Genomic DNA, 57671 nt, shown 5'->3' with positions numbered 1-57671 from the left:
CACCTACACGAGCGCGCTCGCGATCGCCGCCGCCACCGTGCTGGCCGCCGGCGCCGCCAACGCCCAGACCCGCGACCAGATCCGCATCGTCGGCTCGTCCACGGTGTTCCCCTATTCCCAGGCGGCTGCCGAGGAGTTCGCGGCCGAGACCGGCGGCCCGGCCCCGATCGTCGAGTCGACGGGCACCGGCGGCGGCATGCGCATCTTCTGCGAGGGCGTCGGCCCGCAGACCGCCGACATCACGGGCGCCTCGCGCGCCATGACGGAGTCCGAGTGGGAACTCTGCAAGACGAACGGCGTGACCGACGTCTCGGAGGCGCAGATCGGCTCCGACGGCCTGTCGATCGCCATGTCGGTGGACGGCCCCGACCTGAACCTCACCAAGGGCCAGATCTTCCAGGCGCTGGCCGCCGAGGTCGAGGTCGACGGCGAGATCGTCGCGAACCCCTACACCCGCTGGAGCGAGATCGACCCGTCGCTCCCCGACGCCGAGATCGTCGTGCTCGGCCCCCCGCCGACCTCCGGCACCCGCGACGCCTTCGTCGAGCTGGCGATGCACGTCGGCTGCAACGAGTTCGAGACGATCAAGGCGCTCGAGGAGACCGACGAGGACCGTTGGGACGAGGTCTGCTCGCGCATGCGTCAGGACGGCCCGTTCGTCGAGGCGGGTGAGAACGACAACCTGATCGTCCAGCGCCTCCAGCAGGACCCGAACGCGCTCGGCATCTTCGGCTACTCGTTCCTCTACGAGAACCAGGACACGCTGAAGGCCGCGCAGGTCAACGGCGTCGCGCCGACCTTCGACACGATCGCCGACGGCTCGTACACGATCTCCCGCCCGCTGTTCTTCTACGTGAAGAACGCGCACCGCGGCGTGATCCCGGGCCTCGCGGAGTTCGTCGAGCTCTACGTGAACGAGGACGTGATGGGCCCCGGCGGCCTGCTCGCCGAGCGCGGCATGGTCCCCCTGCCCGACGCGCGCCGCGCCGAGGTCCAGGAGGCCGTGACCAGCGGCGCCCAGTTCACCCGCTACGGCGGCTGAGGTATAGAGCCTCGCTCGATGGGCCGCGGCGGGACCTCCGCCGCGGCCCGTTCCCTCTCCGATCGGCGCGCGCGTCTCAAGCGGTTGGTGTCGGCATGGCCGGAAACCTGATCCTCGTCATCATCTTCCTGTCGCTGGTCGCCTATTTCGTCGGGCAGTCCCAGGCGCGGAAGTTCGTCGAGGCCTCGCCGGTAGGCGCGGTCCATTCGCGGCCGGTCTACCATGGCGCGTTCGTCGCCGTCTGGGTCGGCGTGCCGGCTCTTCTGCTCGTGCTGGTGTGGCTCCTGTTCCAGGGTGCAGTGGTCGACGCCTTGCTGCTGCGCAGCCTTCCGCCGTCGCTGACGGACGGCGCCGGCCCCGCCGAGCTCTCGCTCTATCTCGCGGAGACGAAGAACGTCGCCGCCGGCCTCGTTTTCGGCGAGCCGTCGCCGGAGATCGTCGCCGCGGCCGAGCGTTATGCCGCCTGGTCGCAGATCGCGTCCTGGGCGATGGTCGTCGTCGGGCTGTCCGTGGCGATCGTCGCGATCTTCGTCGCGCGGGCTCGGCTGGCGCCGCTGTTCCGGGCGCGGCAGGGCTTCGAGCGCGCGCTCTCGGTGATGATGGTGTCGTGCGCGGTGCTCGCGATCTTCACGACGCTAGGCATCATCGGCGCCCTCCTGTTCGAGGCGACGCTCTTCTTCCGCATGGTCCCGATCGTCGAGTTCCTCTTCGGCCTGAGGTGGGAGCCGCAGATCGCGATTCGCCCGGACCAGATCGCCGGCGCCGGGGCGTTCGGCGCGATCCCGGTCTTCGTCGGCACCCTGCTCGTGGCGACCATCGCGATGGCGGTCGCCGTGCCCGTGGGCCTGTTCTCGGCGATCTACCTCACCGAGTTCGCGAGCGACCGGATCCGCGCTATCGTCAAGCCGATGATGGAGATCCTCGCGGGCATCCCCACGGTGGTCTACGGCTTCTTCGCGGTGATCGTGGTCGCCCCGGCGATCCGCGGCCTCGGCATGTCCCTCGGCATCCCGGTCGCGCCCAACACGGCCCTCGTCGCCGGCGGCGTGATGGGGATCATGATCATCCCCTTCATCTCGTCGATGACGGACGACGCGCTCAACGCGGTGCCGCGCTCCATGCGCGACGGCTCGCTCGCCATGGGCGCGACGCAGGGCGAGACGATCATGAAGGTGCTCCTGCCGGCGGCTCTCCCCGGGATCGCCGGCGGCATCCTGCTCGCGGTGAGCCGCGCCATCGGCGAGACGATGATCGTCGTCATGGCCGCCGGCCTGATCGCGACGCTCACCTTCAACCCCCTCGACTCGGTGACGACGGTCACGGTGCAGATCGTGACGCTGCTCATCGGCGACACGGCCTTCGACAGCCCCAAGACACTCGCCGCCTTCGCGCTCGGCCTCGTGCTCTTCGTCGCGACGCTGGTGCTGAACATCGTTGCGCTGCGGATCGTCCAGAAATATCGAGAGAAGTATGACTGACACCGCGCTCGTCGGGGCTGGCCCCATCGACTGGACGTCGCCGGAGGCGGAGGCGCGCCGCCGGGGTCGTCGCGCCGCCGAGTCCCGGCTGCGCATCTACGGCCTCGTGGCCATCGCGACCGCGCTCGGCCTGCTCGCGATCCTCGTCGGCTCGCTCGTGCTGAACGGCTACCGCGCCTTCACGCAGACGCAGATCGCGCTCGAGATCTTCGTCGATCCGGGCGCCGTCGATGCGGCGGACCCGAGCGACGGCGAGTATCGCGAGCTGATCACGGCCACGCTCGCCGGGGTCCTGCCCGGCGTCGACGCGGCGGAACTGCGCGCCGCGCGCGACATCCTCACCCGCAACGCGCACTTCATCCTGCGCGACTACGTGGTGGCGAACCCGAGCGTGATCGGGACCACGATCCGGCTGGCGATCCCGGCCTCGGACCCCTACGACCAGCTCGCCAAGGGTCTCGTCGAGCGGGACTCCGACGAGGGCCGCCGCCGCGTCGACGATCGGGGGATCGCGCTCTTCGACCGGCTGGCGGAGCAGGGCCTCGTCGCGCAGCGGTTCAACTCGGCGCTGTTCTTCAACGCCGACAGCCGCTTCCCCGAGCTCGCCGGCCTCTCCGGCGCCGTGGTCGGCTCGTTCTTCGCGCTCGCGGTGTGCTTCATCCTCAGCTTCCCGATCGGCATCGCCGCGGCGGTCTACCTCGAGGAGTTCGCGCCGAAGAACAAGTGGACCGACGTCATCGAGGTGAACATCAACAATCTCGCCGCGGTTCCCTCGATCGTCTTCGGCCTGCTCGGCCTGGCCGTCTTTCTCGGCTGGTTCGGCATGCCACGCTCGGCGCCGCTCGTGGGCGGCATGGTGCTCGCGCTCATGACGCTGCCGACCATGATCATCGTGACGCGCGCGGCGCTCAAGGCGGTGCCGCCCTCGATCCGCGAGGCGGCGCTCGGCGTCGGTGCCTCCAAGCACGAGGTGGTGATGCACCACGTCCTGCCGCTGGCGCTGCCGGGCATCCTGACGGGCACCATCATCGGCCTCGCCCAGGCGCTCGGCGAGACGGCGCCGCTGCTCCTCATCGGCATGAACGCCTTCATCACGAGCCCGCCGGGCGGGCTGCTCGACCCGGCGACGGCGCTGCCGACGCAGATCTTCATCTGGGCCGACAGCCCGGAGCGCGGCTTCGTCGCGCGCACCTCCGCCGGCATCCTCGTGCTGCTCGGCTTCTTGATCCTGATGAACCTGATCGCGATCCTTCTGCGCAACCGCCTCGAGCGGAAGTGGTGAGCGAGCGAGGAGACGAGATGACCGCCATGCATGCCCCCACCGCTGCGCCGGATGCCCCGGCGCCCGTTCTCGACAAGCGCGAGACCGTCCGCGTACCGTTGGAGATCGGCAATCCGTCGAAGGTCGACGCCCGCGACGTAAAGGTCTTCTACGGCGCCAAGCAGGCGATCTACGACCTCACGATCGGCATCCCGGAGAAGGCGGTCACCGCCTTCATCGGCCCGTCCGGCTGCGGCAAGTCCACCTTCCTGCGCTGCCTCAACCGCATGAACGACACGATCGACGGCGCGCGCGTCGAGGGCGACATCACGATCGACGGCAAGGACATCTACGATCCCAGCCTCGACGTCGTCACCCTGCGCGCCCGCGTCGGCATGGTCTTCCAGAAGCCCAACCCCTTCCCGAAGTCGATCTTCGAGAACGTCGCCTACGGGCCGCGCATCCACGGACTCGCCAAGTCGAAGGCCGACATCGCGGTCATCGTGGAGGCCTCCCTGCGCAAGGCCGGCCTGTGGGACGAGGTGAAGGACAGGCTCCTCGAGACCGGCACCGGCCTCTCCGGCGGCCAGCAGCAGCGCCTGTGCATCGCGCGCGCCATCGCGGTGTCGCCCGAGGTGATTCTCATGGACGAGCCCTGCTCGGCGCTCGACCCGATCGCCACCGCGCGCATCGAGGAGCTGATCGACGAGCTGCGGCAGAACTACACGATCGTCATCGTCACGCACTCGATGCAGCAGGCCGCCCGCGTCTCGCAGAAGACCTGCTTCTTCCACCTCGGCTATCTCGTCGAGGAGGGACCGACCGACATGATCTTCACCAATCCGCGTGACAAGCGCACCCAGGACTACATCACCGGCCGCTTCGGCTGAGCCGCGCCGCCAGCCCTCGAGGAGACGGACCCATGTCCGAACATACGGTCGCATCGTTCGACGCCGAGCTCCAGGAGCTGCGCCGCTCGATCATGGAGATGGGCGGCATCGCCGAGAAGATGCTCGCCGACGCCACCGTGGCGCTGGTGCGCCGCGACGTGGGCCTCGCCCAGTCCGTCGTCACCACGGACTACCGGCTCGACACGATTCAGCGCGACATCGAGGAGAAGGCGATCCTCACCATCGCCCGGCGCCAGCCGATGGCGATCGACCTGCGCGAGGTGATCTCCGCCATCCGCATCGCTTCCGACATCGAGCGGATCGGCGACATGGCCAAGAACATCTCCAAGCGCACGCTCGCCATCTCCGGCCAGTTCGAGCCGCAGCGCGTCGTGCTCGGCGTCGAGCGCATGTCGGACATGGTGCTCGGCCAGCTCAAGGACATCCTCGACGCCTACACCCAGCTCGACGTCGACAAGGCGCTGGAGGTCTGGCGGCGCGATGGCGCGACGGATGCGCTCTACAACTCGCTCTTCCGCGAGCTGCTCACCTACATGATGGAAGATCCGCGCAACATCACCTTCTGCACGCATCTCCTCTTCTGCGCCAAGAACGTGGAGCGCATCGGCGACCATACGACCAACGTCGCCGAGACCATCCACTACCTCGTCACCGGCCAGCCGATCACCGCCGAGCGGCCGAAGATGGACCGCACGGCCTACGAGACCGGGCAGCCCGCCGACGCGGCGCAGGGCGCCGGCGGGACCTGAGGGAGCGCGAGGCGAGCGACCGATGAGCACGCGTATCCTCGTCGTGGAGGACGAGGAGCCCCTGACGCTCCTCCTGCGCTACAACCTGGAGGCTGAGGGCTACGAGGTCGACGCGGTCGCCCGCGGCGACGAGGCCGAGGTGCGGCTGCGCGAGCAGATCCCGGACCTCGTCCTCCTCGACTGGATGCTGCCCGGCCTCTCCGGCATCGAGCTCTGCCGTCGAATCCGTGCGCGCCGCGAGACCGAGCGCCTGCCCGTGATCATGCTGACCGCCCGCGGCGAGGAGGGCGACCGGGTGCGCGGGCTCGCCACCGGGGCGGACGACTACATCGTCAAGCCCTTCTCCGTGCCCGAGCTGCTGGCGCGCGTGCGCGCGCTCCTGCGCCGCACGAAGCCCGCCCACATCGCCAACACCCTCGTCGCCGGCGATATCGAGCTCGACCGCGAGACCCACCGCGTGCGCCGCGGCGGCCGCGAGCTGCATCTCGGCCCGACCGAGTTTCGGCTGCTCGAGTTCCTGATGCAGAGCCCCGGCCGCGTCTTCACCCGCGAGCAGCTGCTCGACGGCGTCTGGGGGCATGACGTCTACATCGACGAGCGCACGGTCGACGTCCACGTCGGGCGCCTGCGCAAGGCGATCAACACCCGCGAGACGCTCGACCCGATCCGCACCGTGCGCGGGGCGGGCTATTCCTTCGACGAGACCTTCGCCAAGGCGGACGGCGCGCCCGGCGCCTGAACGAGCCGCGCGAGCCGCCCCGCTTGCTCTCCCGGGTTCGGTTTCGTACGTGGTGCGCTGCGAAATGGGTCTGTGGTAGAGCACGTGCGTCGCCGAGCTCGGCCATTAGCGCCCTGACCAGAGGCCCGCACGAGAGGACCACGATGTCGGATACAGCCGCCGCCGGCGCGATCGCAGCGCCCGTCGATTGCCACGTCGAGCGCGTCGTGCTCGTCGAGCACTATACCGACCGGCTCTTCCGCTTCCGCACGACGCGCCCGGCCTCCTTGCGCTTCCGCTCGGGCGAGTTCGTCATGATCGGACTTCCCGGCGGAGAGAAGCCCGTGTTCCGCGCCTACTCGATCGCGAGCCCGAGCTGGGACGACGAGCTCGAGTTCTTCTCGATCAAGGTCCCCGGCGGCCCGCTCACCGAGCGGCTCCAGCGCATCGCCGTGGGCGACGAGATCCTGATCAAGAAGAAGCCCACCGGCACGCTCGTGCTCGACGCGCTCGCGCCCGGAAGGCGGCTGTGGATGCTCTCCACCGGCACCGGCATCGCGCCCTTCGCGAGCCTGATCCGCGATCCCGAGACCTACGAGAAGTTCGACGAGGTGATCCTCACGCAGTCCTGCCGGCGCGTAGCCGAGCTCGCCTATGGCGAGAACACCGTGCGGGCGCTGGTCGAGGATCCGCTGGTGGGCGAGATCGCCGCCCCGCGCCTGACCTTCTACACGACGGTAACCCGCGAGCCGCATCCGCACCCGTTCCGGGTCACGGACGCGATCGAGTCGGGCCGGCTCTTCGCCGACCTGAACGTGCCGGCCCTCGACCCGCAGACCGATCGGGTGATGATCTGCGGCTCGATCGAGATGACGCGCGACTGCCGGGCGCTGTGCACCGCGGCCGGGCTGGAGGAGGGCTCGAACGCCAAGCCCGCCCATTTCGTGGTCGAGCGCGCGTTCGTGGGCTGAGCCTCACCCGCGCTCGATCCCGCTCACGCCATCTCCAGGAAGTCGAGCACCATCGCGGCGGTCCAGCTGAAGCGCTTGCCGCCGAGCGCGCGGCCGTCGAGCGGGTCGAAGTACTCCCCGAAGCCGCTCCTCGCCACGAGCGCGAGGCCGTCGCGCGCGATCTCCGCGGCCGCCTCCGCCCGGCCGTGGCGGGCGAGCCCGTCGGCGACGAGGCGGTTGGCGATCAGCCAGAGCGGCCCGCGCCAGTAGCGCAGGCGGTCGAAGCGCGGATCGGCGGGATCGTGGCTCGGGACGGGGTGGCTCACCGCCGCCCGCAGGCCCGCTAGCCGCGCGACGAGGGCGTCGACGCGCGGATGGCCGGGCTCCAGCGCCATCAGCGGCAGGAGGCCGCCGATCGAGGCGCTCTCGACGAGGGCGCCGGCGGCGCGGTCGTAAGCCGCGTATTGCCCGAGCCCGTCGTGCCAGAGCCCGTCCAGCGCCGCGCGCCCGCGCGCCGCCTGGCTCTCCGCCTCCGCCGCGATCTCCGGCGCGTCGAGCGCCCGCGCCATCGCCGCGAGATCCTCCGCCGAGCGCGTGAGGATCGCGTTGAAGCCGGGGTCGACCACCCGGAACGGCGAGGCGTCGTGCAGCGCCGCCTGGTTCCAGCCGAGCCGGCGGAAGCGCTGCACGAGCCAGAGATAGCGGTCGTACTCCTCCTTGGTCGGGCGCTGCGCGGCGTCGACGTGGGTCGTGTCGCGGCGCACGTAGCTGCCGATGCCGTCCGTGGGCACCCGCGCGAGCGCGTCGTCCCAGTCGATCGCGTTGTCGCGGCCGCTCTCCCAGGGGTGGAGGATGGCGACGAGGCCGGTCGCCTCCGGGTCGCGGGCGTTCGCGAACCAGCGGTGCCAGGCGGCCACCTTCGGCAGGAGCGCCGCCACCCGCGGCGCGACCATCGCGCCGTCGCGCGCGCCGTCGAGGAGGCGCCGCAGGGCGTAGCCCAGGACCGGCGGCTGGGTGATGCCGCTCGTCGGCGTCGCGCGCGCGGTGCCCCAGACGTCCGGCCCGGGGAAGTAGGTCTCGTGGTCGGCGTGGAAGACGATGTGCGGGACCATCCCGTCCGGCCATTGGTGGGCGACGAGCGTCTCGATCTCGGTGAGCGCCCGGTCCTCGTCCACGTGCGCGAGGCCGAGCGCGACGAGGCAGGAATCCCAGTTCCACTGGAAGGGGTAGAGGCCCTTCGTGGGGATGGTGTAGCCGCCGAGATCGTTCTCCCGCAGGATGGCGCGGGCCTCGGTACGCAGGCGGTCTTCGTCGAGTGCGGGGTTCGTCATGCGGGGCTTCTTCAAGCTGGTGGCTCAGGCGATCGCCGCCTGCGTCTTCGGATCGAACCAGCGCACGCGCTCGGGGCGCGGCGCCAGGGTGAGTGTCTCGCCGGGGCGCACGGGCAAATCGCTCTCGAGCACCGCGCGGAACAGGTGGCCGGCGACGTCCATGGTCACGAGCTGATGCGCGCCGAGCGGCTCGACGACCTTGACGCGGCCGGCGAGGCCGGTCTCGGCGGGAGCGAGATCCTCGGGCCGCACGGCGAGCTCGATCGCGTCCTGCGTCACGTCCGGCCCGGGCAGGACGATGCCGGCGGCCGACCAGCCGCCGGTCACCCGCGTCGCCGGCAGGAAGTTCATCGGCGGGTTGCCGATGAAGCTGCCGACGAAGCGGGTCGCCGGGTCGCGATAGACGTCGAGCGGGGCGGCGTGCTGGACGATGTGGCCGCCATGCATCACCACGATCCGGTCCGCGAGGCTCATCGCCTCGACTTGGTCGTGCGTGACGTAGATCGTCGTGGTGCGGCTCTCCTGGAGCACGCCCTTGAGCTCGGCGCGCATCTCGAGGCGCAGCAGCGCGTCGAGGTTCGAGAGCGGCTCGTCCATGAGCAACACCTCCGGCTCCGTCGCCAGCGCCCGGGCGACCGCGACGCGCTGGCGCTGGCCGCCGGAGAGCTGGCCGGAATAGCGCGCGAGCAATTGCTCGATGTGCATCATCGTGGCCGCGCGCCGCACCTTCTCCTCGACCTCGGCGTTGGGCATCTTCTTCATGCGCAAGCCGAAGGCGATGTTCTCGAACACGGTGAGGTGCGGGAAGACGGCGTAGTTCTGGAACACCATCGCGATCTTGCGCGCACGCGGCGGCAGATGGTCGACGCGCCGTCCGCCGATGGCGATCTCGCCGCGGCTGGCGGTCTCGAGCCCGGCGATGCAGCGCAGGAGCGTGGTCTTGCCGCAACCCGAGGCGCCGAGCAGCACGAGGAACTCGCGATCCTCGACGTGCAGGTCGATCTCGTGGAGCGCGGTGAAGGAGCCGTAGGATTTCTCCACGCCGGTGACGGTGATCTCAGCCATGGACGGGCTCCTCTGCGGTTCCGTGAGGGAGGACGTCGATCGCTCGGCGGAGCGGCGACCGGCTCCGGCGCGGGGGAGCGGTGCATCGACCTCGAGCCCGTTCTGCACGCCCCACACCCCCGGCCCCTCTCCACGAGGGAGAGGGGAGAGCCTGCATCGACGTCTCGTCCTCGCGATCATGTGTTGTCGGCGCGCGTCGACGTTCATGACGAGGCGCGACGCGGTTCCCCTCTCCCTCGTGGAGAGGGGCTAGGGGTGTGGGGCGTCGTGCAGGGTTCCAGGCTCGTGGGATCCCGCCAAGAGCGTGTGCCGGCACGGGTGTTGGGGGGTGCGCGTTCATCGGTTGGCGATCCCCCACATGGCGAAGAGGTACTTCCTCACCGCGAACAGGAAGAGCAGCGCCGGCAGGACGAGGACCGCCGCGCCGGCGAACTTGAGGTGGAGCGGGCTGACGTCCAGGCTCTGGAGAAGGAAGGCGGTCAGCGTGCGGTTCTCGATCGTCAGCACCGCGGCGGCGAAGACCTCGTTCCAGGACACGACGAACGCGAAGACGGCGGAGGCGGCGATGCCGGGGCTCACCAGCGGCAGCACCACCTTCACGAAGGCCTGGAGGCGCGTGCAGCCGAGCGTCCAGGCCGCCTCCTCCAGCTCCACCGGCACCCCCATGAACAGCGAGGCCGTGATCAGCACCGCGAAGGGCATCGCCAGCATCGTGTGGACAAAGGCGAGACCGAGGATCGTGTCGTCGAGCCCGATCTGGATGTAGGCGACCGCCAGCGGCAGCGCGAGCAGCGGCAGGGGGAAGGCGCGGGTCATCAGGACGAGGATGCGAAACGCGCTCTTGCCCGCGAAGTCGAACCGCGCGAGCGCGTAGCCGGCGGGTGCGCCGACGGCGATCGACAGCACCATCGTGATCGCCGCCACCATCACCGAGTTGAGGAGCGCGTCCGCGACGCCGCGAAAGCCGATGAAGAAGGCGAGGCTGTCGGTGGCGAAGGAGGGCACGAAGCTCTTCGGCCAGCCGGACACCTCCGCCGGCGTCGAGAGGGCGTTGACGAGGACGAGCCAGATCGGGACGAGCACCCACAGGCACAGGATCGTCACGACGGCCGCCATCAACCAGCGCCGCGCGGCGGCGAGATCGAGGGCGCGGGTCTCCTCCGGCGAGGCGGCGGGGGCGGGGAGGGGAGCGGTCGCGGTCATGCGCGCGCCTCCTTCGGGGTGCGCAGCCACCACAGGAAGGCGAGGGTGGCGGCGATGGAGACTCCCAGGATGACGAGGGCGTAGGACGCGGCGACCCCGCGGTCCTGGAGCTGGAACTCCCAGGCGTAGGTCTCGCCCATCAGCATCGGCATCGAGGTGCCGGCGAGCGCGGCGACGACGGCGAAGACCTCGAAGGCGAGGATCGTGCGCAGGATCAGCGCCGTCTGGAGGCTGGGCTTGAGGAGCGGCAGCGTCACCTTGACGAAGCGCTGCCAGGGCGAGGCGCCGAACACCTGCGCCGCCTCGTCGTACTCCTTCGGGATCAGCCCCATGCCTGCGACCAGGATGACCAGCATGATCGCGGTCGCGCGCCAGATCTCGGCGATGGCCACCGCGACGAAGAGGCCGAGCGTGTTCTGGTAGGAGAGCCGCGCGACCGGGCTATCGAGCAGGCCGAGGTGGTAGAGGAAGGAATTCAGGAAGCCGTTCTGCTCGAGGATGGCGAGCCAGATGATGCCCGCGGCGAGATCAGAGATGCCGAGCGGGATGGTGAAGACGTAGAGCACGAGATCGCGCCCGCGGCCCATCCGCGTCACGATCTGCCCCATGAAGAGCGCGAGCGCGAGCTGCAGCGGCACGACGACGGCCGCGAGCAGGATCGTGTTCCACAAGGCCGTGTCGAACTTCCAGTGCCCGGCCATGCGGGCGAAGTTCGCCATCGTGAGCTCGTCCCCCCGGCTGAACGCGATCAGCGCCACCTGCACCGCCGGATAGACGAAGAAGGCGGCCAGGAACAGCGCGGCGGGCGCGAGCAGGAGGTAGGGCAGGGCACGCGAGGGCATGCGGACCTCTTTCGTCTTGGGTGTCATCCCGGATTGCGAAGCAAGTCCGGGACCCGGAACCACAGGTGTCGTCGAGCGGCGTGTACGCCGCGTCGTGAGACGCCTCCATCGGCGCTTCGTGGACGCGCGCGCTTCGCGCACGCTGAGCAAGCACCTGCGGTTCTGGGCCCCGGGCCCGCTTCGCGACGCGGGGTGACAGGGGGCTCACTCCACCGGGCAGGGTCCCTCGGAGGGGGCATCCGGCGCCCAGCACGGCGCGCCGGCCTCGTTCACGATGCGGCGCAGCTCCTCCGCCCCGTCCTCGAGCACCTGCTCGATCGGCTGGCCGGCGAGCACGATGCGCTCGAACGTGTCGACGTAGACCTGGTTGAACTGCCCGCCGAGGTCGCCGAGCCCCACCGGCAGCAGGCCGGGATTGGCGTCGGGCGCGCCCGATTGCAGCGCGATCGCGGCGCCCGCCGCACGCACCGAGGGCGGCATGTCCTCGGGCAACTCGACGTCGACGACGGGGAAGAAGTTCGTCGCCCGCAGCGTCGCGATCTGGGTCTCGGGCTGCATCATGTAGCGCACGAGCGCCAGGCTCGCCTCTTGGTCCGGCGCCGTCGAGGGAACCGCGATGCCGGCGACCACGGGCATGAAGCCGCGGCCCGTCGGGCCGGCGGGTGCCGGGAAGGCGATGAAGTCGTCCGGGCGCTGGTTGAAGGCCTCCGCCAGGCGCGCGGTGTGGTCGATCGCGACCCAGACCTCGTCGGCGAGGAGCGGCTCCTGCATGAAGTTGTAGGAGGTCGAGCGCGGGCTCGTCACCTCCCACAGCTCCTTGACGGTCTCCCACATCGCGACCGCGTCGTCCGACCGGAAGCGGGTGACCATCGAATCGGTGAAGGACGGGTAGAAGTAGCCCTGCACGATGCGGTGGCGCAGGCCCTGCGGGCCGGCGGGCAGGCCGATCTTGGGCGACCCGGTGGCCTCCTCCATGGCACGGCCCCAGGCGATCAGCTCGTCCCAGCCGAGCGCGTTCACGTCGGCGCCCTCGGGCAGGTGCTCGAGCGCGGCCTTGTTGGCGGCCATCAGGTAGGTCGCCTGCATCCAGGGCACGTAGCGCTGCTCGTCGGTGCCGAGCCGACCGAGCTCGACGAGGGCCGGGCTCGCTGCGGAGACGTCGACGGCCGAGAGGTCCATGAAGGCGTCGGCGAAGGCGGTGAGCTCGCCGTGGAGCGCGCCGACGACGGCGATCGTCCCCTGGTTCGCCTCGGTCTCGGCGCGCAGGCGGGTGATGAAGGGCCCCGCGTCCTGCGGCTGGTAGTCGACGCTGGCGTCCTCGAAGCCCGAGAGCACCTGCTCGCGCATGCCCTGCGCCTCCTCGACGGGGCGCGCCTGGGTCGACCAGAACAGCAATTCCTGGGCGTTCGCCGGCGCGGGCCCGCTCGTCGCCGCGAAGGCGATGAGCGCGAGGGCGGATGTCGTCGTCGTATGGCGTCTCATGTCTGTCCTCCCGTTTCGTCTCTGGTGAACGTCTCTCTCTCGGTTTCTTCTTTCTCCGGGTCTTCCTCTTCGGAGCTCTGGTGGCGCGGGTCGCGGGCCGCCTCAGGCGGGGGCCGGGCCGTGGCTCGCGCGGGGGATGAAGTCCGCCGCGACGAGCTTCGGCTCGACGGCGGCGGGGCCGGTCTCGATCACCGCCAGCAGCATGCGCGCGACGGCGACGCCGCATTCCTGGATGCGGGCGTCGAAGGTCGTGAGGCCGGGGCTCGCATAGGAGGAGACCGGCAGGTTGTCGAAGCCGACGACCGAGAGGTCGTGCGGAATCGCGATCGACCGCCGGGCGGCCTCCTCCATCAGCGTGATCGCGAGCGTGTCCGTGGCGCACAGGATCGCGGTCGGCCGCCCGGCCAGGGCGAGCAGCCGGCCGGCGGCGGCGCGCAGCGCCTCCGGGTCCCCGCGGGGCGCCGCCGCGATGGCCTCGGTCGGGAGCGCGAGGCCGGCCTCCGCGAGTGCCGTCTCGAGGCCCGTACGGCGGTAGTGGGCGAAGGTCATCGGGTCGGAATAGGTGAGGAGCCCGAAGCGGCGGTGCCCGAGCGCCAGGAGGCGGCGCGCCGCCTCGCCGAAGGCCGCCGCGCCATCGGTGTCGAGCCAGGCGTGGGGGCGCGTCTCGCCGAGCACGCGCCCGTGGAGCACGAAGGGCACGCCGCGCTCGATGAGGTAGCCGACGCGCAGGTCCTCGCAGGTGGCGCGGCTCACCACCATGCCGTCGACCTGGCCGGCATTCACCACGTGGGCGAGGACGTCCATCTCCTCCTGGCGGCGTGTCGCCGTGGTGAGCGCGAGGTCGCGCCCCGCCTCCGCCAGCGCCTCGCCCAGGCCCATCACGAACTCGCCGAGGAAGGCGTCGATGAACTGCGCGTCGCGCACCGGCACGACGAGGCCGACGAAACCCGTCTGGCCGGACTTGAGCGCGCGCCCCGCGCGGTTCGGCACGTAGCCGGAGCGGGTCGCCGCCTCGCGCACGCGCTCACGAGTGGTGGCGGAGACGTCGGAATAGCCGGCCAACGCCCGCGACACAGTCGTGATCGACAGGCCGAGCTCGCGCGAGAGTTCTTTCAGCCGCGGCTGGCGGCGCTCCATGACGTCTTCCTCCGACGCGTTCCTCTCCCGACGTCGTCATCATCCGAAACGTTTCGGATCGACGGTGACGGACGTTCCGGTTTGCGCTTGGCGCGCGGCTTTCAGGGCGGGTTCTACCGAAACGTTTCGGAAGAGTGCCGCCACGCTCGCGGGCTGTCAAGCCGCGCGTCGCGCTACGCCGCGGCGAACCTCGCCATACGCACGTCGCGCGGCACGTAGAGCGGATGGCGCGGGGCGCCGGATCTCGTCGGGCCGAGGTGCCACAGCCGCGCGCCGGCCCCCGCGAGCAGCGCCAGCGCGGCGCGGGCGCGTTCCGGATCGGCGTGGTTTCCCCAGGCGCAGACGACGTCGCCCGCCTGCGCCGCGATCGCGGCGAGATGGGCCGCGTTGTCCGGCCCGACGGGGTCGGGATGGGCGGCGAGGGCGCGGGGGTCGGTGGCGCGCAGCGCGTAGAGGTTCGCGACCACGATCGGGCCGTAGCCGAAGCCGCGGGCGAGGAGGCGCACGCGCCGGATCGTCGGGTCGTCCCGCTCGGCGTCGGCGGTCGAGGGGTTGAGCATGACGAAGGCGACCGGCGGGGCCTCCGCCGAGGCGCCGTCCGCCGGCCGTTCCAGCCGGTAGCGGTACGTGCCGCAGGGCGAGAAGACGGTGCTCATTGCCCCGAGAGGTTCGCCCGCGGCACCCAGCCCTCGAAGCCTTCGACGCGGACCTTCTGCCAGCCGTCGCGCGCATAGGGCAAAAAGGCGATCGAGCAGGTGGCCGGGCCCAGCGCGTGGACCGGTCGCGACTCGAAGGAGGGATAGGCGCGCAGCATCAGCCGCTCGCCCGTCGCGACGCCCTCCGTGCAATAGAGCGCCGGCGAGACCTGGGCGATGTAGCGGGCGTGGACGAAGCCGGCATGGTGCCCGTCCTCGACCGGGCACCAGTTCCCCGAGCACGGGCCGCTCACGACGACGCCGCAGGCGCCGTAGGGCAGGCGGGCGACGATGGCGTTGCCCGCGCCCGGCCCGGCGCGCAGGTTCAGCGCGTCGTCGGCGCGGACGTTCACCACGCAATGCTCCACCCCCGGCACGACGTCCGCCGTCGGCGCGCGCTGGGCGATCGCGTTGGCGGCGCCGAGCCCGCCGAGGAGGACGCCGCACAGGGCGAGCCGCGCGAGGGAGGCGAGGGCGATCGGACGGAAGCGGCGGGGGACGGGGAGGGACATCGCGGGGGCTCGCGGGCGGGGGATTGGCGTTTTCTGCTGATCGACGGATCGACCATGCCGGGGGAATGCTGAGCGAAGCCTGAACGCACCCCGATCCGGCCGAATTGATGGCGGGATTCGATTCGCTCCCCGCCGATGTGATTCTCGGGCGCCGCACCACGGACGGATTACGTTGAATCCCATAGTCTCCAGCCGCTTCGCCGGCCCTGCGCAGGACCCGTGGCAGGCACCCGGCCGCCGTGGCCCGAGCCCGCTTCGCGGGAGCCCGCGAACGGCTCTTGTGGATGGTCCGCCGGCGAAGCATCCCGGCCACACCCGCGCCGAGCGTGGCCGTACGCCTGAAAATTCAAGCGACTCGAAGGGCTTGAGAGACGGTGTCGAAGTTCTCCACAATCTTAACAGCCCACACCATATCTAGGGCTGGGGACGAGGCCGAGCACTAGGTGTTGACGCGCGCCCCGGCTGGTGACAGCTTTCTCCCGTCCCACCGACACGAGCGGCGGCGGGCCAGAAGGCACCACGTCGGGCGGTATCAGACGGACGACATCCAGAACGGAGCGCGGCATCCACCTCGACGCCACGGCCACCCGGCCCGGCGAACGGGGATGCGCGTCCCGAGGGCGTCCGGACGGCGTGACGCCCGCGGCGTGGCGATGGTGACGAGGAGGGGGCGGCCCTTGGGGCCGTCCGGGGCCGACATCCGGGTTCGCGCAGCGCGGCCGGAGCGAGAGACCTGAGGATACGGGACGATGCGGATCGAGCGGCGATACACGAGTGCGGGTCGGGATCCCTATGCCGGGATCACCTTCCGGAAGGCGACGAGCGAGATCCGCAATCCGGACGGCTCCATCGTCTTCCGCCTGGAGGGCATCGACGTGCCGGAGACCTGGTCGCAGGTCGCCAGCGACGTCCTCGCGCAGAAGTACTTCCGCAAGGCCGGCGTCCCCGCCCGCCTGAAGAAGGTCGAGGAGAACGACGTCCCCTCCTTCCTGTGGCGCTCCGTCGCCGACGAGGCGGCGCTCGCGGAGCTGCCCGAGGAGGAGCGCTTCGGCTCTGAGATCTCCTCGCGCCAGGTGTTCGATCGCCTCGCCGGCTGCTGGACCTACTGGGGCTGGAAGGGCGGCTACTTCGGGTCGGAGGAGGACGCGTCCGCGTTCTACGACGAGCTGCGCTTCATGCTGGCGAGCCAGATGGTGGCGCCGAACTCGCCGCAATGGTTCAACACCGGCCTGCACTGGGCCTACGGCATCGACGGCCCCTCCCAGGGCCACTACTACGTCGACTTCGAGACCGGCGAGCTGACCAAGTCCGCCACCGCCTACGAGCACCCGCAGCCGCACGCCTGCTTCATCCAGTCCGTCGAGGACGACCTCGTCAACGAGGGCGGCATCATGGACCTGTGGGTGCGCGAGGCGCGCCTGTTCAAGTACGGCTCCGGCACCGGCTCGAACTTCTCGCGCCTGCGCGGCGAGGGCGAGCGGCTGTCGGGCGGCGGCAAGTCGTCGGGCCTGATGTCCTTCCTCAAGATCGGCGACCGCGCCGCGGGCGCGATCAAGTCCGGCGGCACCACGCGCCGCGCGGCCAAGATGGTCGTCGTCGACATCGACCACCCGGACATCGAGGCCTACATCGACTGGAAGGTGAAGGAGGAGCAGAAGGTCGCCGCCCTCGTCACCGGCTCCAAGCTCAATTCCAAGCACCTCAAGGCGGTGCTCAAGGCCTGCGTCAACTGCGAGGTCGAGGGTGACGCCGCCGGCGAGGCCTGCTTCGACCCCGAGAAGAACCCCGTCCTCAAGCGCGAGATCAAGGCCGCGCGCCGGGCGATGGTGCCGGACAGCTACATCAAGCGCGTCATCCAGTTCGCCCGCCAGGGCTACACGGACATCGACTTCCCAGTCTACGACACGGACTGGGACTCGGAGGCCTACCTCACCGTCTCGGGCCAGAACTCCAACAACTCGGTCTCGATCACCGACGACTTCTTGCGCGCGGTCGAGCGGGGCGGCACCTGGGATCTCACCTGGCGCCAGTCCGGCAAGCCGAAGAAGACGCTCGACGCCCGCGATCTGTGGGAGAAGATCGGCCACGCCGCCTGGGCCTCCGCCGATCCGGGCCTGCACTTCAACACCACGATGAACGACTGGCACACCTGCCCGGCGTCCGGCCGCATCCGCGGCTCGAACCCGTGCTCGGAGTACATGTTCCTCGACGACACGGCCTGCAACCTCGCCTCCGCGAACCTGCTGCAGTTCTGGCACCGCGACGCCAAGACCTTCGACGTCGAGGGCTACGAGCACCTGTGCCGGCTGTGGACCATGGTCCTCGAGATCTCGGTGACGATGGCGCAGTTCCCGTCGCGCGAGATCGCCGAGCTCTCCTACCGCTACCGCACGCTGGGGCTCGGCTACGCCAACATCGGCGGCCTCCTGATGACGATGGGCCTGCCTTACGATTCGGACGAGGGCCGCGCGCTGTGCGGCGCGCTCACCGCCATCATGACCGGCGTCGCCTACGCCACGTCCGCCGAGATGGCCTCCGAGCTCGGGCCCTTCCCGGGCTACGCCGACAACGCGGCCCACATGCTGCGCGTCATGCGCAACCACCGTCGCGCGGCCCATGGCGAGACCGCGGGCTATGAGGAGCTGCACACCACGCCGGTGCCGCTCGACCACGCGTCGTGCCCGCAGCCCGACCTCGTCGCCCGCGCCACCGCCGCCTGGGACCGTGCCCTCCAGCTCGGCGAGAAGCACGGCTACCGCAACGCCCAGGCGACCGTGATCGCGCCCACCGGCACGATCGGCCTCGTCATGGACTGCGACACGACCGGCATCGAGCCCGACTTCGCGCTCGTGAAGTTCAAGAAGCTCGCCGGCGGCGGCTACTTCAAGATCATCAACCGCGCCGTTCCGGACGCGCTGCGCACGCTCGGCTATCGCGAGCACGAGATCGCCGAGATCGAGGTCTACGCGCTCGGCCACGGCTCCATCGCCCAGGCGCCCGCGATCAACCCGCCGGCGCTGAAGGCCAAGGGCTTCACCGACGAGAAGATCGCCGCCCTCGAGGCGGGCATGAAGTCGGCCTTCGACATCAAGTTCGTCTTCAACAAGTGGACGCTCGGCGAGGACTTCCTCACGGGCGCGCTGAAGATCCCCGCCGAGAAGCTCGCCGACCCGTCCTTCGACCTGCTCGCTCATCTCGGCTTCTCGAAGAAGGATGTGGAAGCCGCCAACATCCACGTCTGCGGGGCGATGACGCTCGAGGGCGCGCCGCACCTGAAGCGCGAGCACTACCCGGTCTTCGACTGCGCCAACCCCTGCGGGCGCGTCGGCAAGCGCTACCTCTCGGTGGAGAGCCACATCCGCATGATGGCGGCGGCGCAGCCCTTCATCTCGGGGGCGATCTCCAAGACCATCAACATGCCCAACGACGCCACGGTGGAGGACTGCAAGAGCGCCTACATGCTCTCCTGGCGCCTGGCCTTGAAGGCGAACGCCCTCTACCGCGACGGCTCCAAGCTTTCGCAGCCGCTGAACTCCGCCCTCATCGAGGACGAGGCCGACGAGGACGAGGCGGCGGACGCCGTCGAGGCGCTGCTCCAGAAGGCCGCCCCGGCGCGCGTCGCCGAGGTCGCCGAGAAGATCGTCGAGCGGGTGGTGGAGCGCGTCGAGCGCATCCGCGACCGCGAGAAGCTCCCCGGCCGCCGCAAGGGCTACACCCAGAAGGCGAACGTCGGCGGCCACAAGGTGTATCTCCGCACCGGCGAGTACGACGACGGGCGGCTCGGCGAGATCTTCATCGACATGCACAAGGAGGGTGCGGCCTTCCGGGCGATGATGAACAACTTCGCCATCGCCATCTCGCTCGGCCTGCAATACGGCGTGCCGCTCGAGGAATACGTCGAGGCCTTCACCTTCACCCGCTTCGAGCCCTCGGGCTTCGTCACGGGCAACGAGTCGATCAAGAACGCGACCTCGATCCTCGACTACGTCTTCCGCGAGCTGGCGATCTCCTACCTCGGCCGCTACGACCTCGCCCACGTCGACCCGAGCGAGATCGGCCACGACGTGCTCGGCAAGGGCGTCGAGCAGTCCCGCCTCGGCCCCGCCGCCGAGCCGAGCCCGGCGGCCACCTTCGTCTCCCGCGGCTTCACCCGCGGCAAGACCGACAAGCTGATGCTCATCCCGGGTGGGGCAGGGGGGACGGTGCCCCAGCCGCTGGTGATGGCTTTGGCCCGCGACGCCGGGATGCCGGCCGGTGGGGGTGCGCGCACGGCGACGGCGCTGAAGGCGGAGCCGGTGGTGGAGCGCGAGCTCTCCGCGGGGGCCGTCGGGCCGGCGGTGGCCTCGGTCGCCGATCGGCGGGCGGAGGCGCGGATGAAGGGCTACGAGGGGGAGGCCTGCCCCGAGTGCGCGAACTTCACGCTGGTGCGGAATGGGACTTGTTTGAAGTGTGATACGTGTGGGGGGACGACGGGGTGTTCGTGAGGGGGTGAGATCACGCTGTCCGCGGAGGGCCGCCTCTGCAGACGGGCATAAGATTTCCATTATGCCCTGTTTCGGCGGGTGATCAGCGGCCAAAGCCCTTCCATTAGGGCTCGCTGAATGATGAACGAGATGAACCTGCGCGCCGTTCGGCGCGCAGGTTTGGTAAGTGGAACGGAACGGGAATCGACATGAAGGCGACTGATCCCAGTCAGACAGTGCGAGGCGTTTCATGAACCCGACCTTGAGCCCGACCGCGGAGGGGATCGCCCGGTTCCTGACGCGCTATTGCCCGTGTCCGGCGCTTATTGAGCCTGTCCTCACGCGCAACCCGCTCATCCAGCGCCTGACCGAAGGGCAGTATCTCTGCCGCCGCGGGGAGGCTGCGGAGTGCCTGTGGATCATCGATCGGGGCGTCATCGCCGTCGCGGTCGACGGAAAGATCGTTCGCCGGGGCGCGGGCGAGATCGTCGGTGAGGGCGCGTTCTACCGGCCGGGTGACGAAGCCCGACGCCGCGGCGCCGACATGGTCGCAGAGGGCACGACCTGCCTCTGGGAGATCGACCACGGTTTTCTCGCGAGCCTCACCACGGAGCAGGCCGCCTGTTGGCACGAGACCATTGCCCGCGCCCTCACCTTGAAGCTTGACGAGGCCACTGCCCAACGTAGCGACTTGGGTAAGGATGGCGTGGCTCTCCACAACCTAATTGGCAGGTTCATTTGCCAGGACGGCATTAAGGCGGCGCTCGGCGCCCTCCACTCGCGCGGTGAGCCGATCATTGAACCGAAGGTCACAAGGGCGATCCTGTGGTTCAGCGACCTCGCGGGGTTCTCACGCTACGCCAAGGAACTCGCCCCGGGGGAAGTCGGCGCCGTCATCCGGTCGCTCATGGACGTTCAGATCGCCGCGATCCGCGAGGCCGGCGGGCAGATCGACAAGCTTATGGGTGACGGGCTGATGGCCTACTGGATCGTTCCGGACGATGCCCGCGAGCGGGAACGGCTTCCCCGTGCTGTCGAGGCCGCGTTGACGGCCGTCCAAGGCGTGCTGGGGATCGCCGGCGCTCGCGGCCTCGACCTTGACCTTCGGGTGGGCCTCCACGTCGGGGAGGTCGTCATCGGCGATTTCGGCGGGAACGAACGGATCGCGTTCACGCTCATCGGCGAGACGGTTAACACCGCCTCCCGCTACGAGCAGGCCAAGCGCTGCACCTCCGACCTGCCGCTCGGCCGAGTTCGGGTGAGCGATGCCGTCTATGCCGCCCTGACCGCCCATGCCGTGTTGGAGCGCTTCGAGCCGACCCCGAGGACCTTCATCGACAAGAGCGCCCGCTCCTTCGTCGTCCACCCTTCCATCGATTGAGGAGTTCAACATGGCGTGGTCGCGCACCCGCAGCGAGAGCCGCATCAAGACCTTCAGGCAGAGCGTCCCCGAGGGTCAGATCGACGTTCGCAGTTTCGACCAGACGTTCCTCGACGCGCGACGCAAGTTCATCGCCGAAGAGGCCAGGAGTGGTCGGCCTGGGGGCAGCCTGATCGCCATCCCGCCCAGTAAGGCAGTGTTGGTGGACGGTGTGCACGTCTATCTCCAGCTCCTCGACTATCACGATCGCCTTCTGGAGCTCGGACGCGAGACCGAGAAGGCGCACCAGGGCGCTCTCCAGCTCCTGCACCTGCACTACTCGGGTTGCGATCGCGTCATCGGAGAGCTCGGGGCTCAGCGCGTCGACTTTCACGGGCCGCGCCTCCATGCCGTAGTGGTGGCTCCGACTGGCACTCAGGGCGAGCGCGACCGGGTGTTGAACGCCATCACACTGGCGACGTCCCTCAAGCAGGTGATCGAAGAGGCTGGTGCCCGCGTGAGCGGCGGTAGGTACCGCACGCGGGTGCGCGTGGGCATCGACACGGGCCAGGCGGTCGCGGTGAACAGCGGTCGCGCCGACGAACAAGAGCCGCTGTTCCTCGGGAACCCCGCCAATTATGCCGCCAAGCTCGCGGACGGTGACGATGAGGGCATCTTCCTCAGCAATCGCGCCCGGGCCGTGCTCGGCCTCCACCGTGTTGGCTCGATTGTCGAGGAACGCCGTCATGATATCCGGAACACACTCACGATCGGGGGCCTGACTACGCCTGTCCTGGATCGGATCGTCGATGAGGCCAAGGCGGCCATCGAGGTGGCGCCGGCGGTGCCGAAGACCTTCACTTTCCACCATCACGAGCCGCCTCTGCGCACTATCCGGTTCGGGGACCTGGTACCGAGCAATTCGATTCGGATGCCGTTGACCTCGATCTTCGCGGACATCGACGGCTTCACCCGCTACGTCGAGACCTGCATCACGCAGGGACGCGTTCGTGAGCTCGTCTCGAACCTTCACGTGATCCGTAAGGAGCTCGCGGCGGTCCTCAAGGAGGACTTCGACGGCCGCAAGGTCCGGTTCATCGGTGACTGCATCCACGGGCTGCTCGCCGAGGGCACTCGCACGAGCACCAACGAAAAGGAGTCGGTCCGCTCCGCCGTCTTCTGCGCCGGTGGCCTTCGCTCGTCTTTCAACCTCTGCCGGCAGCTCCTACCGGGCATCCAGAACCTCGGGCTGGCCATCGGCATCGAGCTCGGTCCGACGCCAATCACGCGGCTCGGCCTGCGTGGCGACTACAGCGTCCGCTGCGCGACGAGCCGGGCCGTCTCCATGTCGGAGGAGCTGCAGAGCGGTTGCGAGGGCACCTCCACGGCTCTCGGCACGGCCGCCCTGAGCGTCGCTCCGGACGTGATCCGGCGTACGTTCACGACGGCAGGCGGCAAAATCCAGAACCTCGATTACGCCGCTGCGGTGCGTCTGTTCGATACCGCGCCGACCATCGTCGCACCCTCGACAGGGCGAGAGGCGACGTTCCGGCCCTACCTTGACGGTGGGGAATGACCTCCTTCGCGCACCTCGCTTCTGCGCGGCCGGGCTGGTTCGGGGTGCGCTCCTCGGCCGCGCCACGCTTGGCGGGGCTGGCGTCCCTCGATGACGACATCAGTGCCGTCGTCCATGGCTTCGAGTTGAGCATCGAGGCCGACGCGTCGGTACAGGTCCGTGAGACCATCCCCGGTACGAGGCTGCCGACATACTGCCCAGAGCGACACATCAATTCCGATGCAAGCTTTTGTCTCGGGATGGGCATGACGTCGGCTATCACGAGCCGAGAGCAGGCGGAGATCTGGTGGACTAGCCTGCGCCAGTTCCTTGAGCTCCAGGTCGTCGTGGGCCAGACCGGCATCTGGCCGAAAGCTATCGAGCTCGACCACGGCGAAGCGGGAGGCCACCATCGCAGGGCGCTGCAGGCCGCTGCGATACTCGGAGTTGAGGCTGAGTATGAGGCGGCACGGCTTGGCGAACGGTCATGGATTACCGACGGCTCAGTGCGGGTCTCTCGCAAGTGTATTCGGCTGCTGAACGGGCGTGCGGCTTGTCCTCTCGGCTGCCAGTATCGAGGCGGCCATCCGAAGCTCCGCCGGAACTGCGCCCATTCCACCACAATTGCCGAGCTGGTTGATGCCGAGCGCCGGCGGCGAAAGGGGTTGGATCAGTTCTGGCAACTGCAGAAGACCCTTGGGCTACAGTGCTGCCGATCGGTGTCGACGTGCCCTCTCAATTGCGCCCGCCAGCCTGCGCGAGGTGCCACGGTCGCGGTCCGGTCAACCTGAGCTCGGGATGCCGATCCGAGATCTTGTAGCAAGGTGAGGAGGACCGAATGCCGCTTGCCGACGACTTGAAGGCTGAGGTTACGAAGATTTTCCAAGAGCAATGGAGCACTCGCGTCGGCCGCTATGTTCCGGCTCCGGAAGCGCTCCGCCTCGGAAACGACGCTGTGGAGCTCGACCCGGCAACGGTGCTCTACGCGGACCTGGACGGTTCGACGAATATGGTGGACAGTGAGTTCTGGCAGGTCGCTGCTGAGGTTTACAAAACGTACCTCCACTGCGCTGCCAAGATCATCAGGAGTGACGGCGGGACGATTACGGCTTACGACGGTGATCGCGTGATGGCGGTCTTCATCGGCGGTACGCAGACTACCGATGCTACGCGATGTGCATTACGCATCAACTACGCCATCAAAAATATCTTGAACCCAATTTTTAGGGCGCAGTACCCGAACCATTTTTTTGAGGTCAAGCATGTCGTTGGTATCGATGTAAGTCCGCTAAGGGCCGCGAGGACCGGCGTACGCGGCGACAATGATCTCGTCTGGGTAGGACGGGCGGCCAACTATGCCGCTAAACTCACGTCGCTGGGGAGCGACTTTCCCACTAGGATTACGGGGACAGCGTACAACCGACTCCAGGCGGACCTCAAGGAAAATGGTACGCCCAAGCGGTCGATGTGGGAGAAGCGGCTTTGGACCGCTATGGACAACATGGAGATCTATCGTTCCACATGGTGGTGGTCGGTCTGACGGCCTATGCAGAACGACGGTGCTTCGGCAAGACCGATAGGGGCCCATCTCATTGTTCACGAGGATGCCCCACGCTGCGGCCGGAGCCCGGTCGGGGCTAGCGCTTCGCGACTGATCGAGCCGAGCGTGACTTCTTGCCTGTCTGCGGGAAAGTCGGCGTTCCTCGCACAGCATGCTTGAGAAGCCGGATGCCGTGCAATGCTGCTTTGCCGACGGTCGGAGTGGCCGTTAACTCTGAGTGTCTGACCGCGTGGTCTCTTGCCTACGCAACGTGATTCGCCGCGCATGGTGCCGGGCGAGCCGCTGCGATCGTACGAGCAGGAGGTCGCTCATGCTTTCCGGGATTTGGAACCCTGATTATAGGAGCCGCCGCGCGGCGGCAGGAGCAAGCGTGCTAGCAGCGGTGCTAACGTTGCCACACGAAATCATCCTATACCTCGGGATCGTCGCAATCGCTCTGGCGGCCATCGTCTCGATTCGTGACGTCGTTGTGGCACTCGCGTCTGTTTCGGCGTCGACTGAAGGCAAGCTATCTGTGTCTCCGTCGTGCGTAACAACACTCCCGTCGGCGCGCCAGTAGCGCACCGGTTGCTGGACCATATGCGTCTCGTCCTGATGGTGCGGATCGGCGCGTGAGCCTCGCGCCGATCCCATGCGATATGCATTATGGGTGCTGTAACTTTCAACGGGCGCACCAGTCGTTCTACCTGCGGGACGCCGGCAAACAGCATCGCTGCGGACATCCCGCGAGCTTTCAGCGCTTTCCCCTGCCGAACTTGCGTGCTGCCGCGGTTATCAATTTGCAGAGCCTCCAACGTGCGATACGATCTTAACCGCACCGTTCCCGTGCGGCGATGTTTCCCGTTGGCCATCGTGGCGAACCTCCATTCGATTATCTGAGCCGCTTCAATGACCGAGCCTACCGACCGCGAACGCCTCTCGGGCCTCGTTCACTTCGCAGCGGAGCTGCTGAAGGCGCGCGAAAAGACGACCATGCGCCTCGCCGAGTACGGGCTCGGCGTTTTTCACCAGAAGGAGATCGCCGATCTGCCGGGCATCCGCTTCGGTCGGGATGAGACTTGGCTCGCGATCGATCGCCTCCGGCCGACGGAGGGGCCCGGGCCCGATCCGATCTTCGACGGATGGGTCGTCGGCGATCTGGACGACCCGGTCCGCGGGCCTCGCCTCGAGGACCGGGTCGCGCTGGTCGTGACCGTCGAGGAGGCGTCCGATCTCGCCGAGGCTGGCATCCTTGAGGAGGCCGACGTCCATCCGTACCGGACGCGGGCGGAGCGCCAGCAGGACGAGGACGGCAACGACGTCGACCCGCCGGTCTCGGCGACCCATGTGTACGTCGTCCTCAGGACCGAGCGCATGCCGGAATGGCAGGCGCTCTTCGACGAGTGGAAGGCGCGCAGGTGGCAGCCCTGGGCGGATTCGGAGCGCCCCCGGCGGCGCACGATCGCTCTCTACCAGGTGCTCTACCGGCTCCACAGCCTGATGCAGGCGGGTAGCGATTCCAATGTTCCGGAGGTCGTCTGGGGCATTGGTGTCGCCCGGTGGGAGCCCGAAGAGCTGCCGCAGATCGACATGCCCCTGATCGAGAAGCCGTGCGAGCTTCTCTTGGAGGAAGACGGGACGCTCGTCGTCGGGCCCCGCTCACTTCCGGCCGTGGTCAACCTGCGTCCTTTCCGGGCGATCGAACTCGCAGAAGCCGACCGAGCGCAAGGGCCGCTCTCCAGCCAAGTCGATGCGCGCGCCGCCGATCCGGACGTGCCGCTTCATCCGCACGACCCGGTGAGCTTCGAGGACATCCTCATCGGGGCCGCCAATCGCCTCTCGTCGTCGGCGCGCTTCGTTCCGGCGGTCGAGGTGCCACTTGGGGAAAAGCTACCGCTGCCGGCGGGCGAGCTCGCCGTCTACGGCACCTGGGTGATTTACGCCCGTCCGCGCTCCGAGGACCTGCGCCAGCAGGATCTGAGGCGCATCGAGCAGGAGATCCGGAAGGCCTCCGAGGATCGCCTTCAGAAGCCGCTGGTCGGCTTGGTGAAGCCGCCGTCGGACGAGAAGATCGACGCCGGCGTCAACCTCGTGGACTGGGGCTTCACCCGCACGGAGTTCGGCACCGAGAATGACAGCCGGAACGGCGGAGGCGCGGGCGCCGGTCGCGGGAGCGGAGGAGGAGTTCGGGGCGAGCCCGAGCCGGCGGTCGCGAAGAGGTCGGCCTACTTCTTTCCCCTACCGTTCAATGCCGAGCAGGCCGAGATCGTCGACACCCTTGAGCGCGAAGACATTGCCGTCGTGAAGGGGCCGCCGGGCACCGGCAAGACGCACACCATCGCCAACGTCATCGCCCACTATATGGCGACGGGCCGGCGCGTGCTCGTCACCGCACGCACCGCCGAGGCCATTGCGGCCGTGCAGGACAAGTTGCCCGCCGAGCTCCGCACCATGACCATCGCCGTCGTGCACTCGGACCGCGAGGGTGCAAAGCAGCTCGAGGAAGCCGTCCAGGCCTTGGCCGGCGAGGCCGCGTCCGCGCAGACGCATGAGATCGAGCGGCGCATCATCGAGATTCAGGACGAGATCGTCCGGCTTGAGCAGGAGATCGTCGGGATCGACGCTTCCCTCGGCGACATCGCCAGGGCCAACCTCGGGGCGGTCGATTACAGCGGGACCGATTACCTTCCGATGGACCTCGCGCGTGTTCTCGCGGAGGAGGAGCCGCAATTTGCATGGTTCACGGATCGACCAGCGGCGGACGGGAGCGGGACCCGGCTCGGCGAACTCGTCGACCGGATCGTTCAACTCCGTTCCGACCTCGGGGGCGATCTCGTCTATCTCGGTTCGTCGTTTCCGGCGCCGGAGGTTCTGCCGAAGACGGCGGACCTCACTGCGGCGATGCGCCACGAAGCGAGCCGGAAGCTGGCGGCCGCCGAGGACTACAGCGGCGCGCCGCTGCTCGTTCTCGATACGCTCGAAGACGAACGACGGGCCCGCGAGGCGCATGTCCACCTTATCAAAATTTCGGCGGAAATCAGCCAGTTCTCTCCGTCGGCGAGCCACCTGTACGCCAGGCTCGTCGAGGAGGAACTCGCAGGGGGACACGCCGGTCCCGTGCGCGGCTGGATTGACCGAGTAGTCGAACTCGCGGTCTTTCGGGCGCGGATCTCGCCCCAACCGATCCGGATCCCGGATTTCGGATCCGGTGAGAGGGCGGAAAAGCTCGAAATGGCTGTCGCCCGTCTCGCAGCTGGGGAGAAGCCGTTCGGGTTTGCAGCCGCGCTCTTCGCGCAGGATCTCAAGCGGACCCTCGACGAAGTCCGGATCGGTGACGCGGCCCCGCGCACCCCGGAGGATTGGAGCCGGGTCAAGGCTTATCGGCGCTGGCGGGCCGAGCACGACCGCTTCTTCGCTCAGTGGAACGAAGAGCCTCGTCTTCCCCGCTTGGCGGACGATCCGGACGAGTTCCTCGCCGCCGTCAAACGTCTGCGCGAGGAGTTCGAACGAGCCTGTGATCTTGCCGCCGCCGCTCCGACGATTTGTCAGGTCGTGTCGTCTCTCTTTCCCTACGGGTTGGACGTCGACAAGGCGGTTCGCTCGGGCGACTTAGCGCCGATCCTCTTCGCCTTCCGGGCCAACCTGAAGGACGATGCCGACCGGACCCATCCGGCGCTCGAGACCATGCGCAATATTGCAGACAGCGGACGAGGGCCCCTGTTCGACAACATGGCCGACCTCGCCCGAGCCATCGCCGAGGGGACATGTACAGAGCCCGAAATCGTCGAAGCCCGTGCTGCGCTCACCCGCGAGCTGCAGCATCTGGCGGGGCGCTCCAAGGCGCTTGAAGAGTTCTCCGCGTGTCTCGAGCTGTTGGCGAAGCTCGGCGCACCCGCTTGGGCGAAGAGGCTTGCCGATCCGTCCCTCGACACCCGGGAGATCGTGCGGCCCGACTGGGAGAAGGCCTGGGCCTGGGCGGCTGCGCGCCACAGGATCGACGGCATCCTGGGCCTCGAGAACCCGGCGACCCTGTCCGCGCGGAAGGCGGAGCTTGTCACCCGCCGCGCGCGGCGCTTCGAAAGGCTGATCCGGGAGCGCACACTTCGGGGCCTGAAGGGGCACCTGACGGACAAGATCAAGCAGGCGCTCGTCTTGTTCACGACCGCTATGCGCAACCTGGGCGCAGGTACAGGGCAGAGCGCGCACCGCTGGCGACGTCAGATTCGAGAGGCGGCGCTCGACGCCGCGCCCGCGGCGCCGGTCTGGATCATGCCGGAATATCGCGTCGCCGAGCAGTTGCCCGCGACCCTCGGCTCGTTCGACCTCGTCGTCCTCGACGAGGCCTCTCAGTCCGACGTGACCGCCTTGGGCGCCCTGGCACGCGGCAAGAAGTGGCTCGTCGTCGGGGACGAGCAGCAGGTGAGCCCGTCCTCGGTCGGAATGCCCCAGGCTCAGATCGACGCCCTGCGGGCGCAGTATCTACGGCATATCACGATTCGCAACGCCATCGACCAGGACACTTCGATCTTCGACATCGCGTCGATGATGTTTCCGTCGGCGCATGTCATGCTGCGGGAGCACTTCCGCTGCGTCGCGCCGATCATTCAGTTCTCGACCCGCTTCTACGGCGGCCGCCTCATCCCGCTTCGCATCCCGAAGGCCTCCGAGCGACTGGATCCGCCCCTGATCGACATCTTCGTCGCCGACGGCGTGTACAAGTCGAAATGGAACCCGCAGGAGCGCGACGTCATCGTCGAGGAGATCGCCAAGATCGTTACAGACCCTGCCATGCGCCACCGGACGATCGCTGTCATCTCCCTCGTCGGGTCCGTGCAGGCCGAGCAGGTCGAGCGCGCGCTCATCAGCCACCCCATGATCGGGCACGAGGCGATCGAGCGGCACCGCATCATTTGCGGCGACAGCCGGACTATGCAGGGCCAGGAACGCGACATCGTCTTTCTGTCGATGGTGCAGGCGGGCAAGGTCCCTGCATTGACCGCCCGCTCCATGGCCCAGCGTTTCAACGTCGCGATGAGCCGCGGGCGCGACCGGGTCTACCTCGTCCGGTCGCTCGCGGTCTCCCAGCTCAAGGCAGAGGACCTGAAGCGTCAGGTCATCGAGCACTTCGCCCAGCCCATGCCCTCGGGCCGCAAGCTCGACGGCAAGGGCGTGCTCGATCGCTGCCAATCGGGGCTAGAGCGCGACGTTTGCCGCCGCCTCCTCGACGCCGGCTACCGCGTCCGCTCTCAGGTCGAAGCGGGACCCTATGCAATCGACTTGGTCGTCGAGGGCGCCGAGGACCGGCGGCTCGCGATCGAGCTCGATGGCGACAAGTTCCACGGACCCGATCGCTGGGACGACGACATGCGCCGCCAGGCCGCCCTCGAGCGCGCCGGATGGGTGTTCTGGCGGGTATTCGGCTCCCAGTGGAATACCGAGGCCGAGTTCTGGTGGAGCGACCTCGTCGCCACTCTGGAACGGCTCGGCATCCAGCCGATCGGAGCCGACGCCTCGCCGGACGTCTACACCGAGTATCGGCGCGTCGCAGGCGGCAAGCTCGTCGGCGCCGGCGGCCTTCCCATGGATGATGCCACCGATCTTCCGATCGCGGAGGACTTGCCGGCTGGCGATGATGCCGTCGCGAGGCCGGATGCAGAAGTCGCGGCCGAGGTGCCGCCTGTCCCGTTGGCGCCGCCGGAGTACTCGGCTGTGCCGCAGGCCGCGGCCGCGCCGGCAGGCGAGACGGCAGCCGCTCTGGTGCAGGAGGCGACGGGCGGGCTCGTCGGCGTCACCGATCCCGGCATCACGTTCGAGCCCTTCGTCGAGGAGCGGCGAGAGCAGGGGCTGCGCGAGGAGCTGTTCGCCATCGCCGAACGGATGGCCGCCGCACCCGACACGGCCCCGGCCGCCGATGTCGGCGGGGACCAGGAGAGCATGCGTGGCCTCTACGGTGGTCTCGTCGTCACGCCGGGGGCGACCGTGCGCGTCCGCTACCTCGACCGCGACAAGGTCATGACCATCGTCATCTCCGATCGGGAGAACGCACCCGATAAGGGCGTCGTGCACGTCGGGCAGCCGCTCGCCCAGGCGCTTCTCGGCGCGGGCGTCGACGAGGTCGTCGCTTATGAGGTCAACGGCGCCGAGCAGGAGGTGCTCGTCGAGGAGATTTTCGATGCGGTGTCAGTGGCTGCAGAGTAAGGCGCTAGCACTCTCGCTTCCTGTTTAGTTCACACGATTACAATTCGAGTTGCGTCATAAATCACATACCGCTGCGCCTCTTTTCTTAGGGTTGCGGCCGTGGTGAGCGGTTTTGGGTTCCAAAGGTTCCAGAATGGGCCGCTAATCTGAGGCCAAGATGCGAACGGTAGCTGAACGATCAACTCCGCCAAGTCATCAGCTGCCTTTTTCACCCAGGGCTGCTCGCTCGGCATCGCATACACTTGATCCGCCCGGTCAAGAATGGCGGCCTCCAGCGCATCTTTTGTCAGGGAACTGGAAGCCGCTCTAGCAACATCAACGCCGGCAAGGCCGATGGCCGTGAGGACCGCGACATAGTTATGGTCCCGTCGAAGAAACGGGAGTAATTGACCGGCCGTTGGCCTGTCATCATATTTTGACATGATCTGAATAAGATTTCGATATTCTCCATCCCAGACGCCGGCGTTGATAAAGTCACCTTCTTTGAAGCGATCATAAACTTCGGGGTCAAAATGCTCAGATCCATAAAAAAATGATCCTGTCTCAAGAAGCTCGGCCTTGAGTTCATCCCATTCCAGGCCCTTTATCCAAAAAACATCTAAATGAGTTGCAAATACCTCTTTAGTCAAGGGCAAGCTTACATATACCTCACTTACGCCCGCGTGATATACGTCGTAAGCTGATATCCATAGAAATCGGCTGACAACGGTCTCAATACGTTCCGCTGTCATTCCGATTTTGAAATCGACTAGTTCCTGAATGGACTGTCGAGCTTCCAAAACTGAATGCATCGTATTTTTTAGTCGAATTGCTTGACTTGGATCGTGTTTGGCTAAGTTGTATAGCTCACGCAATGCATGAAGGCGGCCTCGGTGCGCTTTGCTGATACCAATTGATTTTAATCTATTAATTAGTACATCAAACGTCTCAGTTGTTGCCGATCCCGGGAAGATTGCTGACTTGAAGAAGCGCTCGACTTTAGATCCAAGACGCTCAACGATATGGCGGACGTCAGCGTCGGAATAGTGCTGAAGCTGCAGATGTTCAAGCGCTGCAAGTGCCGAATCGAACTCGGAGATCATCTCTTCGCCACGTGTCATCGGTCGACTATCTCCGTCTAATGGCTCGCGTGTTGGTGATTCGCGGACTGGCGGTCGGTGTCGCTCTCAGCCATTTCGTCAATGATTTTGCGCCTGACGCCTGCGTGAAGTCGCGGCCATGCATAGCATAGCCCCCCTGCTGCCTCGGTTGAGCATCAGCAGCGTGGAATCGGCATTCGGCTCAGCGTTTGTCGCGTGGCGGGTTCGGATCTCGTCCGGGTGAGACTGTGTCCTTGGCGCGAATGCCTCCTTTCGCGCGCTGGATGCTCATCTCCCCGCCGCCCTGGTTGCCCAGCATTCGTCGAGCGGCGTCGATCGCGTCCCGCTGCGTGTTGTGCAGCGTCGAAGCGCGGCTCGCGTCATTCCGCTTGTTGGCCCACTTCCCATCCGATCTCTTCGAAATCATGCGATCTTGGTCCTTGCTCATCGACATCTCTCCTCGGCTGAAGCCACGCTAGATGTCGGTACGCAGGCGTAGCCGTGCAAGATGCTCGGCGGGTCGTCTCCACATTGACGCATTGCGCGATGCACGGGGGCCATCGACCCTTGGATCGGTCCACCCGAAGCCCACCACCTATTGCGTGCGCTGCGCCACCTGTCCAAATGTCTTCCCAAGCCTGTTGACTCTCTGATCCACTTCTGTTCCTACTTCGATCCATGAACGAAGTGCTAACCATACGCATAGGGGTAGCCACCCTCTGAGCCGGGCCCGTCTTCCGTCGGGCCCGCGAGCCCGATCCTGCGCGCAGCCGCATGGGAGACCCTTCGTGACCACTTCCAATTCCTTTCCCAGTCCCACCCGCCGAGGCGCCCCGAGCCGCAAGGCCGCCGGCCGCTTGCCGACGGCGAGCCGGCTGGGCGCGGACTTCCTCACGCTCTGCGACCTCGATCCGGAGATCGTCGCCGTCTCGCGCGGCGACGTCACGCTCGAGTTCACCGGCGGGATCGGTCATCAGCCGGCCTATCGGCTCGTCCTCGAGGGCGGAGCGTCGATCCTCGCCGACGTCGTTCCGGATGCGTCGGCCTTGCCGGCGCCCACGCAGGCGATCGCCGATGCGGCCGCGGCCGCCGGCCACGGCTACCGGCTCGAAACCGCCGCGACGCTGCGCGCCGAGCCGCGCTTCACCACCATGCGCCTCATTGCGTCCTGCCGGCGTGTTCGTGTCGGCGCAGGCGACCGCGTGCGCATCCTCGCCGCCCTCGACGAGGCCGGCACGCTGCCGCTCATCGAGGCCGCCTCCGCCGCCCGCGGTGCCGTCGACGGCGTCGCCGCCGTGCTGGCGCTCGCCTGCGAGGGGCTCGTCGCCGTCGATCTCGACGCCCCGCTCGGGCCGGAGACGCCGGTACGCCGGGTCTCCCGAATATGCGCGATAGCCGGCGCCGTACGTGCGCCCTCCGCCATCACCACCGACCGACGAGACCTGCTGCCGACCGGGTGACGCCACGCGAGCGCCCCGGGGCAACCCGTGGAGCGTTCGCCATGACCGAGAAGCCCCAAAACCGCGCCGCCAGGCGCAAGGCCGCATCCAAGCGCAGCAAGACCGCGCCGGCGCACGAGATCGCGCCGACGGTCTCGGCCGAGGCGCCGGCGAAAGCCCCGCCGAGGAAGAAGCGCCGTGGCCTGCCGCCCCTGGCGCCGAGTCCGTGGCCGGCGCCGAAGGAAGGCGACCCGCCCGCGCACCGCGAGGACGATACCAGATGGCCGGGCGACGGGCCGACGCTCGAGGAGCTGCTCGTCTCGTGCGACGAGGACATCGACGAGCTGGCGACGACGCCCGGGTCCGCCGGCGGGGAGTTCCCGCCACACTGGGCCGGCGCCAACCTGATGACCGGGTCGGCCGACCAGATCCTGGCGCATCTCGCTGTCGGGCGCGCCCTGCCGGCGGAGATCCTGCAGGGGCTCGCGGCGCGGCGCTCGCTGGCTATCGCGATCGTCATGCCCACCGAGACCTGGAGTGCCCACGTCCAGGAGGCGCTCGACGCCCTCGTGTTCGCCAACCGGGCGGGTCTTTCGAAACAGGACTCCGTCGCTGGACAGCATCACGCGCTGTTCGCGAGCAGAGGGCCCACGGCGAAGACCAACGCCGCCAACATGCGGGAATTCTCCCGCTCGTTGGCGCGCGGCGGTCGGCTCATCGTCCATACCGAAGCCGAGGCCAGCCTCCCGCCTGAGCTGCGGTTGATCCTCGATGCGATTATCACCATCCCGCCGCCGGACCCGGCGCTCCTCGCGGAGACGATCCAGATCATCACCGGCGACGCCCCGGATGCTTCGCGACTCGAGGGGCTCGGCGGGCTCTCCCTGGAGACCATCGCCATGGCGATCCGCCGCCGCTCGACCGCGGAGGATTGCGCCCGACGCTTGCGCCTCGCCGGCGAGCGGCTGATGTCGGTCCACGTCGACGACAGTGTGCCGCCGCTCGAGACCATCCCCGGCTACGGCGCGGCGGGCGAATGGGGGCTCCGGCTCGCCCGAGACTTCACTCGGCTGCGCGCCGGGGAGACGATCGACCTGCCGCGCGGCATCCTGCTCTCGGGGCCGCCGGGGACCGGCAAGTCGATGTTCGCCCGCGCGCTCGCCAAGAGCTGCGGCGTGCCATTGACCGTGACGTCCGTCGGCGACTGGTTCGCCACGGGCGAGGGCCATCTCGGGGACATCATGCGCACCGCCAAGGCCGCGATCACGCGGGCGCGGACGATCGGCGGCATCCTGTTCATCGACGAGATCGACTCGATCTCGCCGCGCGATGCCGAGCACGGACGCAATCGCGGCTTCCAGGTCCAGTTCGTCAACGGCATCCTCGGCATGATCGACGGCTGCCTGGGTTCCCCCGGCTTCGTGCTCGTCGGCGCCTGCAACGACGCGGAGCGCGTGGACGCGGCGCTCCGGCGGGCCGGGCGCCTCGACCAGACGATCGCGATCGGGCTGCCGGACGCCGACGCGCGAGAGGCCATCCTGCGCATGCATCTCGCGGCGGATCTCGTCGACGCCGACCTCGGGGCGATCGCACGCGGGACGGAGGGCCGGTCTGGCGCCGACCTCGCGCTCTACGTCCGCAACGCGCGCCAGGTCGCCCGCGACGAGGGGCGCCCGCTCGCGCTCGTCGACCTCGTCGCCGCCGCGACTCCGCCGGATCCGCGCGGGCCGGCGGAGCTGCGCACCTGCGCCATCCACGAAGCCGGCCACACCGTCGCCGCCCTCATGCTCGGACATCGCATCGTGCGCGTCGACGTCATGCTCGACGGAGAGACCGGCGGCGGGCTCGTCGTCGAGCGGCGGACCTACGTCAAGACCCGCGCCGACGTCGAGGCCGAGATCGTCATGCTGCTCGGCGGGCGCGCCGCCGACGAGGTCCTCGGCGCCGGTCCACACGACGGCGCCGGCGGGCACGCCTCCAGCGATCTCGCCCGCGCGACCAGGCTCGCTATCGCGATCCATGCCTCGCTCGGCCTCGGAGCGAACCTCGCCTACCGGGCGCCGACCGAGTCGGCGGAGGTGGCGGCGCTCTACGACGCGTCCCTCCTCGAACGCGTCGAGGCCGAGCTCCAGGGTCTCTACGAAGTCGCAAAGGACCTGATCCGGGCGCAGGCGGACCTCTGCCTCGCGATCGCGGAAGCGCTCGTGTCCCGACGCGTTCTCGACGGGCGTGAGATCGAGGAGATCGCGGCCGCGTCGGCGAAGGCATCCGTTCTGCGACGCCAGGAGGGGAGAGGGGCATGATCGCCTACAGCCCCTCGTATCGTCCCGTCGCCATCCGCGGCGGCGAGGCGAATCCGCGACGACCCGCACGCCGACGCGGCGATCGCGAGAGTCCGAAAAGCTCGAGCACGCAAGGCTTTGGCGAGATCACACTCCTGTCCGCAATGCAGGATCCGGCCGACGAAACGTCTCCGCAAAAAAATTCGAGCGGTCGAATCGCGCAGTTTTCGGAGCACAGTGGGCTGTGGCGGATCGTCGCAGCTGGCGACGGACTGCTCGATCGCGCCGGCGCGGTCGACGAATCCGCGGAGTCGGCGGAGGTGTTGGGGAGATATCCCCAACATCTTGACTCCCGGGGCCTGCGGAGTCCGCGTCTATCACCGGCAAGGATTCGCGTCAGGCGAGCGTCGAGACGCACTTTTCAACCGAAGCGATTCTCGAGAGAGTCCGATTCGTCGATTCGCTCGAGCCAGCAACGGTCCAAGTGAAACGACCACCCCCGGCGGCGCGGCCGCCGTCGACCCGAACGATGGAGGCGCCATAGCACAGTCCACAAAAACGAAACGCCCGAGCCGCAGAGCGACCGGGCGCCTCGTCGTCGGAAGCCCTTCCGGGTCCCCGCACTAGCACCCGCAATCTGACCGATTCCGGGGCGGGCCGCAAGGGCTTCCGACGACCTCACCCGACTTGTGCCTCTCCAGCGCGACCGCACCTCGGTCGCGAATGGGAGCGGCCGTCCCAACGGAACGAGGTCGCCATGAGCACTCATCCCGATTTGACACTGCCCACGCCCGCCCTCGGGGCGCGTACGCCCGCCATCTCCTCCAAGGCCGCCGTCGTCGTCGACATGGTCGTCGAGGACGCCGACGGCTCCCTTCGCGAGCTGCCGGTCGAGAGCTGGCTCGAGCGCAAGACCGCGCTCGTCCTGACCTACCGCCAGGACGTCGTCCGCGTCGTCGAGCAAAGCCCCGTCGTGCGCTATCTCGACAACGACAGCAAGCCGCGCCGGCACACGTTCGACTTCCTCGCCACCTTCGTCGATGGCCGGCGGATCGCCTTCGCGGTCAAGCCCGCCGTCATCGCCGAGCGGAAGGGACTGCCGGCCCTCGTGCGGCGCATCGCGGCGCAGATGCCGCGCTCCCTCGCCGACGGCGCCTGCCTCGTTACCGAGAACGACATCGACCCCGTCGATCTCCGGAACGCCGAGCTCATGGACGCCTGCCGCCTCGGCGATCCCGCTGATGACGCGGTCGTGCTCGCCGCCGCGCAGCGCTTCTCCGGCGCCGTCACCATGAAGAGCCTCGTCGAGGCCGCTGGAATCGAGGGTCGCGGCTATCGCGCCGCGATGCGCCTCCTCGCCTCCGGCAGCCTGCAGACGCTCCGGCACCAGATCATCGGCGACCACACGCTCGTCGCCAAGGTGGAGGACGCGCGATGAATACGTGCTTCACCGCCGAGGATCGCATCCACTGGAAGGGACGGGAATGGATGTGGCTCAGTTCCGTTGCGGGCGGCCACTTCCTCATCCGCCAGACCGAAGACCGTTTGGTCGTCTTCGGCTTCGTGACCCAGCGGGAGCTGGAGCGCCTTCTTCTCGCGGGACGCTTGAAGATCGTCGCCGCCCCCTCCTCACGGGAGGACGCGCGATGAGCAAGCCCATCAAGCCCCACCCCTCCATCTTGGTCCAGCCGCCCGGCTCCGCGTCGCGCTACAACCTCACGCCCGAGGATCGCATCCTCTTCGAGGGGCGCGAGTGGAGCTGGCTCCAGACCACCGAGATCGGGCAGGTTCTCCTCGCCAAGTCGGACGGCCCGAACGCCGTGGCCGAGACCTTCACGCACGAGGAATTCCACCGACACCTCCAGGAAGGCCAGCTGCAGGTCGACCGCGGCTGGTACTCGCCGCATTGCGCCGTCGCCCGCGCGCGATACGACGAGCAGATCGTCGCCGCTCTGGACCCAGCTCAGCTGAAACGGCTGTTCTTCCGCGAGGCCTGGGCTCGCATTTTCCTCGACTTCGAGCGCGACGGGCGCGTCAAGCGGACCGAGGCCTCAATCAAGGCCGCCATTCCGCAAATGCTGATCCAGATCTTTCTGGACCGGTCCGAGGAGCGCGCCGGCGACAAGCGCAAGGACGCTCGTCGCACGTTCACGATGAACGGAGCGCCCTGCGCGAAGTCGATCTTGACCTGGGCCGTTTCTTACGGCTTCGGCGGGCTCGCCGCCCTGCAGGACGACTGCATGAAGTCGGGAAACCGCAGCGCACGCATGCTGCCCGACGCGATCTCGCTCCTTCACAAGGTCGTCCGCAAGTACGCCGACCCGTCGCGTCCCACCAAGGCGGCCATTGTCCAGGAGGTCAAGGACACCTTCGCCGCCGAAAACATCGCGCGGGCGCAAGCCGGTCTCTTCGAGCTGCGGGTGCCCGGCAAGGACGCGGTGTTCGGCGCCATCAAGCAGCTCGACCCGTTCGAAACCGACGTGCGCCGACTCGGCATCGAGAAGGCCCTCAAGAAGCACGCCGCCGTCGGCGCCGGCCTCGTCGTCGAGCTGCCGCTCGAGCGGGTCGAGATGGACGAGTGGAAGATGGACGTCCTCGGTTTTCTCGCGAAGGCCGGCATCGTCGAGAAGCTCAGCCCGGAGATGCGGGAGGCGATCAGAGTCGGGCGCTGGCTCCTCACCATCGCCATCGATTGTGCCACCCGCTGCATCGTCGCCCTGCGCATCTCGCAGGTCGCCTCGGCCGACAGCGCCATCGCCGCCCTCGAGATGATCACCCTCGACAAGAAGCAGTGGGCAGACGCGGTCGGCGCGCTCAGCCACTGGTTCATGCACGGCACCCCCGTCCAGATCGCCACCGACAACAACCGCGCCAGCTTCAAGTCCAAGCGTTTCCGTCTCGCGGCCAATGCCATCGGATCGCACCTCGTGCGCCCGCCCGCCGGCGTGCCGCAGCTGCGCGGCACCATCGAGCGCGTCTTCGGCACCATCGCGATCAAGCTGATGTGGCGCCTCACCGGGCGCACCTTCGCCAACATTTTCGAGCGCGGGGACCACGACCCCGAAGCCAACGTCGCGCACGATGTCGATACCCTGATCGTCGCCGTCGTACGCTGGATCGTCGACATCTACCACAACACACCGCGCGCCGAACTCGGCGGGGAGACCCCGATCCAGGCGTGGCGGCGGCTCGAGCGCACCAAGGGGGCGCCCCCGCCGCCCTCCTTGCTGAAGCGTCGCCTGGCGTTCGGAAGCGTCCTCAAGCGGCCGGTCACCAACCGCGGCATCCGCGTGCTCGGCGTCGACTACACCTCGCCGGAGCTGATGTACGTCTTCCGCCACACGCAGCAGCGCGAATTCGAGGTGCGCTGGCTCGCCTCCGACATCGGCGGCATCCTCGTGCGTCTTCCGGGCGGCTTCGTCGAGGTCCCGGCCACCCACGCCGACGTCTTTCGAGGCGTCGACGCACCCCGCTGGCTCGCCGCGGGTCGCGACATGCGCAGCCGCCTCAAGGCGAACGAAGCGGCCGAGGCGGAGACCATCCGCAAGGCGCTCGCGGCCATCGACGAGGTCGACCGCTTCGCCCGCGGCCGCGCCGGCATCGTCGCCGAGGACTGGAGCTCGGAGCGCATCGCCCGCGAGGAGGCCCGCACCTTCGGCGCCTTCCGCATGGGCGAGCCCAAGGCACGTAGCGTCGAGACCGGCCCGCGTGACCTGCTCGCGAACGTCGTCTCTGCGGGCGGCGACACCGCGCAGGCGCCGGCGGACGACAACTCGGCCCCGGTCGCTCCGGCTCCGCTCGAGGGTGCCGCGCCGGCTCCACGCCGCAAGCGCGCCAAGGGCGGTGACGCGCCGACCGTCGAGACGCCGGATACCCCCGCCGACCCGACCGAGCTCGAATGAACCCGATGCCGTCGGCGCCTGCCGTGCCGGCGATCCATCCAACACCAACTCGGAGATAGTCCCCATGTCCAACACACCGGAATTCGATCCCGATCACGGGCCCGAGTGCAACGATCCGCAGACCACCATGGATCGGCTGAACCGCCTCACGGTGCCCCGTCCCGAGGACAAACGCGCCCGCAAGCTCTTCAACGGCCTGCTCCGGGCGGATGGCGCCGGGCGCCCGATCCCGCAGCCCAAGCTCTTCGGGTTGAACCGAGAGGCACGCGGCCTCGTCATCACCGGCGCCAGCGGCGCCGGAAAGTCCACTCTGGTCTGCAAGCTCTTCCGCGGCCACCCCGCCTTCCCGGGCTTCGATATCCCGGGCCACGAGTGCAAGATCCTTTCGCTCATCGTCCCGAGCCCGGCCAACCTGAAGTCCCTCGGCCACACCGTGCTCGACCGTCTCGGATGGCAGGTCGGCAGCCGCTCGACCGAACGGTTCATCTGGAAGACCGTGAAAATGCGCCTGCACGAACTGGGTTACTCCGTCGTTCACTTCGACGAAGCCCAGCGCCTGCTGCGGAACGGGTCCGACATGGAGATCGACAAGATCTGCGACAACTGGGTCGATCTCATGCAGCAGCCGAACCCCATGATCCTCGTCCTCTCGGGCGTCGAGGGGCTCCTCGCGGTCGTGAACGGCCACAAGCACGCCCGCCGGCGTTTCGACAGGCTCCCGCTCGCGCCCATCTCCACGTTCGACGCCAAGACGATCGAAGGCGCGATCGCCGGATACTGCAAAGAGGCCGGCATCGGCTTCGATCGCGGGGATCACGTCGTGCAGCGGCTGATCCACGCCTGCAACTCGACCTTCGGCACCTCCATCGAGATGACGCTGAAGGCGATCGAAGAGGCCATCACCGAAGGCGACGGCACGCTCACGGTCGCACACTTCGCGGAGGCCTATTGCGCTCGCAGCGGCTGCCTCCCGTTCGAGAACCCGTTCCTCGTCGAGGATTGGCATGCGACCCATGCCTTCGCTGCCGACAAGGACGACGGCGACGATACGGACGAGGCCGAGACCGCCGGCAAGGGAAAGGGCAAGAAGTGACCAGCCTCCTCGTCCTTCCCGTTCCGATCGTCGACGGCGAACCCTTCGCCTCGTTCGTCTCGCGCCTCGCCGCCCGGAATACCGGCGGCTTGCCGCGCGCGTTCGCCGAAACTCTCGGTATCCCCTGGCAGGACGTCATCGACGCCACCGACGACGCCCGCGCCGTCGTCGCCGGTCATCTCAAGGTCGATCCGGCGACCATCGGTGCCGCAGGTCCGCGGCGCGTGGGCGAACGCACCTTCCTGTTCGAGGCCGAACGCGTCCCGCGGACCTTCCTGCGCCGCGCCGGCATCCACGCTTGCCCCGCGTGCCTGCGCGACGATCTCGCGACCCGCGGCGGGCGGCCCGAGATCGCCTGCACACAGCGCGCCACGTGGCAGATCGCGCATCTGCGTACCTGCCCCGTCCATCGCCTGTCGATCGTCCAGATCGGCGCCGCCGCCACGCCCGAGCGCCTCGGGGATTTCGCCGAGACGATCCGGCGCGCTTGGCCGCACCTGAACGCGCTCGCGGCCAAGGCCGTCGCGCGTGAGCCGAGCGGGCTCGAGACCTACATCCTCGACCGCCTCGCCGGGCGCTCCGGTCCCGCCTGGCTCGACGCCAACACCCTCTACGCCGCCGCCCGCGCCTGCGAGATGATCGGAGCCGTCGCGATCCACGGCGCCCACGTCAAGATCGACGACCTCGAGGACGACGCCTGGCACCGCGCCGGCGCCGCGGGCTACGACATCGCCGCCGGCGGTGAGGATCGGATCCGCGACTTCCTCGCCGACGTCCGCGACGCCTGCCCCAGCGACGCCGGCCAGATCGGCATGCGCGTGATCTTCGGCACCCTCAACGAATGGCTCGCCCACGGCGACGAGATCGGGGAGGCAGGGCCGCTGCGCGACGTGCTGCGCAGGTTCGTCACCGACACGATGCCGGTCGGCCCCGGCGACGTCGTGCTCGGCCATACCGTCCAGCACCGGACGCTGCACTCGGTCTACACCCTCCACAAGACGAGCGGCGCCCACCCCAAGCGCTTGCGCAAGATCCTCGTCGACGCCGGGCTCGTCACGGCCGACGACCCGCGCTCCGACCACCTCGTCACGGTCCCGGCCTCGGCGGGGGAGGCGGTCGCCGGCCGGGTCGCTGGAGCGCTCTCGCTGAAACAAGTCGAGGGCTACCTGAATTGCCCGCGCGTCCACACCAAGCTCCTCGAGGAGCGCGGCTTCATCACGCCCGTCGTCGACGCCGAGCACCGGGGGCGCCTCGCCAAGCACGCCTTCGCCACCGCCGATCTCGACGACTTCCTGGAGCGCCTGCTCGCGCGCGCCGCGCCCATGCCGGCCCCGGGGGAGGGGATTGTGCCCATCCCCGGCGCCGCCAAGCGCGCCTGCTGCTCCGCCATGGAAATCGTCCGGCTCGTCCTCGACGGCACCCTGCATAAGCTCGGGCGCGATCCGCTGGTCGAGGGCTACCTGTCCCTTCTCGTCGACGTCGAGGAGGTGCGCCGTCACACGCGGCTGGAGGTCGAGCCCGTCGGGGTTCCGCTCCGGGAGGCCGAGCGCCGGCTGCGCACGTCCACCGCCGTGATCGAGGCGCTGATCGCGCCGGGGCCGGACGGGGAGGCGCCGATTCTGGAGACGGTGACCGCAATCAACCCGGTCAACCGGTGCCCGCAGGTCGTCGTGCCGTTCGCCGCGCTGGAGGCGTTCGAGCGCGAGTACGTCGGGCTCATGGCGCTCGCGAAGGAGACCGGGATCCACCAAGTCCAGCTCCGGAAACGGCTGGACGTGGCCGGTGTGGTGCCTGCGTTCGAGCCGGATAGGGTCGGGGCGCGGTTCTACGCGCGAGCGGCGATTTCTACTCTCTTCGGTGGCGACAAAATTGGTATAACTTGTCATTAGTTGCGTATCGACGCGTGGTGTGCTAGATGTTCTTCATGTTCGACCTCCGACGTGGAGAACCGTTGTGACCGATATCGCCCATCCATCCCGAACGAAGCAGCGGAAGCGGCGAGAGCGTCGTGCTCCGTGGTACCTCACGCCGATCCCCTACTGGCTGATCGTTCTGGTCTTGAGGATCACGGACTCGGTTATCTCGCAGGCGCCCACAACACTCTTGTGATCGATGCGCTAAATCTCAAGGCCCGTGAAACTCGGGCCGTTCTTGCGCGATCGCTGCACCTGGCTACATGCGCTTTCCGCAGCGCGTCCTTGCAGCCCGCCCTCGTGGCGGGCTTTCTTTTGCAAATATATCGGGGAGAAGTTTTCCATAAGCGGTAGCTTATGGAACTGCTATGGCCGGTGGATCTGCCACCCTCGACCATCAGTGCACTGATTCTATTGGGTTTACTGCCCTCGAAGAGTAAATTTATCGCCGTCTTCAGACCGCCACAAGAGGGGCGGCCCTCCTTCACCTACTGCAATCGACGACAGGACCAAACTTAAAATGCAGTTGCAAATGCTCTTAAATTGTCCATAATGCGACTATGCTCCCGCGCCTTCGACTCCTCCAGATCGGCGATATCCACCTTCCGAGCGGTGCATCTGCTCAGCCCTTCGTCGATCTAAAAGACCGCAGTTTTCCCACTGGGCTAAGCTCAGCTATTTCTGTCTCTCCATTGAAGCGAGTGTTCAAAAAAATATTCTCCTTACTTGAGGAAGAACAAATACACTGCGTTTTATTCATGGGAGACTTTACTGATTATGGTCAGATTCGTGGCTACGAGGCGTGTTGTCGGTATATCGCTCAAGCGCTACAGTTAGGCAGTGGAAGAAAATTCGAGCATATTCCAATCGGGATCGTACCCGGCAATCATGACGTCGATCGCACCCTCGCCAAGCGACCTGGTACTGCCACGAAGTTCTCTCCACTTTCTGCTGCTCTCGGCCAGTTTGGCCTTGGCAATCTGCCGGTGACCGGCCCGGTCCGCATTGAGGTTGGTGCTGACGGGCCGAAAACACGCGTTCTTTTAATGAACAGCTGTTGGGGCTGCGGCGATGAAAGCAGCATACCCGAGGAATTCCGCCGACCGATCGTGGCAGCGATAGACCAGGCATTAGGGAGTTCTGGCGGAAGTAAAGCGTTGAAGGCTTACTACGATCGTCAACTCGACACACCAGCTCTCACCGAGGATTCGATCTCGGCCCTCATGCATGAGATCGGTTCCACTCCTGGAAGAGAAATTCCGATTATCGTTGCCCACCACAACCTTCTTCCTCAACGGCTCCCGCGATTGGCACCCTACACGGAGTTGATAAACGGTGGTGCACTGAGGGCCTCCCTTTGCGAGGCAGGCAGGCCAATTATTTATCTCCATGGTCACATTCATGAAGACCCAATTGAGCTGGTGCAGAACCAGAACGGGGCGCCAATACTTGTGATCAGCGCGCCTAATGCCCTTCGAGGCTTTAATGTCGTTGACATCATATTCACGCCAGGCAATGTTGCCATTGCTTGTCACATCACTCCAATCCGCTTCGATCAGTCGGGATTTTTGACACAGTTAAAGAAGGTTTCGATGCCGTTGGCTGGACGCCGGCGTCGGCTTGATCCGCTCTCGACAAGTCTATTCACGAAGTTGCTGCACCTAAGGGTTGCATACTGGTCAGAAGTTGAGAGCATTGCATCGAAAATTAAGCCCAAACCTGATGAAACGCGACTAAAAATCGTTGTGGAACAATTGGTAGCAGATGGGTTATTGACGATTGAGAACGACAATCTTCCGCAAGATGACTGGATTATAAGGGCCGATATGTGATGGACGCTGAGATCAATCCCTTCCGCCCAACTCGATGGGAGCACGATCATACGGGCCTCCCCTTGATATGGTTTGCGCCGACCGCACGCGCGCTCGCGGGCGACAAATCCGCATACGTTCATGGGAGCAGGGGAAGTGGCAAGACAACACTTCTGAGAAGCATATGTTGGGAAGACTTACTACGAAATCCATCTCTTCGGCTGCAGAGAAAACTTAGCGACTTTAAATACATTGGTGTCTACGTTAGACTTCCGGATCATGTCTCGCAATCGATGGGAAGAGCAGATTGGCAGGAAATATTCCCCCTGGCACGGCATCCGGAACTGGAGTTTCACTCTTTCTTTTCACTCGCAATTGAACTCATTTGTCTTGAGAAAACGCTTACAGCTGTACACTCGCTGAGAGTGGCAGGCGAGCTAACGTTCCAAGCAGAAGCAGAGTTCGAGGTAGTTGAAAAATTCTTGTCTGAGTTCCCGCAGCTCACCAACTTTCTTAGCCCACGGCCACTAAGTTTTGACTCTTTGGCAAAGCTGATGAGGACCGTTATACGACGCATGAATGAAGCGACTGGCAGGGGTTTTGTGTCTACTTTAATCGATTCTTTGCCAGCACGACAACCGAACGAAATGCTTGTGACATTATGTAAGCAGCTTTCCTCGACTGTTAAATATTCGAATTCCAAGTCAAGTTCTGCGCCTGGCTTTAAGTTCTGCCTTGATGACTGCGAGGTTTTGAGCCAACTTCAACTCAAATCTCTCAACACAATGGTTCGTGTCCGAAAATTTCCGATTTCGTGGGTAGTGTGCGCAGTGGGAGATGCGATAGAAGGGGCTGACACCTTCCTTCCTGAGCAGCCGTTAACAGATGCAGATCGAGTTGTTGTGCCTCTTGACTTTAGAGTTAAAGAAGATTTCTATAAGCTCTGTGAGGCAGTTTCCAGTTTAAGGGTATTTTTTTCGCTGCCGCCCTCTGACCGGCCCAAAGTAACTGGCAAGACAATCGCCTCAATATTCTCCTTAGATGAAAAACTTGGTTCGTCTAGTGTAAATGATATTCTACACCTTATGATCCGTCGGTCGACTAGCCCGCTAGCTCGACAGATACGTGCTGCGGCCGAGTTGCTCCTACGACATATCAATGACCAATCAGATCGAAAGATTAGTAGAGAGGGAATAGAACCTTTACCCTATTATCAGGCTTACATCCTTTGGCATTGGATGGGCCGGGGAGAGTCGTTCAAGTCGGTGGCAGATGAATCGGATCTTGAACGGATGATTAAATATGTGCCGATGCTTGAGCAATCAAACCATCAAGCTTGGTTAAGAAGAAAGATGGTCGGTGCACTTCTTCAGATTTCTGCAAGGATCGGTTTTAAACGTCTTCCTCTTTCGGGGTCCAACATAATAATTTCACTATCTGATGGATCGATACGCGATTTTTTGGAGATAATGGCTGATGTTTATGATGCCTATCGTGATGCGTTTCAAAAGTCTGACGAAACTGTGATTTTACGGAGGTTTAGTTCTCGTACTAAGATTGCAAATTCCATCCAGACCGAGGGAATCTATAAATCGAGCAATGATTGGTTTGAGGGAGTTGGAGGGACGTCTGATCCGGCCGCAGTTTCTATGTCGAATTTGATTGAGGCATTGGCGAAGTACACTTCTAGCTTGCAATCGACGACAGGCCATAAGGCGCTGTCTACAAGTGAGAGGGGGGTGTTTATTTTGCGAAAGTCAGACGACCTTCTCGTTGACGATGAAGAGGCCAGGCTATATGCCGAACGGATTATAAGCCGCGCAGAACTCGCTGGATATCTCCGGACTGTTCCTTTGAAGCATAGAGCCATTCGGGGTCTTGCGCGAATGAAACCGATCTCTGGCTTCAGATTGCATAGGCGATTTGCGCCGCGCTTTCTGTTCTCTTACCGTGGAGCGTATGAGCCTGTGCGCCTGTCCGTTGAATACCTGTCCCGAGTATGCCTTCCTGGAGCAGATCTAACGCCCGATCAGTGGGTAGCAGGTCTGGTGAAAGATGCTCCAGAAGAAGTAGAGCAGCTGTTGCTTCCTCTGATTGCGAGAAGTGATGATGATTGAGTGCGCAATCGGAACATTCCATGTGCGCCAGGGGCTCGTGGACGACGGTTGTTCTTTGCTGCGTAAATACGATTTGGCGCTTGCTTTCGTCAGTTGGGAGGCACGGGCGACCACAGCTCTTGAACACTTGAGTGGGAGGGCGCGAGCCGTCAAATTGATCCGATTTGCGTCGGTGGATGCGAGTGCGGACGAGCGGAAGGATCAAGTCGAGTCTGACGCAAGATCAATCCTCGGTTCTGGCGTTGAGAGCTTCAAACTCGCGTCATCTGTGGATTGGGAGGATAACGTCGCTGTATTCAGACGATTGATGAGCGATGCTGTACGTGAGGCTGGCAACCCTCTGTCCATTATTATAGATATTTCATGCTTGCCGAAGAGATATTTGCTGTACCTGCTTGGGCATGGCTTTCGAGAGGATGTCGCCGCCAGAATGGATTTCCTTTACTCGGAGGCGGGTAAGTACGAGTTCCGGCTCGGCAAAGCAGTAGGTCACGGCTCCCTTATATCTGAAGGTGAATGGACGTCGCTACAGGTCCCCTATTTTGAGGGAGAGACGTATGTCCCGTCAAGACGAGACTTATTTGTCTCGCTCGGTGGAGAAGTTAGCAGTGCGCTTCCATTAATTGAGAGATTTGAGGCGGATAGGATGTGCGTTTTCGGCGTAACAGGCTCCAAGGAGAGGCTGCCTAGTGTTCAGTACGAAAGTGAGCTGACCGCGCGTGAACTTCTACTTGCGACGCCTTGTGTAGAGGCGTTCGAGTATGATTTATTTGACGTAGTCGGGATGGCCAAGGAGACCATTAGATGCCTTGAGCGTCCTACAACATGCTTTGCGATCGGTGCGAAAACGCATGCGCTGGCTTTTGGCATTGCGGCGTTAGCAAATGAAAAGTTTCAAGTTGTTTGCCGTTCTCCTAGTAGGTACTCACACAACAATGCTATTCCTTCAGGTAGGGTCTTTGTATACCAGGTTGAGGATAGATTCGAGCCGCTCGCTTATTGGAAGCCAGATAAGAGCTGAGGCGCTAGGAGTGCGCCTCACCCCTCCATCGCCTTGATCACCCGCCCGACCCTTGCCAGCTCCTTCTCCTCCAGCCGGCGCAGCAGCACGTCGATGCGCTGGAGCTGGCGGGTGCGCTCGGGGGGCGAGTCGATTGGGGGCTCGGGGGCGAAGAGGGCGATGGGCTCGATGCCGAAGGCGCGGGCCAGCGCCTCGATGTTCTCGAAGGAGAGGCCCATCTCGCCGCGCTCGACCCGGGCGATGGTGTTGTCGGCGAGGCCGGAGCGCTCGGCGAGGTCGGGGCGGGACCAGTCCCGGGCCTCGCGCGCGGCGCGGACGTTCGAGCCGAAGATTTCCTTGAGAGTCACGCCGCGCCTCCACAGGCGCAAGCTGCGAGAAAAGGCGGCCCGCACGGAAGGCCGGTGAATTGCGCGAATTGTGGTATCTATCCGTCTGTCGTACTGTGTCTGTCAGTCAGTCGACCCTCGGTAACGGAACCCACCCATGCCCACCCCCCTCACTCTCGCGCTCGCCCTCCTCGCCATCGCCCTCCTCGGGAGCTTCCTCGCGGCCCTCCTCGTCCGGTGTCGGCGCCGCACCCGTCCCCGGCGGGTGGCGCGGGCGGTGGCGGCGCGGGTCGCGTCCGAGCGGGCCTAGCGGGCGCGGACGGAGGCCTATTGGGCGGCGCGGCTGCGCGAGGGCGTCGCGCCGCGCCCGCGGCTCCTCGGCGGCGGCCACTACGGCGACGGCGCGCCGCCGCCCCTCGACGAGGACGACATCGCCGCCGCGGCCGTGGAGCGGCTCGAGGGGCGCGGGGGCGGGTGGACGTATCCCTGAGAGGGGCGCTCCGTCCTGGGGTGCGAGCGTGCCGCGCGTTCGGCGCAGCCGAAGAACGACAGTAGCCGTGGATACGGTGCTCTTCCGCTTCGTGGAACGCGTCGCTTTCGCGCCGCGCCCCATCCGTCACCGGCTTCGCCGGCGACACCTTCCCGTACAGGGAAGGAGAGACCGCGCCGCCCGCCGTCGTGCCCCTGTGGGACCCCGCCGCCGATCCGTTGTCGCGGGCGGTCCCCGCCCCGAGGGGGCGGGATGGCCTACGCATTCCCCGCGTCTACACGCCGTGTCCCCGCTACGCGATAGTCCCCCCGCACCCGCCGCCCCCGAGACTCGCGAAAGGCCCCGCCCGGACATGGACGAGACCTACCCCTTCTACGAGATCGCCCTCCTGCTCGCGCTCGCCGCCGGCATCGGGCTCCTGGGGCATCTGCTCAAGCAGCCGCTGATCGTCGCCTTCATCGCCACGGGCATCGTCGTCGGGCCGGACGTGCTCGGGATCGTGCACGAGGCCGAGTACGTCGATCTCCTGGCCGAGATCGGCATCGCGGTGCTGCTCTTCCTCGTGGGGCTCAAGCTCGACTTCCAGGCGATCCGCAGCCTCGGCGCGGTGTCGCTGGCGACGGGGCTCGGGCAGGTGGGGTTCACTGCGGGCGTCGGCTTCCTGATCTGCCTCGCGCTCGGGCTCGACCTCACGACGAGCCTCTACGTGGCGGTGGCGCTCACCTTCTCCTCCACGATCATCATCGTGAAGCTCCTCTCCGACAAGCGGGAGGTCGACGCGCTGCACGGGCGCATCGCCATCGGCTTCCTGATCGTGCAGGACATCGTCGTGGTGCTGGCGATGATCGTGCTCTCGACGCTCGGCGTCGGGGCGCAGGGGAGCCCGGCGGGGCTCGGGATCGCGGGCACGCTCGGGGCGGGCGTCGTGCTGCTCGCGCTGGTCGGCGTGTTCATCCGCTGGGGCGCCGAGCCGCTCCTGCGGCGCGTGGCGAGCCTGCCGGAGCTGCTCGTCGCCTTCGCGCTCGCCTGGGCGGTGATGTTCGCCGCGCTCTGCGACGTGATCGGGCTCGGCAAGGAGCTCGGCGGCCTGATCGCCGGCGTGTCGCTGGCCTCGACCTCCTTCCGGGAGGCGATCGGCTCGCGGCTCGCGTCGCTGCGCGACTTCCTGCTGCTCTTCTTCTTCGTGGCGCTCGGCTCCTCGCTCCGGCTCGGCACGCTGGGGGACCAGGTCGTGCCGGCGCTGGTGCTCTCGGTCTTCGTGCTCGTGGGCAACCCCTTGATCGTGCTCGCGATCATGGGGGCGATGGGCTACCGCAAGCGCACCGGCTTCCTCGCCGGGCTGACGGTCGCGCAGATCTCCGAGTTCTCGCTCATCTTCATGGCGATGGGCGTCACGCTCGGGCATGTCGGCGACGCCTCGATCGGGCTCGTGACGCTGGTCGGCCTCGTGACCATCACGCTGTCGACCTACATGATCCTCTACTCGCAGACGCTCTACGGCTGGCTCGAGCCGCTGCTCGGCTGGGCGGAGCGCAGGAACCCGTTCCGCGAGACCGAGGACGAGGCGACGACGGCGGGGCGCTACGAAGCCATCGTCTTCGGGGTGGGCCGCTACGGGCGCGAGATCGCCCGCGTGCTCGTGGCCAACGACGCGCGGCTGCTCGGCGTCGACTTCGACCCGGAGGCGCTGGAGCGCTGGCGCAAGCGCGGCCACGACGGGCTCTACGGCGACGCCGCCGACCCGGAGTTCCCCGAGAGCCTGCCGCTCGCGGGCGTGTCGTGGCTCATCCTCGCCACGCCCCCGCCGGCGGGGCCGAGCGTGGTCCACGGCGACGGGCGCATCGTGCTGATGGAGGCCGTGCGCGCGCGCGGCTTCACCGGGCGGATCGCGGTGCGCAGCCACGACCCGGAGGACGCCCGGCGCCTCCACCACGCCGGCGCCGACGTCGTCCTGCGCCCCTTCGCCGACGCCGCCGAGCGCGCCGCGGAGCTGCTGGGCTACGCGGTGGAGCCGGTGGAGAAGGCGAGACCGGCGGGCGCGCGCACGATGGAGGCTTGAGCGGTGCTCTACCGGTTTCCCCCCGGCACGACGGCGACGGTGATCGCCGACTACGAGCGCCCCTATCCCGACCCGATCGCCGTGCGGGCCGGCGACCTCGTCGTCCCCGACGCCGTGCGCAGCGCCGAGACCGACATCCTCGGCTGGACCTGGTGCACGGGGCCGGACGGCCGCGCCGGCTGGACGCCGACGGCCTGGACGGCGCCCGCCGCCGACGGCCGACTGAGGATGATCCGCGACTTCTCGGCCCTGGAGCACACCGTCGGGCCGGGCGACCGGGCCGTGCTGCACCATTCCGAGAGCGGCTTCGTCTGGGCCACCGTGCACGGCCGCGCCGCCTGGGTGCCGGACGCGGTCCTGGCGCTCGACGCCGCCGACGACGACGCGGAGGCCCGCGCGGCGGGACCCCGCCCCTGATCCGCTACGCGGATCGTTCCCGCCCCGAGGGGGCGGGAGCGGGCGGGTACGCGTGCCGGCCGCCCCGCCAGTCCTCGACCACGACCGCCTCGCCCGCGCCCTCGCTGAGATACCCCGGCCCGATCGGGCTCTTGCCGGCTCCGCCGGGGATGTCGAGGACGTAGGTGGGCTGGCACAGGCCCGAGACGCGCCCGCGCAGGGCGCGGACCAGCGCCCGGCCCTCGGCGATCGAGAGGCGGAAATGGGCGGTGCCGGGCGCGAGGTCCGGGTGGTGCAGGTAGTAGGGCGTCACCCGCGCCTCGACGAAGCCGCGCATCAGGGAAGCCAACGTCTCGACGTCGTCGTTGACGCCGCGCAGCAGCACCGACTGCGAGACCATGACGATCCCCGCCTCGACGAGCCGCGCGCAGGCGGCGCGGGCGGCGGGCGTCAGCTCGCGCGGGTGGTTGGCGTGGAGCGCGACGTAGACCGTCTTGCCGCAGGCCTTCAGCGCGGCGACGAGGTCGCCGTCGACCCGGTCCGGGTCGACGGCGGGGACGCGGGTGTGCAGGCGCACGATCTTGACGTGGTCGAGCGCGGCGAGGCGGCGCATCAGCGCCTCGAGCCGCCGCGGGGCGAGCACCAGCGGGTCGCCGCCGGTGAGGATCACTTCCCAGATCTCGCGATGCGCGGTGAGATAGGCGAAGGCGCCCGAAAGCTCCGCCTCCGGCAGGAGCCCGCCATGGGCGGGCCCGACGCTCTCGCGGCGGAAGCAGAAGCGGCAATAGACCGGGCAGATCGTCACCGCCTTGAGGAGCGCGCGGTCCGGGTAGCGGTGGACGATGCCGGGGACGGGGGAATGGACGTCGTCACCGATCGGGTCGGCGCGCTCCTCGGGGCGTGTCTCGAGCTCGGCGGGGGAGGGGACGAACTGGCGCGCGATCGGGTCGTGCGGATCGGCCCGGTCGATCAGCGCGGCCATCGCCGGCGTGACGCCGATCGCATAGCGCGCGGCGACGGCGTCGAGGTCCGCCCGGGCGTGCGCGTCCGCGGGCGCGAGGCCGGCGGCGACGAGATCGTCGACGCGGTGGAGGGTGCGCGCGCTCATGAGGCCTCGCGCTCCGCGTCGTCGAACGGATCGGCGACGGGCGCCCACAGCACGTCCTCGATGCGCCGCGCGCCGGTGGCGAGCACGCACAGCCGGTCGAAGCCGAGCGCGCAGCCGGCGGCCTCGGGCATGCGGGCGAGCGCGGCGAGGAAGTCCTCGTCGAGCGGGTAGCGCTCGCCCCACACGCGCGCCTTCTCGTCCATCTCGAGCCCGAAGCGCCGGCGCTGCTCGGCGGGGTCGGTCAGCTCGCCGAAGCCGTTGGCGAGCTCGACGCCGCAGGCGTAGAGCTCGAAACGCTCGGACACGCGCGGGTCACGGGCGCTGGCGCGGGCGAGCGCCGCCTCGCAGGCGGGGTATGCGCACAGGATGGTGGGGCGCCCGATGCCCAGATGCGGCTCGATGCGCGCGACGAGCACCTTCGAGAACACGTCCGACCACCCGTCGTCGGCGGCGACGCGGATGCCGGCGGCCCGCGCCTGCGCCGCGAGCGCCTCGCGGTCGCCGGCCCCGCGCGCGTCGAGGGTCGCGAGGAGGTCGATGCCGGCGTGGCGGGCGAAGGCCTGCGCCAGCGTCAGGATCTCGGGCTCGGCGCGCGGGTCGCAGGTCGCCCCGCGCCAGGAGAAGGCGCGCGCGCCCACCGCGTCCGCGGCGGCTGCGAGGAGGGCGGCGCAGTCCGCCCACAGCGCCTCCCACGGCGCGCCGGCACGGTACCATTCGAGCATCGTGAACTCGGGATGGTGCAGCGGGCCGCGCTCGCGGTTGCGGAAGACCCGCGCGAGCGTGAAGATCCGCGTCTCGCCCGCCGCGAGCAGCTTCTTGCAGGCGAATTCGGGGGAGGTGTGCAGGTACATTTCCCGCGTGCGCCCGTCCGCCGCCGCGAGGGGCGTGCGGAACGCGTGCAGGTGCGCCTCGTTGCCGGGTGAGACCTGAAGGCAGGCGGTCTCCACCTCGAGGAAGCCCTCGGCGCGAAGATGCGCACGCACGGCGTCCGTCACCGCGCCGCGCCCGACGAGGAAGGGCCGGCGGTCGGCGTGGCGTCCGGGATCCCAGAAGGGGGAGGCGGCCTGCATCTGCTCACGGGTCTCCTTCGTGGGGCACTCGGCTCGCCGGCTCACTAGACCGGGCGCGCCTCGTGGGGTAATGCGCAGGCCGAGCAGGTTCAAGCCTGGCGACATCGATCGGCCGCGGCACGCGGCGCACACGAAGTGGAAGAGACATGGCCAAGGTCATCGCGAGCTCCCTGCGCAAGGGCAACGTCGTCGACGTCGACGGCAAGCTCTACGTGGTCCTCACCGCGCAGAACATCCACCCCGGCAAGGGCACGCCGGTGACGCAGGTCGACATGCGCCGCATCTCGGACGGGACCAAGGTCTCCGAGCGCTACCGCACGACCGAGCAGGTCGAGAAGGCCACGGTGGAGGATCGCGACCACCAGTTCCTCTACGAGGACGGCGAGGGCTTCCACTTCATGAACCCGGAGACGTTCGACCAGGTCACGATGTCGAAGGACGACATCGGCGACCAGTCCGCCTATCTCCAGGAGGGAATGACGGTCTCGCTGAAGCTGCACGAGGGCCTCGCCATCGCCATCGAGCTGCCCCAGCGTGTGATCTTCGAGGTGGTCGAGACCGAGCCCGTGGTGAAGGGCCAGACGGCGTCCTCGTCCTACAAGCCCGCCATGCTGAACAACGGCGTGCGCACCATGGTGCCGCCCCACATCTCCGCCGGCACCCGCATCGTGGTGATGACCGAGGACGGGTCCTACGTCGAGCGCGCCAAGGACTGAAGCCTTCCGCGCAGGCGCGTCTTGCTCGCGCGGCCGGCGGTTGGATGGTCGCTGCGAGCCGGCCCGCCGTCCTCCCCACCCTCCGGCCTGCGGCCTCCCCTGCGGGGAGGAGGTGGGGCGCGGCCTGCATCCGCCGTTCGCACCATCCGCCGACCCGCTTCCTCCCCGAAGGGGAGTAGTCCGCGCGAAGCGCGGGCGGTGGGGCCGTTCGATCGTGCAGGCGACGCGCTCAACGTCACTCCGGCGCGGGGCTCTCCCGCAGCGTGCGGGCGACGCAGGCGTTGGCGATCTCTCCGATGCGGGCGTCCTGCTCGGGCGTCGCGGCGCCGTCCAGCGCGGTCATCAGGCCCTCGGCCTCGAGGGTGCCGAGCGCGCAGTCGCAATAGCGCACGCAGAAAGCGGCGTCGCGCCCGTTCTCCTCGCAGGTGCGCCGGCAGGCGCTCGCCGTCTGCTCAGCGCGCGCGCTCTCGCCGACAACGAGCGCGACCGGCCAGAGCGCGCCGAGAAGGATCGGCTGGTGCAGGAGGTAGATGACGAGGCTCCAGCGCCCCATCCAGACGAGCCCGCGTCCGAGGCGGCCGCGGACCTCGAGCGCGGCGACGCGGGCGCGCAGGCCCGTGTCGAGCAGGACGCGGCCCGCCGCGACCCCCGCCAGCACCGCGGCGAGCCAGGGGAAGACCGGCTCGAAGTCGTTCGTGTCCGGCGCCGTATCGTAGAAGCCGATCCAGGCGAGCCAGCGCGTGTCGAAGGCGGGATCCGCAACGAGGAACGGCGCGGCGAGGACCGCCGCCGCGACGAGCGCCGTGATCGCCGGGTGGAGCCGCAGGAAGGGCAGGGCGAGCACGCTGCCTACCGCGATCATGTGCAGGATGCCGAAGAAGATGAAGCTCTGCGGGAAGGCGACGAAGGTCGCCAGCGTCACGAGTGCGGCCGCGCCGCCGACCTTCGCGAGGCGCACGAGGAAGGCGCGCGCGTCGAGCCCCGCGTCGTGGGCGAGGACGAGGCTCACGCCCACGAGGATCAGGAAGGAGGCCGCGATCGCCCGTGCGAAGGTTCGCCAGGCCGGATCGAAGGGGACCTCGACGGCGACGAGCCCGTAGAACCAAAGGTCCCAGGCGAGGTGGTAGACGATCATCGCGACGAGCGCCGCCCCCCGCGCCACGTCCACCGCCGCGAAGCGGGCGCGCCCCGCATTCCTCGCCTCGCCCGCTCCGACGACCCTCATCGCATCCCTCCTCGAAACCGCACGCCGGCGCCGGCCGGCCCGAGCCGAGCCGGCGTCTCGGCACGCTCATGCAAGTCCATGACATCCTTGTTGTTTCGCTACATCTTTGAATCGAGCTCGGCAATTGCCGATCTTTCGGGCTTTCGTTCTCGGAATTGGGTGTTATCCTCCCTTTAAGAATCAAGCGGCGTGGTTCGATCGGTGTAGTGCATGTCTGACGAATTCGACCCGGGATCGACGGGCACGCGGAGCGTGAGCGGCGATCGCAAGAGCGAGGGCGGGCAGGACACGGTCTCGCCGGTCGTGCCCGCGCGCGGTTCCGAGATGCGCGGTCTCGAGGCGCATGGTCTCGAGACGTCGGCCGAGCGTGCGGTCGAGCGCCCGCTCGAGCTGACGGAGATCGCCGGCGTCATCAAGTGGTTCGACGTCGCCAAGGGCTTCGGCTTCATCGTCCCCGACAACGGCCTCCCGGACGTCCTGCTCCACGTCACCTGCCTGCGGCGGGACGGCTACCAGACTGCGGCGGAGGGGGCACGCATCGTCGTGGAAGCCGTGCAGCGACCCCGCGGCTACCAGGCCTTCCGCATCCTCTCGCTCGACGAGAGTTCCGCCGTCCACCCCTCCGAGCTGCCGATGGCGCGCACCCACGTCAGCGTGGCGGCGACGAGCGGGCTGGAGCTCGCCGTGTGCAAGTGGTTCAACCGCTTGCGCGGCTTCGGTTTCCTCACCCGCGGGGACGGGACGGCGGACATCTTCGTCCACATGGAGACCCTGCGGCGCTACGGCATCGCCGAGCTCAAGCCGGGCGAGCAGGTCTACGTGCGCTACGGCGACGGCCCGAAGGGCCTGATGGCGGCCGAGGTGCGCATGGTCGACAGCGCCCTGCCGTCCTCGCATTGAGGGGTCCGTCGGCGTGAGGCGTTCCTCCATGGTCCATTCCGTTGCGCGTGGCCTCGCGGCCGCGCTCGTCCTGCTGACGGCGGTCGTCGCGCTCGCCGTCCCCTCCGCGACGGCGCAGGAGCTGCAGCCGCTGACGATCGTCACCGACACGGGCGAGCACGCCTTCGAGGTCGAGCTCGCGGCCACGCCCGAGGAACGCCAGCGCGGCCTCATGTTCCGCCGCTCGATGCCGGCGGATCAGGGCATGCTCTTCGACTTCGAGCGGGTGGCCCCGGTCTCGATGTGGATGCGAAACACCTACATCTCGCTCGACATGCTGTTCATCGACGCGGACGGCACCGTCGTGCGCATCGCCGAGAACACCGAGCCGCTCTCCGAGCGGACGATCCGCTCCGGCCAGCCCGTGCTCTCCGTGCTCGAGCTCAACGCGGGCACGGCGCGCCGCCTCGGGATCGAGGCTGGCGACCGGGTCGAGCATCCGCTGTTCGAGCGCTGACGGCCGCTCGAGTTCACCGCTGGAACAGTGCCAGCACGTTGTCGTCGAGCGGCAGGGCGTGTCTCCAGCGGATCCGCACGGTGAAGCCCGTCTCCTCGCCGAGCCGGCGCAGCGATGCGGGATCGAAGTAGTTCACGTGATCCGGCAGCCGGAAGCCGCACCAGCGTGCGCCCATGATCCGACGGTTCCATGAGCCGTAGTTGGGGACCTTCACCGCAGCGAGGCCGCCCGGCGCCATCTTCGCGTGGAGCGCCGCCAGGACCTCGCGCGCTTGCCAATCGTGCTCCAGGTAGGAGCGCAGCAGCGCCGCCGTGAAGAAGCCGTCCGGGAAGGCGGCGAGGCCCTCGAGCGCCGAGGCGTGGACCACGGAGCCGCCACGCGCCGTCGCGTAGGCGCCCGCCTGCGCCGCCAGCGCGCTGGAGATCTCGATACCGTGCGGCACGAAGCGCGTATCGAGCCGCGCGAGGTTCGAGCCGGTGCCGCAGCCGAGATCGAGCGCGGGCCCGCTCGGTGCGGTGCGGTTGAGGAGATCGACGCCCTCGGTGCGCGGGAACAGGCGCAGCCGCCAGCGCGTCGTCGCGTCGAGCCAATGAAGGATCGGCTGGCGCTGCTTGCGGCGCGCACCTTCGCGGGCGTATTGCGTCTCCCACGCGAGCGTGTCGACCAGGGCCTCGGTGCGCGGCACGACCGGCATGTGCGCGAAGCCGCAGCCGCGGCAGGCGACCACGTCCCAGCCGTCCCGGCCGTAGGGGAGGGCGGGGGCGTCCCCGTTCCGCGTACCGCAGATGGGGCAGGGGCGCGTCAGCGTGGCGACCCCGCTCGGGTGGGCGGGTCGCGGGAGCGGTGCGTTCATGCGCCCGAGCTAGGCCTTAACGACGAGCCACGCAATGCGACCTTTGGGCCGGGCCCGCCGCCGCGCCGCCGACAAAGAGCTTGCGCCGCCGTGCGCGAGCTTCTATCTCGCGAGGTGTGCCGGCGGTGTCGGGGCGTAGCGCAGCCTGGTAGCGCATCTGCTTTGGGAGCAGAGGGTCGCTGGTTCGAATCCGGCCGCCCCGACCAGCCGCACGGCCGAGCGATCGAGGCGAGAGACATGGCGGCACGCATCTTCAAGCCCTCGCGGGGGGCGACGTCATCGGGCAAGGCGCGCACGAAGCGCTGGGTGCTGCGCTTCGATCCCGCGAGCCCGCGCCAGATCGAGCCGCTGATGGGCTGGACCGCCTCCGCCGACACCCGCCAGCAGGTGCAGCTGACCTTCGACACCAGGGAGCAGGCGGTCGCCTACGCCGAGCGCGAGGGCATCGCCTACGTGGTGGACGAGCCGGAGGAGCCGACCCGCAAGGTCATCTCCTACTCCGACAACTTCAAGCACAACCGCGTCGGGTCCTGGACGCACTGACCCGCCCGCCGGCGCCACCCGGCGCCGCGACGGTTTGCGCGGCGAGACGGCTCTTGCTATCCCTTCGCGCACGGCCCCGTAGCTCAGCCGGATAGAGCAAGTGCCTTCTAAGCACTAGGTCGCAGGTTCGAGCCCTGCCGGGGTCGCCAGCGCGCGACGCGTTCCTGCGCCTCACTCCGAGCGCGGGCGCCCTACAGCACCTCCCACCCGTTTCCGTCGGCACGCCGGATCCGTGTGCCCGTGGCATCCGTCCGCGGCGCCGGCTCGGCGCGAGGGCGGGTCGGCACCGGGCTCGCCTCGGGACGCGCCGCGACCGGGGCGCCGCGTGGCGCCTGGGGGG

The 57671-nt window shown here is 67.6% G+C and carries 45 protein-coding genes and 2 tRNA genes (1 of these 47 running past the window's edge); 32 read left to right on the top strand and 15 right to left on the bottom strand.

What is annotated here, in order from left to right; translation table 11 throughout:
- The 7 genes from ACTZWW_RS08600 to ACTZWW_RS08570 form a co-directional block, all read left to right on the top strand.
- Positions 1-1042: the 3' portion of a substrate-binding domain-containing protein gene (locus ACTZWW_RS08600; RefSeq protein ID WP_444780531.1), read on the top strand. Its footprint begins 11 nt before the window's first position; 1042 of the gene's 1053 nt are visible here — the last part of the coding sequence; its start codon lies beyond the left edge, outside the window; the stop codon is at positions 1040-1042.
- 95 nt (positions 1043-1137) lie between these two features.
- Entirely contained in the window at positions 1138-2520 is a 1383-nt protein-coding gene (pstC, locus tag ACTZWW_RS08595) for a phosphate ABC transporter permease subunit PstC (protein ID WP_444780530.1), read from the top strand.
- Entirely contained in the window at positions 2513-3802 is a 1290-nt protein-coding gene (gene pstA, locus ACTZWW_RS08590) for a phosphate ABC transporter permease PstA (RefSeq protein WP_444780529.1), read from the top strand. Before pstC ends, pstA begins: the two co-directional genes overlap by 8 nt.
- A gap of 26 nt (positions 3803-3828) precedes the next feature.
- Positions 3829-4671: a phosphate ABC transporter ATP-binding protein PstB gene (gene pstB / locus ACTZWW_RS08585; RefSeq protein ID WP_444780549.1), complete on the top strand. Its 843-nt coding sequence runs from the start codon at positions 3829-3831 to the stop codon at positions 4669-4671.
- A gap of 32 nt (positions 4672-4703) precedes the next feature.
- Positions 4704-5441, top strand: coding sequence for a phosphate signaling complex protein PhoU (phoU, locus tag ACTZWW_RS08580; RefSeq protein ID WP_444780528.1), 738 nt, complete (start codon positions 4704-4706; stop codon positions 5439-5441).
- 22 nt (positions 5442-5463) lie between these two features.
- Positions 5464-6180: a phosphate regulon transcriptional regulator PhoB gene (gene phoB, locus ACTZWW_RS08575; RefSeq protein ID WP_444780527.1), complete on the top strand. Its 717-nt coding sequence runs from the start codon at positions 5464-5466 to the stop codon at positions 6178-6180.
- A gap of 143 nt (positions 6181-6323) precedes the next feature.
- Positions 6324-7130: a ferredoxin--NADP reductase gene (locus ACTZWW_RS08570; RefSeq protein ID WP_444780526.1), complete on the top strand. Its 807-nt coding sequence runs from the start codon at positions 6324-6326 to the stop codon at positions 7128-7130.
- A 23-nt stretch (positions 7131-7153) separates the two neighbouring features.
- On the opposite strand, the gene ACTZWW_RS08565 is transcribed toward ACTZWW_RS08570, so the two are convergent.
- From ACTZWW_RS08565 to ACTZWW_RS08530, 8 genes are all read right to left on the bottom strand, one after another.
- Positions 7154-8440 carry an MGH1-like glycoside hydrolase domain-containing protein gene (locus ACTZWW_RS08565; RefSeq protein ID WP_444780525.1) on the bottom strand — a complete coding sequence of 429 codons (1287 nt, stop codon included), beginning with the start codon at positions 8438-8440 and terminating at the stop codon, positions 7154-7156.
- A 24-nt stretch (positions 8441-8464) separates the two neighbouring features.
- A complete protein-coding gene (locus tag ACTZWW_RS08560) occupies positions 8465-9505 on the bottom strand; it encodes an ABC transporter ATP-binding protein (RefSeq protein WP_444780524.1) in 1041 nt (346 codons plus the stop codon).
- 336 nt (positions 9506-9841) lie between these two features.
- Positions 9842-10621, bottom strand: coding sequence for a carbohydrate ABC transporter permease (locus tag ACTZWW_RS08555; RefSeq protein ID WP_444780548.1), 780 nt, complete (start codon positions 10619-10621; stop codon positions 9842-9844).
- A gap of 83 nt (positions 10622-10704) precedes the next feature.
- Positions 10705-11550, bottom strand: a complete 846-nt coding sequence (locus ACTZWW_RS08550; protein WP_444780523.1) for a carbohydrate ABC transporter permease — start codon at positions 11548-11550, stop codon at positions 10705-10707.
- 204 nt (positions 11551-11754) lie between these two features.
- Positions 11755-13032 carry an ABC transporter substrate-binding protein gene (locus ACTZWW_RS08545; RefSeq protein WP_444780522.1) on the bottom strand — a complete coding sequence of 426 codons (1278 nt, stop codon included), beginning with the start codon at positions 13030-13032 and terminating at the stop codon, positions 11755-11757.
- A gap of 102 nt (positions 13033-13134) precedes the next feature.
- On the bottom strand, positions 13135-14169 hold the full coding sequence (locus ACTZWW_RS08540; RefSeq protein WP_444780521.1) for a LacI family DNA-binding transcriptional regulator: 1035 nt from the start codon (positions 14167-14169) through the stop codon (positions 13135-13137).
- A 173-nt stretch (positions 14170-14342) separates the two neighbouring features.
- Positions 14343-14825 carry a DUF1643 domain-containing protein gene (locus ACTZWW_RS08535; protein WP_444780520.1) on the bottom strand — a complete coding sequence of 161 codons (483 nt, stop codon included), beginning with the start codon at positions 14823-14825 and terminating at the stop codon, positions 14343-14345.
- Complete coding sequence (locus tag ACTZWW_RS08530) at positions 14822-15376, bottom strand: SH3 domain-containing protein (RefSeq protein WP_444780519.1); 555 nt, start codon at positions 15374-15376, stop codon at positions 14822-14824. The genes ACTZWW_RS08535 and ACTZWW_RS08530 overlap by 4 nt, the downstream gene beginning before the upstream one ends.
- 749 nt (positions 15377-16125) lie before the next feature.
- Here ACTZWW_RS08530 and ACTZWW_RS08525 point away from each other — a divergent pair.
- The 6 genes from ACTZWW_RS08525 to ACTZWW_RS08500 all read left to right on the top strand — a co-directional run bounded on the left by ACTZWW_RS08525 (position 16126) and on the right by ACTZWW_RS08500 (position 30492).
- Entirely contained in the window at positions 16126-19860 is a 3735-nt protein-coding gene (locus ACTZWW_RS08525; protein WP_444780518.1) for a vitamin B12-dependent ribonucleotide reductase, read from the top strand.
- 229 nt (positions 19861-20089) lie between these two features.
- The gene (locus ACTZWW_RS08520; protein ID WP_444780517.1) at positions 20090-21220 is read left to right on the top strand and encodes an adenylate/guanylate cyclase domain-containing protein; all 1131 of its coding nucleotides are present in this window, start codon (positions 20090-20092) and stop codon (positions 21218-21220) included.
- A gap of 10 nt (positions 21221-21230) precedes the next feature.
- Positions 21231-22775 carry an adenylate/guanylate cyclase domain-containing protein gene (locus ACTZWW_RS08515; protein ID WP_444780516.1) on the top strand — a complete coding sequence of 515 codons (1545 nt, stop codon included), beginning with the start codon at positions 21231-21233 and terminating at the stop codon, positions 22773-22775.
- The gene (locus ACTZWW_RS08510) at positions 22772-23545 is read left to right on the top strand and encodes an E2 domain-containing protein (RefSeq protein WP_444780515.1); all 774 of its coding nucleotides are present in this window, start codon (positions 22772-22774) and stop codon (positions 23543-23545) included. The genes ACTZWW_RS08515 and ACTZWW_RS08510 overlap by 4 nt, the downstream gene beginning before the upstream one ends.
- A 47-nt stretch (positions 23546-23592) precedes the next feature.
- Positions 23593-24294 (top strand): adenylate/guanylate cyclase domain-containing protein, encoded by a 702-nt coding sequence (locus ACTZWW_RS08505; RefSeq protein WP_444780514.1) that lies wholly within the window; start codon positions 23593-23595, stop codon positions 24292-24294.
- 909 nt (positions 24295-25203) lie between these two features.
- Positions 25204-30492, top strand: a complete 5289-nt coding sequence (locus ACTZWW_RS08500) for an AAA domain-containing protein (RefSeq protein WP_444780513.1) — start codon at positions 25204-25206, stop codon at positions 30490-30492.
- A 29-nt stretch (positions 30493-30521) separates the two neighbouring features.
- Here ACTZWW_RS08500 and ACTZWW_RS08495 read toward each other — a convergent pair whose 3' ends face one another.
- Both ACTZWW_RS08495 and ACTZWW_RS08490 read right to left on the bottom strand, forming a co-directional pair.
- On the bottom strand, positions 30522-31592 hold the full coding sequence (locus tag ACTZWW_RS08495) for a hypothetical protein (protein WP_444780512.1): 1071 nt from the start codon (positions 31590-31592) through the stop codon (positions 30522-30524).
- 181 nt (positions 31593-31773) lie between these two features.
- Positions 31774-32019 (bottom strand): DUF2188 domain-containing protein, encoded by a 246-nt coding sequence (locus ACTZWW_RS08490; RefSeq protein ID WP_444780511.1) that lies wholly within the window; start codon positions 32017-32019, stop codon positions 31774-31776.
- A 340-nt stretch (positions 32020-32359) separates the two neighbouring features.
- Between ACTZWW_RS08490 and ACTZWW_RS08485 the strand changes: the two genes are divergently transcribed.
- From ACTZWW_RS08485 to ACTZWW_RS08440, 10 genes are all read left to right on the top strand, one after another.
- Entirely contained in the window at positions 32360-33031 is a 672-nt protein-coding gene (locus tag ACTZWW_RS08485) for a hypothetical protein (protein WP_444780510.1), read from the top strand.
- Positions 33032-33072: 41 nt separating this feature from the next.
- Positions 33073-35313, top strand: a complete 2241-nt coding sequence (locus tag ACTZWW_RS08480; RefSeq protein WP_444780509.1) for an AAA family ATPase — start codon at positions 33073-33075, stop codon at positions 35311-35313.
- Positions 35314-36049: 736 nt separating this feature from the next.
- A complete protein-coding gene (locus ACTZWW_RS08475) occupies positions 36050-36730 on the top strand; it encodes a hypothetical protein (RefSeq protein WP_444780508.1) in 681 nt (226 codons plus the stop codon).
- Complete coding sequence (locus ACTZWW_RS08470) at positions 36727-36942, top strand: hypothetical protein (RefSeq protein ID WP_444780507.1); 216 nt, start codon at positions 36727-36729, stop codon at positions 36940-36942. Before ACTZWW_RS08475 ends, ACTZWW_RS08470 begins: the two co-directional genes overlap by 4 nt.
- Positions 36939-39194 carry a hypothetical protein gene (locus ACTZWW_RS08465; RefSeq protein ID WP_444780506.1) on the top strand — a complete coding sequence of 752 codons (2256 nt, stop codon included), beginning with the start codon at positions 36939-36941 and terminating at the stop codon, positions 39192-39194. Before ACTZWW_RS08470 ends, ACTZWW_RS08465 begins: the two co-directional genes overlap by 4 nt.
- On the top strand, positions 39136-40287 hold the full coding sequence (locus tag ACTZWW_RS08460; protein ID WP_444780505.1) for an ATP-binding protein: 1152 nt from the start codon (positions 39136-39138) through the stop codon (positions 40285-40287). The genes ACTZWW_RS08465 and ACTZWW_RS08460 overlap by 59 nt, the downstream gene beginning before the upstream one ends.
- Positions 40284-42176 (top strand): TniQ family protein, encoded by a 1893-nt coding sequence (locus ACTZWW_RS08455; protein WP_444780504.1) that lies wholly within the window; start codon positions 40284-40286, stop codon positions 42174-42176. Before ACTZWW_RS08460 ends, ACTZWW_RS08455 begins: the two co-directional genes overlap by 4 nt.
- Before the next feature lie 584 nt (positions 42177-42760).
- Positions 42761-44032 (top strand): metallophosphoesterase family protein, encoded by a 1272-nt coding sequence (locus ACTZWW_RS08450; RefSeq protein WP_444780503.1) that lies wholly within the window; start codon positions 42761-42763, stop codon positions 44030-44032.
- Complete coding sequence (locus tag ACTZWW_RS08445; protein ID WP_444780502.1) at positions 44032-46128, top strand: ORC-CDC6 family AAA ATPase; 2097 nt, start codon at positions 44032-44034, stop codon at positions 46126-46128. The genes ACTZWW_RS08450 and ACTZWW_RS08445 overlap by 1 nt, the downstream gene beginning before the upstream one ends.
- 172 nt (positions 46129-46300) lie before the next feature.
- Positions 46301-47149, top strand: a complete 849-nt coding sequence (locus ACTZWW_RS08440; protein ID WP_444780501.1) for a hypothetical protein — start codon at positions 46301-46303, stop codon at positions 47147-47149.
- Positions 47150-47166: 17 nt separating this feature from the next.
- Here ACTZWW_RS08440 and ACTZWW_RS08435 read toward each other — a convergent pair whose 3' ends face one another.
- A complete protein-coding gene (locus ACTZWW_RS08435; RefSeq protein ID WP_444780500.1) occupies positions 47167-47496 on the bottom strand; it encodes a helix-turn-helix domain-containing protein in 330 nt (109 codons plus the stop codon).
- A 136-nt stretch (positions 47497-47632) separates the two neighbouring features.
- On the opposite strand from ACTZWW_RS08435, the gene ACTZWW_RS08430 reads away from it, so the two are divergent.
- From ACTZWW_RS08430 to ACTZWW_RS08420, 3 genes are all read left to right on the top strand, one after another.
- Entirely contained in the window at positions 47633-47785 is a 153-nt protein-coding gene (locus ACTZWW_RS08430) for a hypothetical protein (protein ID WP_444780499.1), read from the top strand.
- Positions 47786-48317: 532 nt separating this feature from the next.
- Positions 48318-50024: a cation:proton antiporter gene (locus ACTZWW_RS08425; protein WP_444780498.1), complete on the top strand. Its 1707-nt coding sequence runs from the start codon at positions 48318-48320 to the stop codon at positions 50022-50024.
- Positions 50025-50027: 3 nt separating this feature from the next.
- On the top strand, positions 50028-50441 hold the full coding sequence (locus ACTZWW_RS08420) for a hypothetical protein (protein ID WP_444780497.1): 414 nt from the start codon (positions 50028-50030) through the stop codon (positions 50439-50441).
- Between the two features lie 4 nt (positions 50442-50445).
- On the opposite strand, the gene ACTZWW_RS08415 is transcribed toward ACTZWW_RS08420, so the two are convergent.
- Both ACTZWW_RS08415 and epmA read right to left on the bottom strand, forming a co-directional pair.
- A complete protein-coding gene (locus ACTZWW_RS08415) occupies positions 50446-51528 on the bottom strand; it encodes a lysine-2,3-aminomutase-like protein (protein ID WP_444780496.1) in 1083 nt (360 codons plus the stop codon).
- Complete coding sequence (gene epmA, locus ACTZWW_RS08410) at positions 51525-52598, bottom strand: EF-P lysine aminoacylase EpmA (RefSeq protein ID WP_444780495.1); 1074 nt, start codon at positions 52596-52598, stop codon at positions 51525-51527. Before epmA ends, ACTZWW_RS08415 begins: the two co-directional genes overlap by 4 nt.
- A gap of 146 nt (positions 52599-52744) precedes the next feature.
- Here epmA and efp point away from each other — a divergent pair, with 146 nt between their 5' ends.
- Positions 52745-53314 carry an elongation factor P gene (gene efp, locus ACTZWW_RS08405; RefSeq protein ID WP_444780494.1) on the top strand — a complete coding sequence of 190 codons (570 nt, stop codon included), beginning with the start codon at positions 52745-52747 and terminating at the stop codon, positions 53312-53314.
- Positions 53315-53549: 235 nt separating this feature from the next.
- On the opposite strand, the gene ACTZWW_RS08400 is transcribed toward efp, so the two are convergent.
- Positions 53550-54539: a heparan-alpha-glucosaminide N-acetyltransferase gene (locus tag ACTZWW_RS08400; RefSeq protein ID WP_444780493.1), complete on the bottom strand. Its 990-nt coding sequence runs from the start codon at positions 54537-54539 to the stop codon at positions 53550-53552.
- Positions 54540-54863: 324 nt separating this feature from the next.
- On the opposite strand from ACTZWW_RS08400, the gene ACTZWW_RS08395 reads away from it, so the two are divergent.
- Positions 54864-55439 (top strand): cold-shock protein, encoded by a 576-nt coding sequence (locus tag ACTZWW_RS08395; protein WP_444780547.1) that lies wholly within the window; start codon positions 54864-54866, stop codon positions 55437-55439.
- A 28-nt stretch (positions 55440-55467) separates the two neighbouring features.
- A complete protein-coding gene (locus ACTZWW_RS08390) occupies positions 55468-55935 on the top strand; it encodes a DUF192 domain-containing protein (RefSeq protein WP_444780492.1) in 468 nt (155 codons plus the stop codon).
- Between the two features lie 13 nt (positions 55936-55948).
- Here ACTZWW_RS08390 and ACTZWW_RS08385 read toward each other — a convergent pair whose 3' ends face one another.
- Positions 55949-56788, bottom strand: coding sequence for a class I SAM-dependent methyltransferase (locus tag ACTZWW_RS08385; RefSeq protein ID WP_444780491.1), 840 nt, complete (start codon positions 56786-56788; stop codon positions 55949-55951).
- A gap of 129 nt (positions 56789-56917) precedes the next feature.
- On the opposite strand from ACTZWW_RS08385, the gene ACTZWW_RS08380 reads away from it, so the two are divergent.
- From ACTZWW_RS08380 to ACTZWW_RS08370, 3 genes are all read left to right on the top strand, one after another.
- Positions 56918-56994: transfer RNA gene (locus tag ACTZWW_RS08380), tRNA-Pro, on the top strand.
- Between the two features lie 31 nt (positions 56995-57025).
- Positions 57026-57331, top strand: a complete 306-nt coding sequence (locus ACTZWW_RS08375) for an ETC complex I subunit (protein ID WP_444780490.1) — start codon at positions 57026-57028, stop codon at positions 57329-57331.
- A gap of 72 nt (positions 57332-57403) precedes the next feature.
- A tRNA-Arg gene (locus tag ACTZWW_RS08370) sits at positions 57404-57480 on the top strand.
- The last annotated feature ends 191 nt before the right edge of the window (positions 57481-57671 follow it).

This window comes from Salinarimonas sp. NSM (assembly GCF_052380005.1).
Classification (GTDB): Bacteria; Pseudomonadota; Alphaproteobacteria; order Rhizobiales; family Beijerinckiaceae; genus Salinarimonas.
Note: the sequence above shows the minus strand (reverse complement) of the source record. Positions and strands in the feature narration are given on the sequence as shown.

Excerpts from the sequence above, each read along its gene's own strand:
- pstC (WP_444780530.1), top strand. The coding sequence starts at position 1,138 with ATGGCCGGAAACCTGATCCTCGTCATCATCTTCCTGTCGCTGGTCGCC.
- pstA (WP_444780529.1), top strand. The coding sequence starts at position 2,513 with ATGACTGACACCGCGCTCGTCGGGGCTGGCCCCATCGACTGGACGTCG.
- pstB (WP_444780549.1), top strand. The coding sequence starts at position 3,829 with ATGCATGCCCCCACCGCTGCGCCGGATGCCCCGGCGCCCGTTCTCGAC.
- phoU (WP_444780528.1), top strand. The coding sequence starts at position 4,704 with ATGTCCGAACATACGGTCGCATCGTTCGACGCCGAGCTCCAGGAGCTG.
- phoB (WP_444780527.1), top strand. The coding sequence starts at position 5,464 with ATGAGCACGCGTATCCTCGTCGTGGAGGACGAGGAGCCCCTGACGCTC.
- ACTZWW_RS08570 (WP_444780526.1), top strand. The coding sequence starts at position 6,324 with ATGTCGGATACAGCCGCCGCCGGCGCGATCGCAGCGCCCGTCGATTGC.
- ACTZWW_RS08565 (WP_444780525.1), bottom strand. The coding sequence starts at position 8,440 with ATGACGAACCCCGCACTCGACGAAGACCGCCTGCGTACCGAGGCCCGC.
- ACTZWW_RS08560 (WP_444780524.1), bottom strand. The coding sequence starts at position 9,505 with ATGGCTGAGATCACCGTCACCGGCGTGGAGAAATCCTACGGCTCCTTC.
- ACTZWW_RS08555 (WP_444780548.1), bottom strand. The coding sequence starts at position 10,621 with ATGGCGGCCGTCGTGACGATCCTGTGCCTGTGGGTGCTCGTCCCGATC.
- ACTZWW_RS08550 (WP_444780523.1), bottom strand. The coding sequence starts at position 11,550 with ATGCCCTCGCGTGCCCTGCCCTACCTCCTGCTCGCGCCCGCCGCGCTG.
- ACTZWW_RS08545 (WP_444780522.1), bottom strand. The coding sequence starts at position 13,032 with ATGAGACGCCATACGACGACGACATCCGCCCTCGCGCTCATCGCCTTC.
- ACTZWW_RS08540 (WP_444780521.1), bottom strand. The coding sequence starts at position 14,169 with ATGGAGCGCCGCCAGCCGCGGCTGAAAGAACTCTCGCGCGAGCTCGGC.
- ACTZWW_RS08535 (WP_444780520.1), bottom strand. The coding sequence starts at position 14,825 with ATGAGCACCGTCTTCTCGCCCTGCGGCACGTACCGCTACCGGCTGGAA.
- ACTZWW_RS08530 (WP_444780519.1), bottom strand. The coding sequence starts at position 15,376 with ATGTCCCTCCCCGTCCCCCGCCGCTTCCGTCCGATCGCCCTCGCCTCC.
- ACTZWW_RS08525 (WP_444780518.1), top strand. The coding sequence starts at position 16,126 with ATGCGGATCGAGCGGCGATACACGAGTGCGGGTCGGGATCCCTATGCC.
- ACTZWW_RS08520 (WP_444780517.1), top strand. The coding sequence starts at position 20,090 with ATGAACCCGACCTTGAGCCCGACCGCGGAGGGGATCGCCCGGTTCCTG.
- ACTZWW_RS08515 (WP_444780516.1), top strand. The coding sequence starts at position 21,231 with ATGGCGTGGTCGCGCACCCGCAGCGAGAGCCGCATCAAGACCTTCAGG.
- ACTZWW_RS08510 (WP_444780515.1), top strand. The coding sequence starts at position 22,772 with ATGACCTCCTTCGCGCACCTCGCTTCTGCGCGGCCGGGCTGGTTCGGG.
- ACTZWW_RS08505 (WP_444780514.1), top strand. The coding sequence starts at position 23,593 with ATGCCGCTTGCCGACGACTTGAAGGCTGAGGTTACGAAGATTTTCCAA.
- ACTZWW_RS08500 (WP_444780513.1), top strand. The coding sequence starts at position 25,204 with ATGACCGAGCCTACCGACCGCGAACGCCTCTCGGGCCTCGTTCACTTC.
- ACTZWW_RS08495 (WP_444780512.1), bottom strand. The coding sequence starts at position 31,592 with ATGACACGTGGCGAAGAGATGATCTCCGAGTTCGATTCGGCACTTGCA.
- ACTZWW_RS08490 (WP_444780511.1), bottom strand. The coding sequence starts at position 32,019 with ATGAGCAAGGACCAAGATCGCATGATTTCGAAGAGATCGGATGGGAAG.
- ACTZWW_RS08480 (WP_444780509.1), top strand. The coding sequence starts at position 33,073 with ATGACCGAGAAGCCCCAAAACCGCGCCGCCAGGCGCAAGGCCGCATCC.
- ACTZWW_RS08475 (WP_444780508.1), top strand. The coding sequence starts at position 36,050 with ATGAGCACTCATCCCGATTTGACACTGCCCACGCCCGCCCTCGGGGCG.
- ACTZWW_RS08470 (WP_444780507.1), top strand. The coding sequence starts at position 36,727 with ATGAATACGTGCTTCACCGCCGAGGATCGCATCCACTGGAAGGGACGG.
- ACTZWW_RS08465 (WP_444780506.1), top strand. The coding sequence starts at position 36,939 with ATGAGCAAGCCCATCAAGCCCCACCCCTCCATCTTGGTCCAGCCGCCC.
- ACTZWW_RS08450 (WP_444780503.1), top strand. The coding sequence starts at position 42,761 with ATGCTCCCGCGCCTTCGACTCCTCCAGATCGGCGATATCCACCTTCCG.
- ACTZWW_RS08445 (WP_444780502.1), top strand. The coding sequence starts at position 44,032 with ATGGACGCTGAGATCAATCCCTTCCGCCCAACTCGATGGGAGCACGAT.
- ACTZWW_RS08430 (WP_444780499.1), top strand. The coding sequence starts at position 47,633 with ATGCCCACCCCCCTCACTCTCGCGCTCGCCCTCCTCGCCATCGCCCTC.
- ACTZWW_RS08425 (WP_444780498.1), top strand. The coding sequence starts at position 48,318 with ATGGACGAGACCTACCCCTTCTACGAGATCGCCCTCCTGCTCGCGCTC.
- ACTZWW_RS08415 (WP_444780496.1), bottom strand. The coding sequence starts at position 51,528 with ATGAGCGCGCGCACCCTCCACCGCGTCGACGATCTCGTCGCCGCCGGC.
- epmA (WP_444780495.1), bottom strand. The coding sequence starts at position 52,598 with ATGCAGGCCGCCTCCCCCTTCTGGGATCCCGGACGCCACGCCGACCGC.
- efp (WP_444780494.1), top strand. The coding sequence starts at position 52,745 with ATGGCCAAGGTCATCGCGAGCTCCCTGCGCAAGGGCAACGTCGTCGAC.
- ACTZWW_RS08400 (WP_444780493.1), bottom strand. The coding sequence starts at position 54,539 with ATGAGGGTCGTCGGAGCGGGCGAGGCGAGGAATGCGGGGCGCGCCCGC.
- ACTZWW_RS08395 (WP_444780547.1), top strand. The coding sequence starts at position 54,864 with ATGCGCGGTCTCGAGGCGCATGGTCTCGAGACGTCGGCCGAGCGTGCG.
- ACTZWW_RS08390 (WP_444780492.1), top strand. The coding sequence starts at position 55,468 with ATGGTCCATTCCGTTGCGCGTGGCCTCGCGGCCGCGCTCGTCCTGCTG.
- ACTZWW_RS08385 (WP_444780491.1), bottom strand. The coding sequence starts at position 56,788 with ATGAACGCACCGCTCCCGCGACCCGCCCACCCGAGCGGGGTCGCCACG.
- ACTZWW_RS08375 (WP_444780490.1), top strand. The coding sequence starts at position 57,026 with ATGGCGGCACGCATCTTCAAGCCCTCGCGGGGGGCGACGTCATCGGGC.